Origin of the sequence: Halobacillus salinarum, assembly GCF_022919095.1 — a bacterium.
In the GTDB taxonomy this organism is placed as follows: domain Bacteria; phylum Bacillota; class Bacilli; order Bacillales; family Halobacillaceae; genus Halobacillus_B; species Halobacillus_B salinarum.
Genome location: NZ_CP095073.1, coordinates 1,785,051 through 1,842,016, shown reverse-complemented (window position 1 = coordinate 1,842,016; position 56,966 = coordinate 1,785,051). Strand labels below are relative to the sequence as shown.

Below are 56,966 nucleotides of genomic sequence, written 5' to 3'. Positions count from 1 at the left end.
GGAATTTATGAAAGGGAATTGTCCCGTCACTCTAGAGATTGACTGCCTTCCGTCTGAACATGAACAGGAATTGTTCAACAGTCTTCAAAGCAAAACCCGGGAACAGCCAAGGAAAGCGTTCAGAAACCTTGTGAAAGGACTTGTGCCGGAACGATTATTGGACTACACATTGGAGAAGGCAGAGATTCTTCCTGAAGACAAAGCCGCAAATCTTTCAAATCAGAAGCTGCAGAACTTTCTTAAGATGCTTAAGCATTTTCAAGTACAGGTATATGACTCACAACCGATTGAAAAGGCTTTTGTTACGGGTGGAGGTGTCTCCATCAAAGAAATTATTCCGAATACGATGCAATCCAAATTAATGGATGGATTATACTTTTGCGGCGAAATTTTGGATATTCACGGGTACACGGGAGGTTATAATATTACTGCGGCAATGGTAACAGGGCGGGTAGCCGGTATGCATGCTGCCTGGGAATCCTTCAGTTAATGGAAAAAATCGAGAAGCAGTTAACTGCTTCTCGATTTTCTATGTAAATAATCATATTCTCTACCTAATTCTCTATTTAACAAAATTTGCATTTCTTCACGATCTTGGTCTGTTACTAAAGGATCCTGCGCATTCCAGTCCAGCGAATGTAGAATGTAAAATGTTTTTATCCTGCGAAAATAAATCACTGAGTTGGGAAACTTATCAAAATAACCTCGTACGACTTTTCGTCGGGAATAGCTCCACCTCACTAATTGAATACGTATCCCTCCAACTAATCTACCAAATAAATACTAAGGCCATATAAGTAAAAAGGACAGAACAGATAAAATATAGATACCCATAGGCTTTCATCGATGAATACCTGCTGGTTATCCCAAAAACGCCGGTCAGAGCTAAGATGATAATTATAGCAATTAGCGTGATATGCTGTATATTAGTCACTTGGTCTTGTTGAGAAAGTAAATAAAAGCCTAATGGGATAAAAATGAGGTAGACCGCATATTTCCAATTTAAATACGTATCATGTTTTCTTACAAGCTTTGCCATAATAACTCCTCTCTTCTAAGTAGTCTTTCTAACTTGTGCTATGTATTTTCTACTGTATTAAATGAAACAGCAGCCGAAACCTTTATTATTGGAATAAAGAGTTTACATATAGTTTACAGGAAAGGTGAAATAATATAAAACTTTTAGCTGCTGGAGGATATTTTCAACCATAAGAAAAAGCTTTGGATAAAGTCCAAAGCTTACATTGTGATGTGGCAGCGTCCTACTCTCACGGGGATCGACCCGACTACCATCGGCGCTGAAGAGCTTAACTGCTGTGTTCGGCATGGGAACAGGTGTGACCTCTTCGCCGTTACTACCACATCATTTGGATTGTTGAGGTGAACCCTCAAAACTGGATAAGTGCACATTCAAACGAACCTCATAGTTGTATGTCTAGCTGCAGCTCCTAGATCCTCGTGATCTAAGCGATCTCTCATCCAGGCTGAAAAACCCCAGCCTTCCTGCGAGCTTGCTTAGCCAATCGGATCTGAACAGTCGCTTTCGCTTTTCAATTTAGATAAGTCATCGATCGATTAGTATCCGTCAGCTGCACGTGTCACCACGCGTCCACCTCGGACCTATCTACCTCATCGTCTCTGAGGGATCTTATTACCTTAGAGGTAAGGGAAATCTCATCTCAAGGGGGCTTCATGCTTAGATGCTTTCAGCACTTATCCCGTCCACACGTAGCTACCCAGCGATGCTCCTGGCGGAACAACTGGTACACCAGCGGTGTGTCCATCCCGGTCCTCTCGTACTAAGGACAGCTCCTTTCAGATTTCCAACGCCCACGACGGATAGGGACCGAACTGTCTCACGACGTTCTGAACCCAGCTCGCGTACCGCTTTAATGGGCGAACAGCCCAACCCTTGGGACCGACTACAGCCCCAGGATGCGATGAGCCGACATCGAGGTGCCAAACCTCCCCGTCGATGTGGACTCTTGGGGGAGATAAGCCTGTTATCCCCGGGGTAGCTTTTATCCGTTGAGCGACGGCCCTTCCATGCGGAACCGCCGGATCACTAAGCCCGACTTTCGTCCCTGCTCGACTTGTAGGTCTCGCAGTCAAGCTCCCTTGTGCCTTTACACTCTGCGAATGATTTCCAACCATTCTGAGGGAACCTTTGGGCGCCTCCGTTACCTTTTGGGAGGCGACCGCCCCAGTCAAACTGCCCACCTGACACTGTCTCCGGACCGGATCACGGCCCTGGGTTAGAATGTCCGTACAGCCAGGGTAGTATCCCACCAGCGCCTCCACCGAAGCTGGCGCTCCGGCTTCTCTGGCTCCTACCTATCCTGTACAAGCTGTACCAACATTCAATATCAGGCTACAGTAAAGCTCCACGGGGTCTTTCCGTCCTGTCGCGGGTAATGCGCATCTTCACGCATAGTATAATTTCACCGGGTCTCTCGTTGAGACAGTGCCCAAGTCGTTGCACCTTTCGTGCGGGTCGGAACTTACCCGACAAGGAATTTCGCTACCTTAGGACCGTTATAGTTACGGCCGCCGTTTACTGGGGCTTCGGTTCAGCGCTTCGCCAAAAGCTAACGCATCCCCTTAACCTTCCAGCACCGGGCAGGTGTCAGCCCCTATACTTCGCCTTACGGCTTCGCAGAGACCTGTGTTTTTGGTAAACAGTCGCTTGGGCCTTTTCACTGCGGCTCCTCGGCAGAGGAGCACCCCTTCTCCCGAAGTTACGGGGTCATTTTGCCGAGTTCCTTAACGAGAGTTCTCCCGCTCACCTTAGGATCCTCTCCTCGCCTACCTGTGTTGGTTTGCGGTACGGGCACCTCTTTCCTCACTAGAGGATTTTCTTGGCAGTGTGAACTCAGGAGCTTCGGTACTTTAGTTCCCTCCCCATCACAGCTTGACGTTCCCACCGGACGGATTTGCCTATCCGGCCGTCTTGCTGCTTGGACGCGCTCATCCAATGGCGCGCTCTCCCTATCCTCCTGCGTCTCCCCGTCGTTCAAACGGAAAGGAGGTGGTACAGGAATATCCACCTGTTGTCCATCGCCTACGCCTGTCGGCCTCGGCTTAGGTCCCGACTAACCCTGAGAGGACGAGCCTTCCTCAGGAACCCTTAGGCTTTCGGTGAAAGAGATTCTCACTCTTTTTTCGCTACTCATACCGGCATTCTCACTTCTAAGCGCTCCACCAGTCCTTACGGTCTGACTTCACCGCCCTTAGAACGCTCTCCTACCACTGATCGTAAGATCAATCCGCAGCTTCGGTGGTGTGTTTAGCCCCGGTATATTTTCGGCGCAGAGTCACTCGACCAGTGAGCTATTACGCACTCTTTCAATGATGGCTGCTTCTAAGCCAACATCCTGGTTGTCTAAGCAACTCCACATCCTTTTCCACTTAACACACACTTAGGGACCTTAGCTGGCGGTCTGGGCTGTTTCCCTCTCGACCATGAACCTTATCACCCACGGTCTGACTCCCAGAACAAAGTCGCTGGCATTCGGAGTTTGACTGAATTCGGTAACCCGATAGGGGCCCCTCGTCCAATCAGTGCTCTACCTCCAAGACTTTCTATTCTGAGGCTAGCCCTAAAGCTATTTCGGAGAGAACCAGCTATCTCCGTGTTCGATTGGCATTTCACCCCTACCCACACCTCATCCCCGCAATTTTCAACTTGCGTGGGTTCGGGCCTCCAGTCAGTGTTACCTGACCTTCACCCTGGACATGGGTAGATCACACGGTTTCGGGTCTACGACCGCATACTCACTCGCCCTGTTCAGACTCGCTTTCGCTGCGGCTCCGCCGCTCACGGCTTAACCTTGCATACAGTCGTAACTCGCCGGTTCATTCTACAAAAGGCACGCCGTCACCCATTAACGGGCTCCGACTACTTGTAGGCACACGGTTTCAGGATCTCTTTCACTCCCCTTCCGGGGTGCTTTTCACCTTTCCCTCACGGTACTGGTTCGCTATCGGTCACTAGGGAGTATTTAGCCTTGGGAGATGGTCCTCCCGGATTCCGACGGAATTTCTCGTGTTCCGCCGTACTCAGGATCCACTCCGGAGGAAGAAAGGTTTCGGCTACAGGGCTGTTACCTGCTCTGGCTGATCGTTCCAGATCGATTCGCCTACCTTTCTTCTTGGTAACTCCAAAGGAGTGTCCTACAACCCCAGAAAGCTTGCTTTCTGGTTTGGGCTGTTTCCGTTTCGCTCGCCGCTACTCGGGAAATCGCATTTGCTTTCTCTTCCTCCAGGTACTGAGATGTTTCAGTTCCCCGGGTCTGCCGTCCATGACCTATGGATTCAGTCATGGACACTATTCCATTACGAATAGTGGGTTCCCCATTCGGAAATCTCCGGTTCACAGCCTACTTACGGCTTGCCGGAGCATATCGGTGTTAGTCCCGTCCTTCATCGGCTCCTAGTGCCAAGGCATCCACCGTGCGCCCTTGTTCACTTAACTATCTGTGAAAAGACGTTTGTTTCTTTCGATGTTCGTTGAATGTCTTGTCATCACTAGCTCCATCACTTGATGAAACTATTGATTTCTTATCCAGTTTTCAAGGTTCACGTAAGAAAGATCACTTGATCTTTCAAAACTGAACAACCAACCGAGTACGCCTCCTTACGATCCAGCTTCAGCTCCCAGACCCTGGCGCCCGAAGCGATCCTACTCCGAGGCTGTAAAGCCTCTTCGGTATGCTCGCTTCGTTCGTCGGGTCTGAACGGTCGCTTCCGCCTTTCGTGTATCCTTAGAAAGGAGGTGATCCAGCCGCACCTTCCGATACGGCTACCTTGTTACGACTTCACCCCAATCATTGGCCCCACCTTCGGCGGCTGGCTCCAAAAAGGTTACCTCACCGACTTCGGGTGTTGCCAACTCTCGTGGTGTGACGGGCGGTGTGTACAAGGCCCGGGAACGTATTCACCGCGGCATGCTGATCCGCGATTACTAGCGATTCCGGCTTCATGCAGGCGAGTTGCAGCCTGCAATCCGAACTGAGAATGGTTTTATGGGATTTGCTACACCTCGCGGCTTCGCTGCCCTTTGTACCATCCATTGTAGCACGTGTGTAGCCCAGGTCATAAGGGGCATGATGATTTGACGTCATCCCCGCCTTCCTCCGGTTTGTCACCGGCAGTCACCTTAGAGTGCCCAACTGAATGCTGGCAACTAAGGTCAGGGGTTGCGCTCGTTGCGGGACTTAACCCAACATCTCACGACACGAGCTGACGACAACCATGCACCACCTGTCACTTGGTCCCCGAAGGGAAAACCCTATCTCTAGGGTGGGCCAAGGATGTCAAGACCTGGTAAGGTTCTTCGCGTTGCTTCGAATTAAACCACATGCTCCACCGCTTGTGCGGGCCCCCGTCAATTCCTTTGAGTTTCAGCCTTGCGGCCGTACTCCCCAGGCGGAGTGCTTAATGCGTTAACTTCAGCACTAAGGGGTGGAAGCCCCTAACACCTAGCACTCATCGTTTACGGCGTGGACTACCAGGGTATCTAATCCTGTTTGCTACCCACGCTTTCGCACCTCAGCGTCAGAGACAGACCAGAGAGTCGCCTTCGCCACTGGTGTTCCTCCACATATCTACGCATTTCACCGCTACACGTGGAATTCCACTCTCCTCTTCTGTCCTCAAGTTCCCCAGTTTCCAATGACCCTCCACGGTTGAGCCGTGGGCTTTCACATCAGACTTAAGAAACCACCTGCGTGCCCTTTACGCCCAATAATTCCGGACAACGCTTGCCCCCTACGTATTACCGCGGCTGCTGGCACGTAGTTAGCCGGGGCTTCCTCGTTAGGTACCGTCAAGGTACCGCTCTATTCGCACGGTACTTGTTCTTCCCTAACAACAGAACTTTACGATCCGAAAACCTTCATCGTTCACGCGGCGTTGCTCCGTCAGACTTGCGTCCATTGCGGAAGATTCCCTACTGCTGCCTCCCGTAGGAGTCTGGGCCGTGTCTCAGTCCCAGTGTGGCCGATCACCCTCTCAGGTCGGCTACGCATCGTCGCCTTGGTGAGCCGTTACCTCACCAACTAGCTAATGCGCCGCGGGCCCATCTGTAAGCGATAGCGAGAAGCCATCTTTTAACCATCCTTCATGCGAAGGTTGGTGTTACCCGGCATTAGCCCCGGTTTCCCGGGGTTATTCCGGTCTTACAGGCAGGTTGCCCACGTGTTACTCACCCGTCCGCCGCTCGTTCCACGAGCGTCACCTCCGAAGAGGATCCGCTCGCTTCCCGCGCTCGACTTGCATGTATTAGGCACGCCGCCAGCGTTCGTCCTGAGCCAGGATCAAACTCTCCAAAAAAATTGAAAAGCTGTGCGCTTTTGACAGCGCTTGCCTTCAACACCGTTGAAGGTCCTAAAGCTCGTGTGCACATCGTGTGTGCTTTGTTTGAATTCCTTCTATATAATAGAAAGAATGAATTGACGTACTGGTTGGTTCGTTCAGTTTTCAAAGATCAATTAGCTGCCTTGCGACAGTAAATAAATATTAGCATAAATTGATAGAATATGTCAATGAGTTTTTTAGATTAACAGATTGATTGATGTAAGCTCCCTTAAAGAAGCAACGTTTTTCATAATACATGCATATTTAACTAAAGTCAATAAAAAATGTTAAATTTAATAGAGCAAAAAGAAAAGCCTTATTGAACTAAATTCATAAGGCTCTCAAAGGGCAGAATCGATATAATAAATTGGTCTTTGCCGTTGTTTTCTTATCATTTTAGCAGCTAGTTTTGCTCCGCGCTTGCCATCGGTTATTAACAGAATGGATTTACTGCAGTCAAACCTTTCTTTCAGGGCACGGGGCAGGTAACTCAAAGGAATGTTTTCAGCTCCTGGATAAGGGGAGTGATGGGCTACAATATAATCTCTAATATCGATGACACAATATTCTTCATTATTAAAGCTGTGATTAGTTAAGGGTTTTAATGAACGCTTATCAGCTTGATCCTTTAAAAATAAAAATGAGATAAGAACTGCCATTAAAAGCATCATTTGCATTTCAAGTACCTCTCTTAGTTAAAATACAAGTTCTCCATTCCACTTTAACATTCCACCTTCTAAATTATGCACATTCTTAAAACCATGTGCCATCAAATATTCTGATGCATTCATACTTCTTTTTCCAGAACGGCAAACCATCACATATTCATTTGCGGGATCAAGATTTTGAAGTGTTTCCGGTATAGTGCCTAAAGGAATATGTTGTGCTGTTGGAATCATGCCTTGAGCCACTTCTTCCTCTTCCCTTACGTCTATAACTCGAATCTCTGCATCTTTTTCTATTAACTTTTCCAACTCATCTGGTTTTATTTGACGAATATCACTCATACAAAACCCTCCCTGTATAATGTAACCATGACTAATTTTATTAAAATTTCACAGCAAGTCAAGAAAACGGCTCACCAATAAAACTGGCAGGAACTGCGGGAGCTCCTGCCTGAAAAATGAATTAATTCGCAACAATATTGACAAGCTTTCCAGGCACGACAATTACTTTTCGCACTGTTTTTCCTTCCAGCCATTCCTGCACTTGAGAATTTTCCAAAGCTGTTTTTTCCAAGTCCTCTTTAGAGGCATCTTTATTGACTGTCAGTTTAGCTCTGACTTTTCCCATCACCTGTACGACGATTTCTACTTCATCTTCAACAAGTTTTGTTTCATCATACTTCGGCCAAGGTTCATAGCTGATCGAACCTTCATGCCCCAGTTTTTCCCAAAGTTCTTCACTTAGATGAGGAGCTACTGGGGAGAGAAGCTTAACGAAGCCTTCTACATATTCCTTCGGAAGTTCATTTACTTTGTAGCTTTCATTGATAAATACCATCATTTGCGAAATCCCTGTATTAAAGCGAAGATTTTCAAAGTGCTCGCTTACTCTCTGAATGGTCTCATGATAAACCTTATCCAATGAATGGTCAGAGGTACTTTCTTTTATGTTGGCAGACAATCCCTCTTCTACAATAAACAGCCGCCACACCCTGTCCAGGAACCTTCTTGCTCCATCAAGACCATTTGTAGACCAAGCCACGGAAGCCTCCAATGGCCCCATAAACATTTCATATAGTCTTAACGTATCGGCACCATGGGAGTAGACTATGTCATCTGGGTTCACCACGTTGCCTTTTGACTTACTCATTTTCTCATTTCCTTCACCAAGGATCATGCCTTGGTTGAACAGTTTCTGAAATGGTTCCTTCGTAGGGACTACTCCTGCATCATATAGCACTTTGTGCCAGAAGCGTGCATAAAGCAAATGAAGAACAGCATGTTCGGCACCTCCTATATAGACATCTACAGGCAGCCATTTTTTAAGTTTTTCATAATTAGCGAATATTTCGTCGTTATCCGGATCGATATAACGAAGGTAATACCAGCAGCTTCCAGCCCATTGGGGCATAGTGTTCGTTTCCCTGCGGCCTTTCATTCCGGTTTCAGGATCCACTACATTCACCCACTCGTCGATGTTGGCAAGCGGCGATTCTCCCGTGCCTGAAGGCTTAATTTCAGTAGTTTTCGGCAGTTCAACAGGGAGATCACTCTCAGGAACCGGCGTGATGGAGCCATCCTCCCAATGAATGATCGGAATCGGTTCGCCCCAGTACCTTTGTCTACTGAAAAGCCAATCACGCAGGCGATAAGTTGTTTTTCTAATTCCTTTATGATTAGATTCAAGCCAGTCAATTGCTTTTTCAATTGCCTCATCTTTGCCTAACCCATTTAGAAAACCTGAGTTAATATGGCTTCCTTCACCAGCGTACGCTTCTTCTTTTACGTTTCCGCCTTCTACAACTTCTACAATGGGAAGGTCATATTTCTTTGCAAATTCATAATCTCGTTCATCATGAGCAGGAACAGCCATAATCGCGCCACTTCCATAACTCATCAACACGTAATCAGCTACCCAGATTGGCAGTTCTTCTCCATTAATCGGGTTAATTGCATAAGCCCCAGTAAACACGCCGGTTTTATCTTTTGCTAAATCCGTACGCTCGAGATCACTTTTATGTTTCGCCTGATTAATATAGGCAGAGACTTCAGCCTGCTGACTTTCAGTAACCACTTCATTTACAAGCGGATGTTCAGGCGCCAATACTGCATAGGTTGATCCAAATAAAGTATCCGGCCGAGTGGTAAAAACGTCAAAGGACAATGCACTTGATTTAATTCCAAATGTCACTTCTGCTCCTTCAGATTTACCTATCCAATTACGCTGCATATCCTTTATGCTCTCCGGCCAATCCACTTCTTCCAAATCATCAAGCAGACGATCAGCATATTCAGTAATCTTCAACATCCATTGCTTCATCGGCCGGCGTTCTACCGGATGGCCGCCTCTTTCACTTTTTCCATCGATGACTTCCTCATTGGCCAGCACTGTTCCCAGTGCAGGACACCAATTCACAGCTACTTCATCGATGTATGCAAGACCTTTTTCATATAGCTTCAGAAAAATCCATTGTGTCCATTTATAATAGTATGGATTTGTAGTATTCACTTCACGATCCCAATCGTATGAGAATCCAAGCTCTTGAATCTGCCGCTTAAACGTCTTTATGTTTTGTGCGGTGAATTCTTCCGGGTCATTTCCCGTATCAAGAGCATACTGCTCCGCCGGCAACCCAAACGCATCCCAGCCAATTGGATGCAGCACTTCGTATCCTTGCATTCTTTTCATTCTGGCAAGAATGTCTGTTGCTGTATAGCCTTCTGGATGCCCGACGTGGAGACCAGCTCCAGATGGATATGGAAACATATCCAGAGCATAGAATTTCTCTTTATCAGAAGAACTATCAGTTTGAAATGTTTTATGGTCTAACCAATAATTCTGCCACTTTTTTTCTATGGACTTATGATCAAAAGCCATTTCTTTTTCCTCCTCAGCAAAAATATAAAAAAGCCCCTCATCCCAATATGGGACGAGAAGCTTGATTCCCGCGGTACCACCCAAATTAACGCAATAAAAAGCGTTCACTTGAAATCGATAACGGTGATTAAACCGGCAAAAGCTACCATGTGCGTTCACTTTTGCGACATCCAAGGCGAGTTCATAAGCTTCAAGGACAGCTTGCACCAACCGCTGTCTCTCTTAAATACTTGAACCTTTATTACTACTCCTTTTCTACGTCTTTCCATGTATAACCGTATATTAATGAAAGAATCTTCCTTTGTCAAGAAAACCCCGGCCGTCTCACCATTCCAGTAATAGCTCAGCATCATTTAAAATGGTAAAATAATAAAGTAAAGAATCACTCATAAAAACACCAATCTACCGAATGGTATAAAAAAGGACTTTTCATTATGACGTTATTACGTATCTTAGAGTATGCACACGATTTATTAAAAAATACCATTTCTAAAGGAGACATTGTTATCGATGGAACCTGCGGAAACGGTCATGACACTGCGTTTCTTGCGCAATTAGTGGGAAGTGAAGGCTTCGTTTACGGTTTTGACCTGCAGAGTCAGGCAATTACCAACACTTCGTCTCGAGTAGCACAACACGGAATGGATAACCGCGTCGAACTCTTTCACACCAGCCATTCCAATCTTAACAAGCTGATAGCAGAAGAACATAAAGGAAAAATCCAAGGGGCGATTTATAATCTTGGTTACCTGCCTGGAAGTGACAAAACAGTCATTACTACCCCGGAGGAAACTGTATCTTCCTTACAACAGCTAATTGAATTACTTAATCATGGCGGGATGGCTGTAGTCGTAGTATATCATGGGCATCCCGGCGGAGAAGAGGAAAAGCATGCGGTTGTTTCCTTTGCCGAATCGTTAAATCAAACACATTATGAAGTGCTGAAGTATCAATTTATTAATCAACAAAATTCACCACCGTTTATATTAGCGATTGAAAAAAAGCCTGAATGACCTACAAAGGTCGTCCAGGCTTTATCATATGGTACATCTTCGTGTTAATGTAGAAAAACTTAGCTTTTTTTCCACTGACTTTAAGAAGATCTTTGACGAACCTTTTGGCATTGCTTAACTTACCTACCTTGCGGTCCGCCAGGTACAAACCAACCAGCCCTTTATGAATCATCTGATGAAACTTAGGATCTGGAAGTTTTGATACTTCCACATTCGTTTGTTCAACAAAATATTTAAAACGATTGATCATCTGTTCTTGATGCTCATAATAGAAACAAAAATTTAAATCTCCTTCTTCCTTATCTTCCTGCTGATCAATATAATAATCAAGCAGAATATGAAGGCCCTGCATAAATGGAAAATAACTTTTTTCCACTTGACCGGCAAGCTCATCGTTCATTTTCCCACCCAGCGTATAAGAGACAAGACAAAAAATGCCAAGTGTAGAACCCGTACACGCGGAAAATTCATACCATTCCAGATGCGGCCAATCCGGCTGGTGGGATTCAAACCATCCCTTAAGCCTCGGAATCCTTTCTTCTTCAATGACATGTTTATGAACCTGCAGGTCATTATACAGACCGCCAAGCTTATTCGTGTGCATTAAAGCATATCGATAATCAGGCGAACCCGCGAGTACTTGCTGACAGGTTCTAACGAGGGCGTGAAGATACCCCCCATCCTCTTTATCTGTACGATAATGATAATAATCCTTTAACTCATTACCTGGAGTCAACGCATCCGTCATCGATTGATGAAGCATTCTGAAATCTTTAGGATCCATCGATGTACTGCGGTCACAAAGATTATCCAGATAATCGCTTATAGTTTGGTAAGCGACGATAAATCGAATGGCTTCTCTCCAATTAGTGTTTGCAAGCAGAGCGTAGATCGCTCCCCCTTCACAATGAAACGTTTTATCCCTGATGCTTGCCAAGGCTTGGTTTTTCAGTTCTTGATTAGGTATAGCCTGGGCTTTTTTAATCCAATAGTCTAATTCTTGATGAACGCTTGGAAAAATGAATCGATAAACGTTTACCATCATTTTAACAGCGTTATTTGGAACTTGTCCCGACAAGACAGATCCTCCTATCCTAGTCTTTTGATATTAACTGCTGCATAAAATTGAGCGTATAGTGATATACTTCATCTCTTTTTGGTTCATTAAATATTTCATGGTAGAAATGAAGCCACTCTTTATAAGTCTTCTCTTTACTTTCCACTTTATGAAACCATTCCAATGTTTTGTAGCGGTCTACAATCAGATCTTCTCCTGCCTGCATAACTAATAGAGGCACGTCAGGAAATTGGTCAATATATAGAAAAGCTTGCTTGATCGCTTTACGGAATTCACGGTACCATCGAATAGATACCCGATCAATGAGAAGAGGGTCTACTTTATATTCTTCGATTAGTTCCGGACTGGTAGTCACTGTTTCCGGTTTAAGCTTTCTTTGTACTCTTAAAGAAGGACAAAGATAATTTAATACATAAGACAGGGCTTCCATGGGCCGGGAAGCCTTAGACAGCAGACCAGCTGCTGGAGAGGAAAGAATGACGCCGGATACGGAAGGCTTTAATTCTTCCATTGCACGGATTACGGCTGTCCCTCCCATGCTGTGTCCTAATAAAAATAACGGCAGATTTTCTTCTGCATCAAATAACCAAGCTTTTATCGTTTGTATGTAATCATCAAAGCTTTTGATATGGCCTTTTCTGCCTTTAAAAGAACCCTGGCCGGGCAAATCGCCATAAATGACGTGAAAACCGTCCGCTTGAAACTGTTTAGCCAGTTGGTCGTACCTCCCAGAATGTTCAAAAGCACCATGAACAATAATGATCGTTCCCACTGGCTCCATAGCTATCAATTTTTTCATCCGTTTCTTCCCCTTAAACCAAAACTAAATTTGCTATACTGTACATAGTCATATTATAAGGGGGATTATCATGATTTGCGAATATAAAGGAAAAATTCCTTCTATTGATCCGACCGTTTTTGTCGCTCAAGATGCTGTGCTTACTGGAGACATCACAGTTGGTGAAAAATCCAGTATATGGTTTAAAACGGTCATTCGGGGTGATGTTGCTCCTGTGAAAATCGGCAGTGAAGTCAACATTCAGGATTTGAGCCTGCTTCATCAAAGCCCGAATCAACCTCTGATTATAGAAGACGGCGTCACTGTCGGCCACCAGGTTACACTGCACTCAGCTCACGTAAAAAGGAATGCTTTGATAGGAATGGGATCTATTATCCTGGATGGAGCAGAAATAGGAGCGAATTCTTTTATCGGTGCTGGAAGCCTCGTTCCTCCTGGTAAAGTCATCCCTGATCATTGCCTTGCCTTTGGAAGGCCCGCTAAAGTCGTCCGCTCTTTAAATAATGAAGACTACAAAGAACTGGATCGCATTCGAGCAACCTACGTTGAAAAAGGCCAATATTACAAAGAATTGCTGAATAAGTGAGTGTTAGAATGATTTATGGATTGTTTTCTTTTACGATTATTTGCGGTATGATGTTAGCCCTTTATTCTTCACGACTTCCTTTATCGTTAAAAAAGCAGGCCCGGGTATTCAGCTGTCTATTTTTGTTAGCCGGCCTGGCACTTTTACTAGTGCTTGTGAACAAGCATCACTGGCTTGCAAAAGGAAAAGAATTCTACACCACATTTATCACGGATACAGAAGTTTCACAAGGACGAACTGAACTGGCCTTAAAGATGAGCAATAAAGGAAGTATCCTTCCTTCTGTGAAGCTTTCGGTACCTATGATTGAACAATACCCCGAATTGCCAAGAGGCTGTGAAGTAACAAGCCTGGCCATGCTTTTTCACTTCTCCGGAAATAAAATAGATAAACTGAAGCTGGCCAGTGAAATCAAAAAAAATACAGCTTCCTTAAAAACTATCGATGGAAAAGTCTATTACGGCGACCCTAATGAAGGCTTTGTCGGAGATATGTATTCGTTGAACAATCCGGGGCTTGGGGTTTATCATAAACCGATAATGGAGCTTACTCAAGAGTACTTCGATGAACGAGCCGTTGATTTTACCGGACAGGACTTTTCCCAAATCCTGCAATATGTGAATGATGGACTTCCTATCTGGGTGATTATTAACTCTGATTACGATAAACTTTCCGACCGCTACTTTGAGACATGGCATACCTCCGGGGGAAAAATACAAGTTACCCGGAAGGAGCATTCAGTTGTTGTAACAGGCTATGACCGTGAGTATATTTATTTTAACGATCCATTAAACATAACAAAAAAAGCACCCATTAACAGCTTCAGAGAAGCCTGGGTGCAGATGGGGAAGCAGGCGATTACGATTTTGAAGCCGTAAGCTTGCTTCTCGTCTTATCTTCATTTTGCAAGTCCTCAAGTGGAAACTTACGTTCTACATAGATTTGGTGCCAGAGCATAAACATTAATACCGTCCAGATTTTCCGGCTGTAATCCGCTTTTCCTTGAGCATGAGCATCCAGCAGGCTGAGAACATAATTCTTATCAATTAAGTAACTCGTCTCGCTTTCTTTGATTAACACTTTCGCCCAATCGTGAAGCTCTTCCTTGAGCCAGTGCCTGATAGGTACAGGAAAACCTAATTTTTTCCGATCAAGTACATGGTCTGGAATAATACCACGTGACGCCTGCCTCAATATATGTTTAGTCGTTCCCTCTGCAATTTTCATATCCACAGGAATACCGCTCGCCACGTTAAATACTTCCTTATCTAAAAAAGGCACGCGTAATTCAAGTGAATGAGCCATCGTCATTTTATCAGCTTTAAGAAGAATGTCTCCACGCATCCATGTATGAATGTCAATGTACTGCATCTGGTTGACGAGATCATAAGTATGAACGTTTTCATAAAGAGATTTCGTTATCTCCTTATAAGGAAGGTCCTGACGGTAATCTTTCATCAACGCTTCTTTCTCAGCTTCCTCAAACATTTTCGCATTCCCAATATACCTTTCCTTCAAAGGCGTGGTGCCTCTTTGCAGAAAGCTCTTCCCTTTTACACCTTCTGGGAGAACATCTGCCACACGTCCAATCATTTTCTGCAAGGAAGCAGGGATATGCTGAAAAGCTTTTAAAGATTCCGGTTCCCTGTAAATATTGTACCCGCCAAACAACTCATCGCTTCCTTCTCCTGAAAGCACAACGGTTACATGCTTTCTCGCTTCCCTTGCTACAAAGTATAAAGGAACACAAGCCGGATCTGCGAGAGGGTCATCCATGTGGTACATGATTTTTGGCAGCTTCTGGACATATTCTTCCGGTGATATGATATAAGAGATATTTTCCACATCCAGCTTCTCCGCTGTTTCTTTTGCCACATCCACTTCTGAATAGCCTTCTCTTTCAAACCCAACAGAAAAGGTCTTAATATTAGGATTAAACTGTTTAGCCATGGCTACAATAATAGTAGAATCAATGCCGCCGGATAAAAACGAACCTACAGGTACGTCACTGCGCATATGCTTTTTGACTGAATCAAACATGACATCCTGAATAGACGTAATCCAGTCCGTCTTACTCATGAGCTTCGGCTGAAACGTAGCATGGAAGTAGCGGTGGAAAGAGATTGGCTTTTCCGGTTTTTTGATAAAGTAATGACCGGGTTGAACTTTTTGAATGCCTTCGGTCAAAGTCATAGGCTCAGGAACAAATTGATAACTTAAATAATGCTGAAGAGCATCTGTACTTACTACTTCATTCTGCCTGGCCACAGTAATACTTTTCTTTTCAGAAGCAAAAAAGATGCCTTCTTCTTCTTCCGAATAAAAAAGCGGCTTTATACCAAATGGATCTCTAGCACCGTACAGTGTCTCCTCATGCTTGTCCCATATTAAGATGGCAAACATGCCGCGAAGTTCCTTAAAAGCCTCTTCTCTTTTCTCATGAAACAGGGCAATGATCACTTCTGTATCAGATTCTGTTGAGAACTGAGCCCCTTGTTTTTTCAACTCATCCCGTAATTCGACATAATTATAGATTTCACCGTTAAATACCATCCAATAACGGTCATTTTCATAGCTTAGCGGCTGATGCCCGCTTTCAATATCAATAATGCTTAATCTTCTGAAGCCAAAAGATATATAATCATCGTGAAAAAACCCTTCGTCATCAGGGCCGCGATGAGTAATAACATCATTACGATATTTGAACGTCGCTTGTTGTTCATCATTAGGCAGCGCTGGAAGATCTCTAATCATTCCAATAAAACCACACATAGACGTTCCTCACTTTCTTTTTGCAGTCTAAACTTACGAGATAAAATTATATCATAAAACCTATAAGGCTTCGAGAGCCTTTCTTGGTCATTTTATGTAATATTTCATAAAAAAAACATCGTTCCTGATATTTCTTCAAGAACGATGTAACACTTATTGTTCTAAGAGACTTTTTAACTCCATCGCTTTGTCTGTTTTTTCCCACGGGAATTCTACATCAGTGCGTCCAAAATGACCATAGGCAGCAGTCTGGCGATAAATCGGTCTGCGTAAATCAAGCATCTTTATAATTCCAGCTGGCCTCAAGTCAAATAAATCCCGAACAGCCTTAACTAGTTTTTCCTCGGAGACTTTCCCCGTTCCATTTGTGTTGATGGAAATCGAAACAGGCTGTGCCACTCCAATGGCATAAGCAAGCTGCACTTCACAAGACTCCGCTAAACCGGCTGCTACGATATTTTTAGCCACATAACGAGCAGCATAAGCCGCTGAACGGTCCACTTTCGTGGCGTCCTTCCCACTGAAGGCACCGCCTCCATGGCGGGCGTATCCGCCATATGTGTCTACGATAATCTTCCGGCCTGTAAGTCCTGCATCCCCTTGTGGTCCTCCAATGACAAAACGACCGGTAGGATTAATGAAATATTTTGTTTCCTTATCAATGAACTCTGTTGGAACTACTGGTTCAATAACAAACTTTTTCAAGTCCTTTTTTATTTGCTCCAGTGTGACTTCCTCAGCATGCTGAGTTGAAATAACGATCGTATCCACTCGAACCGGCTGATCATTGTCATCATACTCAATCGTTACCTGTGTTTTTCCGTCTGGACGCAAATAAGCAAGAGTTCCATCGTTCCTGACATCAGCTAAACGCTTCGAGAGCTTGTGGGCAAGCGAGATTGGAAGAGGCATCAGTTCTTTCGTTTCATTATTGGCATAACCGAACATTAACCCCTGGTCTCCGGCACCAATCGATTCAATTTCTTCATCGCTCATCTGACCTTCACGCGCTTCATAAGCTACGTCTACGCCTCCAGCAATATCAGGTGACTGTTCGTCAATAGCAGTAAGTACCGCACAAGTATCTGCATCAAATCCATATTTAGCACGGGTATAGCCGATGTCCTTAATAGTCTGGCGGACAATGGCTGGTATATCAACATAAGTATTTGTACTGATTTCTCCCGAGACGAGTACAAGTCCAGTAGTAACTGTTGTTTCACAAGCTACCCTTGCATTCGGGTCATTTTTTAAAATCTCGTCCAAAATGGCATCAGAAATCTGGTCACAGATTTTATCAGGATGACCTTCCGTAACAGATTCAGATGTAAACAAACGACGATTGGCAGACATTCTCAAAAACTCCTCCTTCTTTCCATGCACAAATTATTAGACGGAACTCTTTCCAGGATATTGATCATTAAGATCTTCACTATATGGAGATTATAGTATCCAAACCATAATCGGATGATTTGAGTAGGTTACAGCTGTAAACAGCTTAGACAGATATTTCCTTATAAAAAGAAAAAACCCTTCCTTACTCGAGGAAAGGGGGTGCTTCCTTTCGCTCTTATCGTCCAAGGAGGTTTTACGTACTCCTTGCTTCAGGTTAGCACCGTGTCAAGATTGACGGGTTGCCGGGTTTCAAAGGGCCTGTCCCTCCACCGACTCTGGATAAGAGAGTTTCCGTTCGAAATTATCGTAACGAAATCCCTTAGTATTGTCAATTAAATGGCTGCAGACTAAGCCATATCTTCCATTAATAGATCCTTTGACATTATGAAAGAAAATTCCCTTACCAAGAACCAAATGACTGCACATTGTTACCACTAAGTTTTATAATCACCATATGAAGCATGCCCGTAAACGTTTGACTTTTTATAAGCACGATCTTTATGTAATCTTTTCATTCCGGGGTCATGTATAATCCCCTGATGCAGATGAATAGTAAACGAAATAATGTCGTTCACATAAGTTAAAGTAAGAAGGAGTTCGGGATGTTTTTATGGATGACTTTCCTTTGTTGATTAGAAGGAAAATTACTCTCAGTTTTTTATAAAATAGCGTGGACTATTAAACACAATGTGTTATACTAATTAACAAATTACAGCATCTGTTCTATTGAAATATTTTACGAAAAGGCGGGTAAACATATGAGTGCCATTAATCAAATGTCTGACTTAAACCAATTATTAACCGAAGAGCATGTTAAGCATCAATTGTCTGTACCACAGCTGGTTGAAAAAATCCTTGCTCGTCATGAAGGCAATCTTACAGATAAAGGTGCCATACAAGCGACTACCGGAGCCTATACAGGGAGATCTCCTAAAGATAAATTCATTGTTAAAGACCATCAATCTGAAGGGAAAGTTGACTGGGGTTCCGTAAACCAGCCGATTGATGAAGAAACGTTTATTACACTTTACCATAAAGTACTTAGATACTTAAAAGCTCGTGAAGAATTGTACGTTTTCAAAGGATTTGCTGGTGCTGATAATAGTTACCGCCTTCCAATTCAAGTCATTAATGAATTTGCCTGGCATAATCTATTTTCACGACAGATGTTCATTCCGGCTACAAAGGAAGAGACGCTGAATCATGAAGCGGAGTTCACAGTTATTTCTGCTCCAACATTTAAAGCGATTCCAAATGTAGATGGTACGAATTCAGAAGCATTCATCATGATCTCCTTTAAGCACCGCATTGTACTTATCGGCGGTACAGAGTACGCAGGAGAAATTAAGAAATCCATTTTTTCTGTTATGAATTATATTCTTCCACAAAAAAACGTCCTTCCCATGCATTGTTCAGCCAACATCGGCTTAGAAGGGGATGTTGCACTCTTTTTCGGGCTATCCGGAACAGGGAAAACCACCTTATCTGCTGATGCAGACCGCCGTTTAATCGGGGATGACGAACATGCATGGTCAAACTATGGCGTTTTTAATATTGAAGGTGGATGTTATGCGAAATGCATTAATCTGTCCAAAGAAAAAGAGCCGCAGATTTTTGAAGCCATTCATTTCGGTGCCGTTTTGGAAAACGTTATTTTAAATGAACATACGAAAACCCCTGATTATAATGATACGTCACTAACTGAAAACACGAGAGCCGCTTATCCGCTCGACCACATAAAAAATACTGTGCAGCCAAGCGTAGCAGGACACCCGAACACGATCATATTTCTAACGGCTGATGCAACTGGAGTACTGCCGCCGATCAGCAAATTGACAAAGGAACAGGCTATGTATCATTTCTTAAGCGGCTATACGAGCAAGCTGGCAGGAACAGAAAGAGGAATCACGTCCCCTCAAGCTACATTTTCCGCTTGTTTTGGATCTCCATTTCTGCCGCTTCCGCCAGCTACTTATGCAGAAATGCTTGGAGAAAAGATCGATCAATTCAACGCCGAAGTATTTTTAGTTAATACAGGGTGGACCGGAGGAGCTTTTGGAAAAGGACAAAGAATGAACCTTTCCCACACCCGCTCCATGGTTCATGCTGCATTGGAGGGTGAATTGAAATCCACAGAAACCTATAAAGACCCTGTTTTTGGATTAAGTATTCCTACACAGTGTCCAGGAGTCCCGGACGAAGTATTAATTCCTAGAAAAACCTGGGATGATCCCGATGCTTACGACGAGCAAGCGAAACAGCTTGCCGAAAAATTTCACAACAATTTCTTAAAGTTTAAACACGCGCCGCCTGAAATTAAACAGGCAGGTCCCGTCTATGGAAGACGGTAATTAACGCTCCTCATCTCCTCAAATATATAAAAAAAACGGGTTGTACTTAAAAGTACAACCCGTTTTTTTATTTTCCTACACTTCTTTGGCAAAATATTTCTTAATATACGTTAAACAACTCGGAAGGACTTCATCTTTCATCATAAAACTGAACCGTTCGTTTGACACTAGTTTTTCCGGAAACCTTTCAAATAGCACCGGTCCATAAGTTTCAAAGTAATGATCCTGGTCTGCTAAGGAAGAAATGATAGCAAAATAAACATTCTTAATAATTGTGCCGCCTTTGCCTGCTACATAATACTGTCCGACATAGGTAAGTTCTTCTACCATGCCTCCCGTTTCTTCTTTAACCTCTCTTACAGCCGCCTCTTCCGGTGTTTCTCCTTCTTCCACTTTTCCTCCGGGAAATTCAAATCCACGATCTTTATGTTTGGTTAATAACCATTTGTTTTGATAACGGCATATGACCCAGACATGCTTTGGATATTTAGAAAAAGGATGATCTTCAAATGATAATGTTACTTCATTGCGATAATAATCGTTAAATGTCTTCATGTATGATCCTCTGCCTTTTATTGCTAGTTACTCGCTACCAGCTTTATGTTCAAGTAACTCTTGAAATTCCACGCTCTTTAAATCGTACCATAAGGAGGTTTAATTACAAACCGTTCCTTACGAGTACAATCGTAAACCAGCTGTCCTATACTCTTAGTATTCCTGTCTATTATTGCCCATAAACCTGAAAGGCGTATATTGGAGGCACTGAAACTTTTTTCCTTCCCGTTCGTAATGCATAGTAGTAAGCCAAAAAAGGAGGAGACCAATGAAGAAACAATCATTCCTCATAGCTTCCCTGCTGATTATGACTTTACTCATGACCGCCTGTGCGAGCACAGAGGGAGCAAAGGTAGCGGAAATTTACCAAAAGTCCCTGGACGCAAGCAAACAACTGGAGAGCTTTAGTATGAAAATGGAGTCCGTTCAGCATGTAAGTACCGGAGACCTCTCATCTGAATCGGCTGAAGAAACAAGGATGCCCGGGGTATTCCTATGAAAACATCCATAGAGGCAAAAGTACACGCTGACCCACTGGCTTACCATCAAACCGTCCAAACCATGGGACAATCGATCGAACAATACTACACAACTGATGGATTTTTCATTTCCCAGCCAGGATCGAATCAATGGGTAAAAGCCCCGGATAACATGGTGGAAAAAATGAGCCAGATTACTGCTGCTGACCAGATGCCTGCAAAACAATTGAGCAAGCTTAAAGACTATGTAGATGACTTTAACTTAGAGGAAAAAGAAGGAAATTATATTCTTACCTTTCATTCCAAAGGAGAGGACGTTCAAGAACTCATTAAGAATACGATGAAGGAAAACTTTCCTGAAGCTAAACTTCCAAAGGACCTTTTTAAAAAACTGACGATTAATGACGTTACTTACCGTTACACCATTAATAAGGAATCTTATTATCCCAAAGCGATAGATATAGAAATGAATTTTTCAATAGATAACGGTGGTCAGAAAACCTCAGTGAAGCAGACGCTTTCAGGTACTTACAGTGACTACAATGAATTAGGGAACATTACAGTTCCGAAAGAAATTAAAAGTTCGGCAGGAGAGATAAAAAACAGGTGAATTTATTACAAAGATCGCATGAATTTAGTAAAACTTAAACCAAATGCTATTACAGTCCTAGTAGAAAACGCATTATTCCGATCATAGCCTAAAAAACATGGGTTCTCTTCTTTAAAAAAGCCGCTCTCAGAAAGGCGGCTTTTTCTTATTCATCCAAATCCTTTAATACATCCATTTCTTCAATTTGTTTCTTTGTTCCTTCATCTCCCAGCTCATAAATCATTCGAAAAGCTGCAGCCATCCCTTCATCGTACTCATCATTTGCTTGATCATAATGATAAGGTTCTGCAGGCACATGAGCCCTGAAAAATGAACGCACGTCTGAGTTATAAATTTCATTAAATACTTCGCGAAGCTTTAGGGCTTCGTCTTCTGTCGCGTAAATTGCAAAGTCATCGTTGTTGGCGTCGTGGTTCACTGAAATTTCTCTTGTCCCAAGGTTAATGTTATATTTTTTCTTTTCCATCATCAGCCCTCCTGCGTATAGTTTGAGCAAGAGCGGCTGTACCTATCCGATAAAATAAGAAAGACACACTTTAATAAAGATTCATTTGTTTCTCATACTTGTTTATCGTCACTTCTTCTAAATAGTTCTCATCCACCTCTACTCCAATTCCTAGCTGATCAGGCACTTCCATCTTCCCCCATGAATCGTAAGCGGAGGCACAACTAAATCCTTAAAAAAATACCGCTCTGAACTTGAAAGGTCACCAGGAACAGTGAAATTGGCAAGCGAAGCTAAAGCTAAATTGTGTGCTTTAGATATTCCCGACTCCACCATCCCGCCACACCACACAGGGATATCATTGTCCATGCAATAATTATGAATATCCATGGACGTGCTTAACCCACCGACGCGACTGATCTTTATGTTGATCATTTGACAGCTTTTTAAACGGACCGCCTGTTTCGCGTCATGGAGGGACATAACCGATTCATCAAGACAGACAGGGGTTTTCATGCGCTTTTGAAGCTCTGAATGAAGGTAGAAATCACCAGCCGGAAAAGGTTGTTCAAGCATCAATAATCCTAACTCGTCCAGCGAAGCTAGATAGGATAAGTCCTCTTCGTTATAAGCACCGTTGGCATCAATCATTAACTGCACTTCGGAATCAAGCTCTTTTACTGCAGCGACTGCTTCTTTTTCTTTTCCTTTTTCTACCTTCAACTTATACCTTTCGTATCCCTGCTCTTTAAACAGGGGAAGCTTTTCTCTAAAATTTTCAGATAAGTTGATCACTGCCCCCGCTTTAACAAAGCTTCTGCTGCCGCCTAAAAGTTCTTTTAAACTTTTTTTCCTCTGTTTGGCAAATAGATCCCAGTAAGCAGCTTCAAGTCCAGCTTTTGCCATTTGATGACCTTGGATATGTGAAAATTCCGAAGAAAACTCGCTTGGATGTGAAAGTTTAGTTAATGAATCTTGTTCGAGCAGAAAATCTTTTAAAATATGCCAGGCCGTATCTATGGTTTCAGACGTATAGAACGGGCCGGGAAAAGCAGTGACTTCGCCCCATCCTGCATTCCCCGATTCATCTGTTGCCTTAACAATGATTAAGGGGCGTTTGGTTAAGCTGCCTTGATGGGTGGAAAATGGATTTCTCATGGCCAGTTCCACATGAAAAAGGGTAATGTTATGCACCTTCATTGTTTCGCTCATAAGTTTCCAACAGCTTTCTTCTTAAAATTTTATTTGAAGCATTTCTAGGCAATTCTTCAAGAATATAAAAAACATGAGGTACTTTATAACCCGCTAACTTTTCTCTACAGTAAGCTTTTATTTTTTCAATATCTAAAGGCATGTTGTTTTCCAATACAAGAAATGCAGCAGGAACTTCTCCCCACTCATCATCCTTTATTCCGGTAACACCAGCTTCCTGAACACCTTCTATACCCGTCAGTACACTTTCGATTTCCGCAGGATAAATATTTTCTCCTCCAGAAATGATCATATCTTTTACACGATCCACCACATAAAGAAATCCCTCTTTATCCATATAACCTAGATCTCCTGTTTTTAAAAATTCATTCTCCCTTTTTTGTTTCTTATAATATCCCTCTGAAACCATCGGCCCCTTCACAAGTATTTCACCTATCCTCCCTGGTTCACTTTGGTCGATCTTTAATTCTGCGGGACTTAGGGCTTTTCCGGCTGAGCCAATTTTTCGAAAGGCTTCACCAGGACTCAACGTACATATTTGAGAGCTTGTTTCCGTCATTCCATAGGATTGAAAAACAGAAATATTTTTTTCATACGCCTCATAAAGCAGCGGTTCAGGTGCTGGCCCTCCGCCTAGAAGCATTCCCCTAAACGATTCAGGGTAGGATCCTCTTCCAAGGTCCTTAAGCAGCCGCTGCAGCATAACTGTCACCACCGATATGATCGTAACGCCATTCTCCATAATTTGGTCGTTTATCTTCCCCGCATCAAAATTGTTAAATAATACGATGGGCATACCGTAAATTACATTTTTCATTAATATGGAGAATCCTCCTACGTGGAAAACAGGAAGGCACAACAGCCATTTATCTTTTGCTTCGATTCCTAAATTTAAAGCAGATGCTACCGCACTAAACCAATGATTCCCATAAGTATGGATCACGGCTTTTGGTTGACCAGTCGTTCCAGAAGTATAGATCATGGTGTACGGGTCAGAAAAATCAAGGGATGTATTAAGGTCAGATGCCTCCTCCACTTTTGGAAAACGAGAGCTGGAATAAACATCATCTGCACCTAATGATGTTAAATCCGCAGCTTTTATTCCTTTTTCTAGGTGTTCTTTATCTGCAATTAATTTTTTGACGTCTGCATCATCCAATTGGTAGGCTAATTCTTCTGCTGTCAATCGAGTATTTAATAGTACTCCCACTGCTCCTATGTAGCTGAGAGCATGGATAAAAAGCGGGGTTGATAACTGATTGCTTACCAATAAAGCAATATGATCCCCACGTTGGATCCCTTGAAGCAGCATTCCACCAGCTAAACGTCTGCTTTCCTCTCTTAATTCTGCAAAGGTAAGCCTGCCTCCTCCCGCAAATTCAATTGCTGTTTTATCGGGGTTTAAATCATTTTGTTTTTCCAGCCAATGAGGAATTGTTTGACCCACAATCCTTCCCTCTCTTTCTTAAAGCGAAAGGGGCTTTCCCCAGTGGAAAGCCCCTTTCTGCTTCTTTTTACAATTACGGAAATCTTGGAAACTTATCGAAATCAGGCTTGCGTTTTTCCTTAAATGCATCTCGGCCTTCTTTAGCTTCATCAGTAGTGTAATAAAGCAGGGTGGCATCGCCTCCCATTTGCTGAAGTCCTGCCAAGCCATCGGTATCTGCGTTAAAGGAGGCTTTTAAGAACCGTAGAGCGGTAGGGGATTTTTCAAGCATTTCCTTGCACCATTGCACGGTTTCTTCTTCCAGCTTATCCACAGGTACTACGGTATTTACTAGACCCATATCTTCCGCTTCTTTTGCACTATACTGACGGCACAAGTACCATATTTCACGGGCTTTTTTGTGGCCGACGATACGTGCAAGCAGTCCAGCACCATACCCTGCATCAAAGCTCCCAACTTTAGGTCCTGTTTGACCAAACACAGCGTTATCTGCGGCAATCGTTAAATCACATACAATATGTAAAACGTGTCCGCCTCCAATAGCATACCCAGAAACCATAGCCACTACCGGTTTCGGAGTAACTCGAATCAGTCTTTGAAGATCAAGTACATTCAACCTCGGGACACTGTCATCTCCTATATAACCGCCGTGACCTCTCACTTTTTGGTCCCCGCCAGCACAGAAAGCCTCATCTCCTGCTCCAGCAAGCACGATGACTCCAATCGTTGAATCATCACGGGCGTAAGCAAAGGCATCAATTAATTCTTGTACCGTTTGCGGGCGAAATGCATTACGTACCTCTGGACGGTTGATCGTAATTTTTGCAATCCCCTCAAACGTTTCGTATAAAATATCTTCATATTCTCTTTCTTGATTCCATTCAAAAGCCATGATATCTTCCTCCTTCTGTATGCTTAACAGTTCATTTTCCAAGTAGTTCAAGCGCCTAACGCTTTCATTGTATCACGAATGCCTCCACAATTTCAGTGAAGAGCTTTGGATTCTCCAGATGTACCGCGTGACCCGCCCCCTCAACGATCGTTAATTGGGATTCCAGGGCTAAACTGTCCATTCTGCGGTTAATAATCTTAAACTTTTCGTCTTTCATGCCCGTGATTAGAAGCAAGGGAGTAGATAACACCGATAAACTTCTCCACCAGGAAGGCTGACTACCAGTACCCATTCCAAGTAAGGATTGGATCAGGCCAACAGGATGGTGATGCAATCTCTCCTCCTTGATTTTTACCTTCTGTTCAATTGGAAGTTCCTGCTGCGAATCAAACAAAGGAATGTTTTCCCAGTAATCGATAAAGGATTCAATTCCTTTATCTTCAATTCGTCTGGCAAGAGCAGCATCTCGTGCTTTCCGTTCTTTCTGTTCTTCAGGCTTCTCTAATCCAGGCGACGCACTTTCTAAGATAAGCTTATTCACTTTCTCTGGATAGAGCAAAGCAAATGAAAGCGCAGCTCGTCCTCCCATAGAATAGCCTAGCAGCTGAACAGAAGGAATAGATAACTGATTTAATAATTCGTTCAGATCCGAGCAAAACTGTTCCATGTTCAGTTGTCCTAACACCCCGGTTCTCGCGTGTCCGGGCATGTCGATCGATAGAATTCGAAAGCGTGAAGAAAGCTGATTAACCAGCTCATCAAAGGTGTTTAAACTTCCCGTGAAACCATGCAGACACAGAAGAATTGGTCCGCCTTCTCCTTTGTCTTCAAGCCAATATTTACGTTGCTGAACGCTTACATACATCTCTTATCTACGTCTCCATTCTAAAATGGCTTCTTCGATGCTCTTCCATTTTGCTTTATGAAAGTCAACATGCTCTGTACGGTTCGTAATGACTTCAACAACCGACATGCCATCTTCTTGATAGCTATCTGCTAACGCCTGCTGATACTGGTTCCAATTCTCAGCACGATGATAGCTGCCGCCATACATTTTCACAGACGGAAGAAAATCAATACCTAGAGGAGTACCGAATAACTCTTCAAAATAATCCTTGTGCTCCACTTGAGGGAGATAAGAAAAAATACCGCCACCATTATTGTTAATGACTACTATCGTTATGGGGATATCGTGCTGCTTTGCTGCAAGTAAACCATTCATATCATGGAAAAATGAGAGATCACCTAACAGCAGGGTTACACGCTTACCACTTGCTGCAGTTCCCACAGCGGAGGAAACAACTCCGTCAATACCATTCGCACCACGATTAGCTAATATTTTTATTTGCTTCGGTGTAGCCATAAAAAAGCTGTCTACATCTCTAATCGGCATACTATTCCCGACGTACAGAACAGATTCTTCCGGGAGAGCTTCGGCCAGATATACAACCGCATGACCTTCATTTAACTTCTCCCCGGGTTCAGCCAGCATATGATTTTTGGCGATGACATTCATTGATTTCCAAAATTCTAGCCAGTTTTCATTCCGCACTTCATCTGTAACCAAATCAACCAATTGATTACACAGCATTTCCGGGTCTGCCCAAATAAACTTCGTCTTCACTCCAGAAGGCTCGCGATAGCTGAGATGACGGTCTACTACAAAATGGTCGATTTCGTCACCATATTGCTGAATCCACTTCAAATACGCCTTTGAAACAGGCATCGCTCCAAAGCGGATAATAAAATCTGGACGGTAATCATTCTTAAAGCTTTCTGACTTTAACAACGAATCGTAATTTTCAATGATATTTCTCTTATCATGCTGTCCCGCCCTTAGTTGAGATAGAGGATCAGCAAAAATAGGGAGCGCATGCTTAATGGCAAGTTCAGCAACTGCCTCAGCTATATGATTATTGGCTTCTGGTCCGCAGACTATTAAACCTCTTCCACCGTTTTTCAAATGCTGCACTAAAGGAGTCAATTGCTCCTCATCTGGGAGCATACTTCCTTTCGATGCTCTAGGAACAGGCTCTTGGTCCCCCTCCAAATGCCTTCTAAAGTAAAGTCAGGAATTAACGGCTCCCTAAATGGAAAATTTAAGTGGACAGGACCAGCATGTCCTCCTGTGCTTTCTTCCACCGCACGGGCAGCTTGACGCCTGACATAAGCGGTAAGCTCTACCGAAGGCAGCGCCATATCCTGAAACCACTTCACGTATTTCCCATACATATTTGTCTGATCGATCGCTTGCGGTGCACCTACTTCTCTTAGTTCATGTGGCCGGTCAGCAGTTAATACCACTATAGGTACGCGGCTGTAATGAGCTTCTACGATAGCAGGAAGATAATTGGCAGCAGCCGTTCCAGACGTACAAACCAAAGCGACAGGTTCTTCCATTTCCTTAGCCATCCCTAGTGCAAAAAAAGAGGCTGATCGTTCATCAAGATTCATCCAGTGCTTAATGCCCTTATGCTCTGCAAAAGCCATTGCCAAGGGTGTTGACCTCGAACCAGGCGAAATCACCACATTTTTAACACCAGAATAGACGAGCTGGTCGACAAACTGGGTTACATATTTCGTTAAAGCTTCTACATGTCCATCCATACTTATCCCCCTAAAACAGATAACATCGGCTGTAATTTCACGGCTGTCTCTTCGTACTCTGACTGGGGATCTGAATCTTCTACTACTCCGCATCCTGCAAATAAGGACGCTTTCTTTCCCTGAATCAGCGCAGATCTAATTGCAACGGCAAATTCTCCGTTGTTCTGTCGGTCCATCCATCCAACCGGCCCTGCATACCAGCCTCTGTCCATACGTTCATTCGCTTTTATATAATCGATGGCAGTATGTTGCGGCATACCACCGAGTGCAGGCGTTGGGTGAAGCCTCTCAATAACATCCAGCAAGGTATATCCTGTTTGTAAAGTTGCCCTTACAGGAGTATATAAATGCTGTAAATTACGAAGCGGATACAAGACGGGAGAAGACGGAATCTCCACGTCATAACAGCAGGCATCTACAGCATCCCGAATCATTTGAACGACAAACTCGTGTTCCTGGCGATTCTTTCGGTCGTGGAGCAGCTGTTTTCCTAATCGTAAATCCTCGTCTTCGTTTCTTCCTCGAGGAATTGTCCCAGCCAGGCATGTAGAAACGAGCGTTTTGTCTTCTACTTTAGCCAGCCGCTCTGGAGTGGCACCGATAAAATACGCTCCTTCACTTTCAATCGCAAAAAGATAGCTGTTTGCTTGCTTGGCTGCAAGCTCTTGCAAAACAGCCGCAATGTGTACATCTTCTTTAAAATTAACTTTCAATTCACGTGCCAGCACGACTTTATCAAGCAGTCCTGCTTTAATATCTTCGGTAGCTTGCTTAACAGAGGACTTCCAGCCTTCTGGGTCCTGTTCTTCTGCCCGTATTCTCTCTGGAATGTGGGGTGTAAAGTCTTGTCCATGGAACAAAAGCTCTTCCTGTTCAAGCAGTTGATTCAAAATTTGCTGTTTATGGTCCTCAGGATAGATCACAGCATTAATCGTTAAATAGGACACATGGTGATAATTCGTTAGTAGAAAACACGGGATGGTCATTTGGCTGTCAGGAAACTTTTCCCACGGTGCTTCCTTGAGATTTCCAGAGTTAAAACTGAAGCCCCCAAGGGCCACAACTCCTGTTCCCTTTTGCTTATAGCCGTCCGAAACGATTGCTTTTTCACGCAGCTCATTCCAGGCTGTCTGCAAGTTTTGAAATCTGTCTGCTCCACTTGTAAACATTTTGTTCGCTGACCCTACTCCGACCATCAAAAAATCTTCTTCAGCACTTTTCCAAAACACACGGTGTTGATCAACCTTGACTCCATTGTGAAAGAATACATATGGATTCTGATAGTCAATTTGTTCTACGAAGCTGACTAACTGTGGTGTTTTGTCCTCCAATGCCGTTGTTAATGCTTGATCTATTATATCTTCAAACTGAGACACTTTTGTATGAAGCATAATCATTCCTCCCATTTTATTAGGGACGTTTATTAAATTATCATTTATAATAATACATATCATCCGATATGAGTCTTTCTTTTATCCCATACATCTTTCTCTATTTTATTCTCTTTTTTCGCTTGACTCAAGGAATCTCAATCGTTCTTTTTACGATTTACAATCATTGACACTCTATTGTAGTTTCCCTAAGATAAATTTGATATTATATTACTAGTCTATTACAAGGGAGAGAACACCTATGAGCTCTATGCCAAACCATAATATAAAAGCTTCCTTGAATGAACGTGAAGGACTTCAAGTATGGTGGAGGCTGCTGCGCCCCCATACATTAACCGCAGCATTTGTTCCAGTATTTGTCGGTACAATGCTTGCTGCAATTGACGAAACGATCAATGTCTTGTTGTTTGCAGCAATGCTGCTCGCTTCCATCCTCATTCAGGCGGCCACGAACATGTTTAATGAATACTACGATTATGTAAGAGGCTTGGATAATGAAAACTCTGTAGGAATAGGAGGCACCATAGTCCGGGACGGTATTTCACCGCAGACTGTTTTTAGGCTTGCGATCAGCTTTCTGCTTATTTCCGTTCTCCTCGGATTTTATATTTGTGCAGTATCCAGCTGGTGGATTGCCTTAATTGGACTGGTATCCATGCTGTTCGGTTACCTCTATACTGGAGGGCCCTACCCAATCGCCTATACCCCGTTTGGTGAATTAACAGCCGGACTTTTTATGGGTACTGTGATTGTGGAAATCAGTTATTATATTCAAACTTTATCGATTAATTGGCATGTGACATTTGTATCGATGCCTGTAGCTATTTTTGTGGCTTCCATTCTGCTTGCGAATAACATTCGGGACAGGGTAGGAGATAAAGAAAATGGAAGGCGGACTTTAGCCATTTTATTTGGCCATAAACGAGCAGTAGGTTTTCTAAGCTTTTTATTTACGATCGCTTACGGCACTACGATTGGACTCATTTTTGCCGGTCTGTTACCATTTTGGTCGCTCATCACTCTATTCAGTTTAATTAAAGGCATCACAGCTATCAAGGGCTTCAAAAATAAATCTGCCCCCTTGAAATGCTGCCAGCCATGATAGCTACTGCAAAAACAAATACCATTTATGGAATGCTTTTAGGAGTCTCACTTCTCCTTCAGCTGTTTATTCCAATTGGCTAGGAAGTAAAAAAAGGATGGGTCCCATCCTTTTTTTGTTTAGGTTTGATCCCGCGGGCTTCGGGAAATAACAATTAAAGGAATGATTCTATGGACATTTCACTAAACCACACACTTATGGAAGCATTAGGAATGGAAATCGAAACAGCTGATAAGGATCGCGTTCAAATTAAAATGCCAGTGGATGAACGAACCCATCAGCCCATGGGATACCTTCACGGAGGAGCAAGTGCAGCATTAGCAGAATCTGCTGCAAGTATCGGGGCTTATTTAAATGTTAATCCAGCTACACACCAAGTGTTTGGAATGGAAATTAACGCTAATCATATGAAAAGTGTACGCAGTGGTTTTGTCAAGGGGACAGCAGAACCCCTCCATATAGGCAGGAATTCCATGGTGTGGTCAATAGAAATTAAAAGCGACGAAGGCCAGCTGCTTTCCATTGCACGGTGCACAATTGGTGTAGTTCCTATTAATAGCGAGAGAAAGACAGGAAAGGAGAGTATATAATGCTGACAGAAGATCAAATTCAACAATTTAAGAAACGCTTAGAAAAAATGAAAGAAGAAACAGAAGAAGAATTAGAAGATTTTCATTCAGAGCGAAATCATAATGATTTTGAAAAAGACCGAACGGGAGAAGTATCCAGTGTTGCTGACCACCCAGGGAATCTTGGCACGGAACAGTTTGAACAGGAAAAAGATTTAACCTTTTATGAACAATCCCGTGAACATCTTATGGAAATTAATGACGCTCTGAAACGAATTGAGGAAGGACGTTTTGGCGTCAGCGAAAAATCTGGAAAGCCGATTCCGATCGAAAGGCTGGAGGTTCAGCCGACAGCACGATTACTTGTAGAGGAGGCAGAAGAGCGGTCCTGAACCGCTCTCCTTTCTTTATTATGAGATGGTTAAAGCTTTTTTTGTTTATGATCGTTGTCTATGGGGGGTTCACGATCGCTGGGTGGCTTTTTCCAACAGCCCAGGAGTGGTACAACCAGTTAGCAAAACCTGCCTTCACTCCAGACGGTCGAATTATAGGAAAAGTGTGGGCGGTTCTTTTTTTCCTTATAGCCCTTTCCTATACACAAGCAATTCAAAAACAGGGAACCTTTCGCCTCCCTCGAGGAGTATGGGCTCTCATGTTCATTAATTATATATTCAACCAGTTGTTTAGTTACTTTCAATTTTCCCTTAAGGATTTGCTCCTGGCAACGGTAGACGCTGCATTTGTATCCTTGACAGCTCTTGCTTTAATTCTAGCATTATGGAATATCAGCAGATTGAGCAGTTTACTTCTCCTCCCTTATTTTGCCTGGAGTTCCTTCGCTACTTACCTTGCATTCACCATTTTTGAAATGAATCCTGGATCTACTCTGCTATACTAAGTCAAATAGAGAGAAGGGGGACAGGTAAACGAAGTGCTATTGGACCGCACGGGGCGTAAAACAACATATAGGAAATCAACGGGCTTTCTCTACAAGCTGAAGCAGCCTTTGGAGAAAAGGCTGCTTCGCTTCTAATTCCCATTATTTAGTGTGTCGTTAAGCAGCTGAGGAAGAGTTCGACTGCATTCGTTTCTGCTCAATCCATGGCCGCAGCTTAATAAAAACAGGCACAAACAGCACTCCTATGATCAGCCCTTTTAAGGCATTAAACGGCAGGATAGCAGCTACTACAGTCGTCCATTTCATTTGGGCGCTCATCATTTCCATACCCATAAACCAGCTGTAAGCTGGAAGGATAAAGAAATAGTTTAAAACACTCATGCTGACTGCCGTTATGACGATACTAACCACTATTCCCGACACCAGACCTTTCGTCGATTTAAACCTGCGATAAAACATCGCTGCAGGGACGACAAATAATAAACCAGCGGTAAAATTAGCCACTACTCCGACTGGGTCAGATGCCCCAGTATAAATAAAATACAAAACATTCTTTAATCCTTCAACCGCAATCCCTGCAAGGGGAGTAAATAAAATAGCTGCAATGAGTGCCGGAATTTCACTAAAATCCACCTTTAAGTACTGCGGAAGCAATGGCAGTGGAAAATTCAGCAACATGAGTACCACTGAGATACTTCCAAATAACGCTATGATTACTAACTTAAATAACTTTGATGATTGCCCATTTCGGTTCATCATCCATCCTCCTTCATCTTTCATCGATTCACATCCCAGATGAAGGTGAGCTGTCCAAAGGAATCAAAAAACCCTAAAGCACAAAAAAGGGGCTTTAGGGTTGGTAAAAATTCCACAGGAAAACATAGGTAGTATTCACTACCCGTTTCGCTCGTCATCTTCTCCCATCCAGACTGTCACTGTCGGTCCCGGATTTTCACCAGGTCCACCGTTTAATAAACAAACGGGTCACGGACTTAGAATGCATACCTGCACACCTTACCGTCGGTCGGGAATTACACCCTGCCCCGAAGATGGAACCGATATATTATTGTACTTCTATTTTATAAGGAAAAGGCAGGTTGTGCAACTTAAATGCCCGCCTTTTCCTTTATGAGGAGATTATTCATCAAGAGGGTTTAAGCTTTCTTTACCGCTCATGTTAGACAAAAGCTCCACCAACAGTTCAATTTCCTGATCCATATCCTTGATGCTGGCGGTCTCCACTGGTGAGTGCATATATCGCAAAGGCAGGGATACCAGGCTAACTGGAACCCCTTTACCAGTTAAGCGCATTCGATCTGCATCCGTCCCAGTTGCCCTTGAAGTGAGTTCATATTGAACATGTATCGATAATTCCTTTGCCGTCTTTTCCAACAGCCCATTGATCTTACGATTAATCGGCGCGCCTTTAGCTAGAACCGGTCCCGCTTCAAGTTTTACATCGCCATACTTATTTTTATTTACACCTGGATAGTCCGTAGCAAACGTAACGTCACAAGCAATAGCCATATCGGGTTCAATTCCAGCTGCAGCAAAATAAGCACCGCCCATGTTGGTTTCTTCATTAACCGTACTCGCTGCATAGACGCCCACATTTAATTGCTTGTCTGCAAGCCTGCGTATGACTTCACCAACAATAAACTGGCCCGTTCGATTATCCAGCGCCCTCCCGGACACATAGCGGTCCATTAAGATTTCCGGTTCCCTCTTATATACAGCTAAATCACCGATTTGAACGTGCTCCTCCATCTCCTCTTTGGACTTTGCACCGCAATCGATAAATAAATCCTCGTGATCAAAATCACCTTTCAAGCCTCCATGATGTTGAGCATTAACCCCAATCACGCCTGTCACTGTCTTTTTAAATCCAAGCACATGAACCTTCATCCCGACGGCAGCCTTATGGTTAATGCCTCCCATTTTCTCAAAATAAAGGTATCCCTGCTCATCAATGCGGTTAATGACTAGGGCAATTTCGTCACAGTGACCTGCAAGCAGTACTTTAAATTCAGCGTTGGGGTTTAATACCGCAATCGCATTCCCGGCGTGGTCCGTTCGGATTTCATCGGCAAACGGTTCCATTTCCTTTATCCATCGTTTTTGAATTGTCATTTCCATACTGGATGGGGATGGGGTTTTCAACAATTCGAATAAAAAGCTTAATCGATCATTTTGCATATGTATTCCTCCTTTTTAATCCACTATAATCATAACAAATTTATTAATTTTTCTACATTTACTAAATTCCTGCATACTATCTGGTCAAATAGGGAACGTGATTTAGTATGCATGAATCGAGGAGGGGTTTAATGAATCTCGAAGAATGGTTTCTAAAAGGCATAGACGCCCAAAGCTACGTGGAAGCTATGACCTGCCATAAAGAGGATCTTATTTATATTTATGAACACTTTCATATTGATGCTTCTGATCATCCATTATTTGAACAGCTTCAAAAAAGAAATTTACGGGCAATTATTATTACAGAAGACTGGTGTGGCGATGCCATGTTAAATATTCCTGTCTTTTTAAGGTTTGCAGAAGCAGGACATATTCACACACACTTCTTATTGAGGGATCAGAATACTGAATTAATGGACCAATATCTTACTAAAGATTCTCGTTCCATTCCAAAAATGATTATTATCAATACCCAGGGAGAAGAAGTCGCGACCTGGGGGCCGCGGGCACCTGAAGTTCAGGAATTTATTGATCAATCTATGGAGGGGCTGAAGAATAAAGAAACGGATGACTATGAAAGTAAGCAGAAGGAAATGCTGACATTCATAACGAAGGCCTACCGCAATAATCAGGACTTTTGGAATGCTGTCTATAATGATTTGAAAAAAACGTTGCAATATTAATGGTTTTGCTTGCCTCCCTGTTAGGCAAGTTTTTTTATGTTTGAATTCCTTAAGGAATACCCATAATGAAAGTAAAAAGAAGGGAGACGGCCATGCAGAATTGGATTCGCTTTTACTTTCGAATACCTATCTTTATGAGATTGCTCGGTACTGTTCTAATCTTAATGGGTTTATTTGGCTTGATCATACACCTTCTCGAACCATTAAGTTTTCCAACCATTTTCGACGGCATTTGGTGGGCGTTTGTGACAGGAGCTACAGTTGGGTATGGTGATTATGTTCCTCTTAGCCCGGCAGGAAAAATTACAGGGATCGTCCTCATTCTTTCAGGAGGAGGGCTGGTTACATTTTACATGGCTACTTTATCCGCAGCCACAGTAAAACATGAACAAGCTTTAAGCCGTGGGGAAGTTCCCTATAAAAACAACGGCCATCTCGTACTAATTGGCTGGAATGAAAGGACCCGTCAATTAATTGACATGGTACAGCAATATGAGTCGCAGGAAAAGATCGTATTGATCGACCGAACGATGAACGAATTTTATGAACGTCTCCCTCTCGTCCATTTTATTAAGGGAGATGCTTCCAACGAAGAAATATTAGAGAAAGCCAATGTGAAAGAAGCAAGGATAGCCGTAGTCACAGCTGATCCTTCGAAAAAGGAAGAACAAGCTGATCAATCCGTCATCCATCAAACCGTAGCCTTGAAGGGACACCATCCTCAGCTGTTTATCATCGCTGAAGTATTAACCGAGCGCCAAAAAATCAATGCTCAGCGTGCCGGAGCGAATACAGTTATTCGATCCAATGATTTTATGAGCAGCTTGTTTTACCACGAGTTATATAGAAATGAACCGGCTCAGCCTTTTCAACTGCTTCTTGATCTGCTCACTTCCTCTCAGTTTCACGAAGAAGAGCTCCCAGAAAAATTATTGGGAGAATCAATGATCAAGATTATGGAGCATTTCCTTAGCGAAAACCATTTAGTCATCGCTGTGAAGAAAGAAAAGGAGATTAATTTTCACATCCAGCTGAACATGCAATTGGAAAGAGGCGATCGGTTAATTGTGTTCACTCCGCTTAGAAGTTAATGCTTGTTCTACATTTTCAATCAGCTCTCGGCCTATGTTGACATAGCGTTCCGGGACGTGGCCATCTTTGTCTTTTGGTTCTTGGAATTGATCAAAAGCGGCTCGGAAGTTTCCCTCCCTGACATGATCATCTAAGCCATCCTGATAAATATGGGCAAGTAGAAAAGGTTCCTCCACTCTAACAAGTGAGCTGTCATAGGGACTATCCAAACTTCCAGCGGTGACGGAGAATGGTATTCTCAAAAAGTGATAACCATCCTGACTGTCAATTTTATAATCGAAATAGCCATGTTCATAATCCCAATTGTCAGAAAGCCTGAACCCTAATGGATGAAGCTCTTGCTCGATATCGCTAAATGCATATACTTCTCCTGTAATTGAAGATGATAGTGGAATCACATTCATCCCTCCTTTTAGTTATAGACTGCCCCATAAAAAAAACCTCAGATCATCCATTATATGGATGTCTGAGGAAAGGATTATAAGCGTTGCTCTAATTGCTTTTTCTCTTCTTCAAAACCTGGTTTCCCTAACAGGGCGAACATATTCTTCTTATATGCTTCGACCCCTGGCTGATCAAATGGATTAACTCCTAAAATATATCCACTAATTGCACATGCTTTCTCAAAAAAGTAGGCAAGATAACCAAATGTAAAGGAATCCCGTTTTGGAATATGAACAATTAGATTTGGCACTTGACCGTCCGTATGAGCAAGCATCGTGCCTTGGTATGCCTTTTCATTTACTTGATCAACAGTCTTTCCTGCTAAATAATTCAGTCCATCCAGGTTTTGTTCATCTTCCTCAATTTTCATGTCAGAGCTAGGTGATTCAACGTGAATAACTGTCTCAAACAGCTGCTTTCTGCCATCCTGAATGTATTGACCGAGAGAATGTAGATCCGTAGAAAAATTAGCAGAAGCAGGAAAGATTCCTTTTTGGTCTTTTCCTTCGCTTTCACCGAATAATTGTTTCCACCACTCAGAAAAATACTGTAATGATGGTTCATAATTAACCATCATTTCAATGGATCTTCCCTTATTATATAAAACATTTCTGACTGCTGCATACTGGTAAGCTGGGTTGTCTTTCAATTGTTCTGAGCCAAGCTCATTGCGGCTCTGCTGTGCTCCATTCATCATTTCGTCAATATCAATGCCACTCGCTGCAATAGGAAGCAGCCCAACCGCAGTCAATACAGAATAGCGGCCGCCAACATCATCAGGAACGACAAAGGTTTCATAGCCTTGTTCTGAAGCAAGGGTTTTAAGTGCCCCTTTTTCTTTGTCCGTAGTAGCATAAATACGATTTTTAGCTTCTTCTTTACCGTATTTGTCTTCGAGAAATTTACGGAATACACGGAACGCAATTGCAGGCTCCGTAGTTGTACCGCTTTTTGAAATCACATTTACTGAGACGTCTTTTCCTTCTAATACATCAAAGAGTTCGTTCATGTAAGGAGCACTAATGCTGTTGCCGACAAAGAATACTTGAGGTGTTTTTCTTTGTTCTGAGGCGAGTACATTATAAAAACTGTGGTTCAGCATTTCAATTGCTGCACGAGCACCAAGATAAGATCCGCCAATACCAATGACCAGCAGAACATCGGAATCCGATTTGATTTTTTCAGCTGCTTGCTTTATGCGGGTAAACTCTTCTTTATCATAATTTTCAGGAAGGTCGAGCCAGCCGAGAAAATCATTTCCCGCTCCCGTTCCCTCATGCAATGCCTGGTGCGCGAGGGAAACTGTACCCTGCATATATTCCAGTTCATGCTCTTCAAAGAATGGCAAAGCTTTTTCATAATCAAAACGAATATGTGTCATTAATTCTCCTCCATTTGTAAATAATTTAAGTAAGCCAATTTCACTTTATCGAAACCTCGTCAGCAAATCAAGAAAACAGAAGATTGTAACCGGATACAATTAAAAAAGAGACGCGGGATTTCCCCGCATCTCTACTAATAAAGTGTTATTTCGACATTTCTAGAATTTTTTCAACATCAGTTCCTTCAAGTTTAGTAAAATTGCCAAATGTTCCACGGTTCATGGAACGCTCAACAATCAAATCGAACTTATCTTCACCAATTTGGTAATCTGAAAGCGCGGATGGAGCACCAATTGATGACCAGAAGGAACGAAGGGCTGCAATACCTTCTTCCGCTGTTTGTCGATCTGTTTTTCCTTCCCTATTAACGCGGAAGACCTTTTCCGCCATTCGTGCAAAACGTTTTTCATCCACATCCAGGTTATGCGTCATCCAATTAGGAAACAGAATAGCAAGGCCACCAGCATGAGGGATATCGTACACTGCAGAAACGGCATGTTCAATATTATGGCTTCCCCAATCCCCGCGGTAGCCCATTTGAAGCATACCGTTTAATGCAATGGTACCAGCATAAAGGATCGTTTCACGGTGTTCATATGACTCCAGGTTTTCCAGTAATTTAGGAGCGGTATCAATCACAGCACGCAGTACACCTTCAACCATCTCATCTTGAACGATGGAATCAGTTGGGTTGTGAAAATATTGTTCAAATAAATGACTCATCATATCAACGATCCCATAAACAGTTTGGTCACGCGGGACCGTTATTGTGTTTTGAGGATCAAGTATGGAGAATTTAGGAAATGTATAAGGGGCATAACCCCACCCGTATTTTTCATTTGTTTCCCAATTCGTAATGACAGCTCCTGCGTTCATTTCAGAACCTGTAGCTGCCAGAGTGAGTACAGTACCAAAGGGAAGAGCGCCATCAGGGGTGGCTTTTTTCGTAACAAGATCCCACGCATCACCATCATATTTAGCACCGGCAGCAATAGTTTTTGAACAATCAATTACACTTCCACCGCCAACTGCTAAAATAAAATCAATGTTTTCACGCTTACACAGGTCCACACCTTCTCTTACAGTGCTTAACCTTGGGTTTGGTTCTACTCCTCCAAGTTCAGTTACTTCGACCTCTGCCTGCTGGAGCTGTTTAATCACCTGATCATAAAGACCATTCCGTTTTATACTTCCCCCTCCGTATACTAAAAGCACCTTGCTTGTGTTTTCAGGAAGTTCTGCCTGTAATTTTTCGACTTGGTTTTTACCGAAGATTAACTTTGTCGGATTTTGAAAAGTAAATGCATCCATCTTATTGCTCCTCTCATTTCCTGACTTTCGTTTAATATTATCTCGGAAATGCTTTCAGTTCTCAAAAATAATGCCTCATGTATATTTTTCTAACTATAGTTTAAGCTATGAGTGATTTATTACTAATACAGGAGGGTTAAAACATGAACTGGATTCAACGTACAGCTCTATTGCTGATTATCATCGGTGCCATCAACTGGGGATTAATTGGTTTATTCCAATATGACCTTGTTGCAGCGCTATTCGGTGGTGGAGAGCAAAGCGGAGCTTTCGCTCGTGTCATTTATACACTTGTAGGTATCAGTGGACTTATCGCAATTTCCCTTTACTTTTCGCCTGCAGCTGATTATGATGAAGCGACTGCAGAATCGACAAAGTAACCTGACAGTTTTGAAACAAAAAAACCCGGCAGCAGCTGCCGGGTTTTTCCTGCTAATTACGATATTTCTCACGATCATCTGATTGTTTGATCCAGTCTTCAAGCTTATCCTTCAACGTATTGAACCCAGCCGCAGATTCTTCCTGCTGCTTTGGTGCTGCCTGTTTGCGAGGACGGCTTTCTTTTTTTGGAGCTTCCTGAGTCGCCCGGATGGAAAGAGAATATTTATTGCTCTCTTCGTCAATGTTAAGAATCTTAACTTTTACTTCATCGCCTTCTGTTAGATGTTCGTTAATATCTTTAACAAACCCATGAGTGACTTCAGAAATATGGACAAGACCCTGTACTTGATCATCCAGGGCAACAAACGCTCCATAAGGTTGAATTCCTGTTACTTTTCCTTCTATTACTTGACCTTCTTGAAACTTATCTGACATGCTATACAACTCCTGATATATATTATTCGCTTCATTTCACGCAATTAATGATTTTACCACAGTTCAATTGAATTAGCAAAGCTTTCAAAGAAAATAAGTGCTTTAGTATGAAGCATCCACATACAATGTAAAGAATTGTGCTTAAATATTCAAAAACCTTTTAGATGGTGAACTTCTTCCCATGGTATAATTTAGAAAAGAGTGAAGGAGGAATGAAGATGTCTATTGGTGAGAATATTCGCAAATATCGTACTATGAAAAATTTTTCATTGGAAGACCTTGCATTAAAGGCAAGGATCGGAGTACATCGTCTCGAAAGCTATGAAAAAGACGAAGTGGAGCCTGAACTCGATACGATATTAAAGATTTCTACCGTGTTGGACATTCCTGCATCTGAATTAATGGAGTTTGAGAAAGAGGATCATCAAATCGACAAAGAGCTTGAAGATTTAATTTTTGCGATTGGAATTAAGCGCTCAAAACTCATTTTAAAGAAAGCAAAGGATTTCTCTGAACGTGATGTTTTAAAAGCTATGAATTTACTTTATGGATTAGAAACTGAAAAAAAATAAATTAATAGGTTTAGAAATATAGATTAAGGGTTATTACTAGTATTGTAAGACTTTCTCGTATTCCCCCTGTGTGAGCAAAGCGGATCGATCGCTTTGCTTTTTTTTTGCTTTTAAAACATAAACAGCATATTTCTCACCAAACATAAGATTCGATATGATAAGAAGAGATAATGAATAATGTTGGAGGGATCATGATGAGCCAATTTACTGAAGTAATTCCCCGCAGGGGCACACGCTCCGTCAAGTGGGACATGGCTGAAGAACTTTACCAGGACAAAGATGTCCTTCCTATGTGGGTAGCAGATATGGATTTTAAAACTCCACAAGCTGTTACAGAGGCCTTGCAGGAAAGGGTCTCCCACGGAATATTCGGCTACACGGTTGCCGATCATCTATTTAGGGATTATATCGTAAGCTGGCTGGAACGCCGACACGATTGGAAAGTGGATGGAGATTGGATTTCCTACAGCCCTGGAGTTATTCCTAGTTTGCATATGATTATTCAAGCACTGACTGAAAAAGCAGACGCCATATTAATTCAAACACCTGTTTATCCGCCGTTTTATTCGGTCGTCAACGAACACGAGCGAACTCTTGTAAAAAATCAGCTCAAGCTCGAGAACGATCAATACCGAATTGATTTTGAAGACTTTGAACAAAAGATTATTGAACATGAAGTGAAGGTATTTATTCTATGCAACCCTCATAATCCTGTCGGCAGGGTCTGGACAAAAGAAGAACTCATGAAGATGGGTGACATTTGTGTTAAACATAACGTAAAAATTATCGCTGATGAGATCCATGCAGATCTTGTTTTCAAACCAAATAAACACATTCCAATCGCCTCACTTTCCGAAGAAATGAAGAAGATGACGATTACTTGTCTTTCTCCTACTAAAACGTTTAATTTAGCAGGGCTTCAAGTATCTTATTTAGTTACCCCGGATAAATCTTTGCGAGAACCGGTCATGAACCAATTTAAACAACAGGGCATCCACATGTTAAACACACTCGGAATTACTGCTTTAGAAGCCGCTTATAAAGATGGAGATGACTGGCTTGAGGAATTGCTCGACACTTTAGAAGCTCATCGTGACTATGTAACTGAACGATTTGAAAAAGAAACAAAATCCATTCGAATTCTACCAGCTGAAGGAACCTACTTGCTTTGGATGGACTGCCGAAAACTTGGTTTTACACAAGCAGAACTCAAAAAATTCATGCAAAAAAATGCAAAAGTTGGTCTTAATGACGGCGCCTCCTTCGGTGAAGAAGGGAATGGATTTATGAGATTGAATATCGCTGCGCCTAAAGACCTGATTGTGGAAGGAACGAACCGGATAATCAATGCAGTTAAAGAAATAGAATAAATGAAGAGGCTGGGCCATGATTAATAGCATTCCCTCTTGAGACTAACATTGATGGGCAGGGATATTCCGGAACCACCGAAGGTTCGTGTTCACCAGTATAAAATGCGCGAATGCTTCAGCATGAACGGCACATCATACAAGTAGTCTTTGCTTCCTGAGGAGTGTACGCAGGTAAAGGAAGTTTGATTAAGACCTGCATCTCCTATGCTACCATCATCCCCTTAATCTGAGGAAGATTTTCTGGGGAAGAGGACATGCCTTCAGCTCATTGAAATTTGAAGATCATCTGCCATGAAAAATCCGAATGATGGTGAAATCTTATCCTAATAAGTTCACCTTCATTCGGATATTATTATGTCTGAAACACTATTTTCCCAGTTCTTTATATTTCTTATGAAAATAAGCGGAAGAAATTCCCTAAGATCTGCATGGGTTTTCATAAGATAATGACCTCTCCTGGTGTTATTTGCTTTTCTTTTGTTTCTCCATAGGTTCAGTTGGATCGCTTGTTTCATTCTGATCTGCATCTAATGTAATCTTAGCACAAGCGATTCTCTCTCCAGAATTTCCTGCGGGCTGTGTTAATCCATCATCGACTCCACTGTGAATCACCAGGGAAGTTCCCTCTTTACGAAGCAGTGACTTCTGACTGTCTTTTAAAGTAGCATCGCTGAGCATAAGCTCTGCTTGGGCCATTCCACTTGAATCCGCTTCGATATTAGGGAGATCTCCAGCATGTGCGCCTTCGGCATTCATTAACCCATGCTGCTTCGAGTCAGGATTAAAATGGTTGCCCGCACTGATAAAATCCGGCCCTTTACATTTTGAAAACTCATGGACATGGATCGCATGGGGCCCTGGATCTAAACCCTCGACCTTCACTTTCACCTGAACTCCTTCTGGCATTTCTTTTAAAGTAGCCGTGCCTATTTTGTCTCCAGCACCATTATAAAAAGATGACTCCAAAGGGGAACGCTGATCTGCATTACAACCACTTACCAATAAAATGAACATCAAAGCAGCCGTACGTATTTTCATGGAAAGCCTCCGTTCTGCGATTTCTTACGGTAGTTTTCCCAATATCTTAAGATTTATCAGCAGCGTACGGCATCAAAAAACCACGCTTTATATGAACTAAAAGCGTGGTCCAACTAATTCTTCTGCTCCTGATTTGCAGGTGTCTGATAATTTTCGTCTGACTTTCTTTCTTGTTTACGGGAAGCTTTCACAATGATATACATCGTGATCACTGCCCCCACCACAAATATTAATAAGGAAATTATGGCTGGAATATATTCTGACTTATCTTCCGGAAAGTACAAGAATTCCATCATAGAAGCATCACACCCTTCTTTCTGCTTTTATTATATCAAATATTCCCATGCAAAAGCACCCCTTGTTTATTTCTATAAGCTGATCTTCTCTGATACAATTAATAGTAGGAGGTGATTCTATGAGCCATTCACTTCAGCCGGGAGACCAGGTAAAGGCTCATTATAAATCAGGCATTTATCTAGGAGAAATTGTGGAAGATCGAAACCGCCATTATTTAGTTAAAGTACTCGCGGTCGATAAACATCCGATGCAAGGCGACTTACATAATCCTGGAAAAACAGAAGAAGTTTTTTTTCATCAAAGAAAGGCATTGAGTTTTCACGAAAAAGCCAATGTCCAGAAGGAAGCTGTACACCCTTATCATGATGAAATCCCTGATTATCAACAATCCTTAAAAGAATCAGTCGCCAAGCTGAAAGAGAAGCTGACAAGGCGGGAAACTGAATTTAACGCTCATGCTTTAAAACAGGTCCATGATCTGGAAAAACAATATTTCAATTAAAAACCCTTCCTACGTGAGAAGGGTTTTTTAATTGCCTGGCACTTTTAACCGCTTCTTCTTTTTTTCAGGTTTACCGTAGATCTTATTCGTAACGTTGGAAGCTTGTTCAAAGAGCAGCATGCCTATAAAAGCAGCTGCCACAATAAATAATCCGCTGAATACCTTCATCGTTCCTGTAGCGACACTTGCGATAACGACTGAGAACTCGCCTCTGGCACATAAGGAAAGTCCACCTCGAAGAGAAGCACGCTTAGACAGCCCAAACATCGGACCTCCCCAGACTCCTACTAATACTTTAGAAATGACTGACCAGAGAACGACTACTGCTAGCATCCAGGCCATAGGTACTCCATCCCCCAGCTTAATCGTAGTTCCGAAGTACACAAAAAACAAAGGAAGCATTAAATCCCTCACTGGGAAAACAGTTTGGTCTATCTTTTCAATTTTCCCTACCTCCGCCAGCATCATGCCCGCCAAAAATGCCCCCAGTACTTCAGAAAGACCGAGATATAAGGCTAGTCCACCATAAGCCAGAGCAATCCCGATGAGTAATGCAATTTTAAACTCTTCATCATCAATGCGGTCAAGGAAGGATTCAAAGCGTTTAAACAAAGTTTTTCCTAATAAAATAGCGAGCAAAGCAAGCCCGACGATTTTTCCGAATAAGATAAGGAACATGTATCCCGTAACTTCTTCACCCGAATGAATGCCAATAAGAATGGCAACAATTAACGGTGCAAAAAGATCTTCGAAAATAAGTATAGCAAGCATGAACTCCGTTTCTCTGTTCGCCATCCTGCCTCGGTCATCTAACAGCTTTGCGGTAATCGATGAGCTTGTGGCATAAGCTATCCCGCCAATAAGAAAACTTAAATATAAACTCAAGCCGAATAACAGTGCAATTCCGGTAGTGACGCCAAGGCTCAAGACAACATCAAGAAGTCCAGCAGGAAGAATCCGTTTAGCGATCCCACCCAGTCTGCTTATATTAAATTCAAGTCCAAGGAGGAAAAATAAGAGGACAATTCCTATTTCACTTGCAAAATGTAATAATTCGCTGTCGTCCATTAATTTTGTCAGCCCTATGCCAAGCAGGATAAATAAAATGACATTAGGAAACTTTATTTTTATACTCAAGAAACCTAAGTAGAAAATTAAAAGCAGGAGTAGTCCTGCTCCGAGCAGAGCTGGAATATCAGTAGGCACGGGGCATCATTCCTCTCCTTTGCACAAAGCGGACAAGCTGTCAATTTGATCTTGTTTTCCGATAGTCATAATGACATCTCCGGGCTGCAGCCGTGTGTCTGCTTCCGGTATAGCAATTGTTTCGTCTCCTTTTACGATTCCAATAATGGTCGCTCCTGTACGGTTTCTAATTTCAGACTCTTCAATAGTTTGATACGCGATACTCGACTTTTCTTTTAGTTCCACCCAATCAATAACAATTTGATTCTTGAAAATTTTTAACTTATCTGCATCTACAGGCTGGTAAGTCGCCCCGAGAAGCTGTGCACCTAATTCCCGGGTTTCATCAGAGGTTAAATCCATGGCAAAGTCAGCTTCTTCACTATCCGCATCTTCAAAGAAATAAAGCTCCCGCTTGCCAGTATGGTGCACAATTAAGACAAGCATGCTGTCTTCACCGGTAATTAATGATATTTTCTGGCCGATCCCAGGAAGTTTAGATATGGAAATATTCATACGAACACACCTTTCCGTTTCACTATTTTCCGTTCTTTTCTCCCGCTTAGCATTTGCACGGTTATGTTATTGTACCCTTCTTTTTCCGAAGGTGTGTTGGCAGGAGCCTGATCCCAGCAGTGTTTGTTTTCTTTCTTTCTGTATGGTAATTTAAAATAGCCTGAATATTACAAGGGGGTTTATGAAATGACAACACATATTGGAGCCAATCATGGAGACATTGCCGATAAAATCCTTTTACCCGGGGACCCGTTGAGAGCGAAATACATTGCCGAGAATTTTCTTGAAAACCCTGTATGTTATAACGAAGTCCGTGGTATGTACGGCTATACTGGTACATACAAAGGAGAACGCATCTCCGTCCAAGGTACTGGAATGGGTGTTCCTTCCATTTCCATTTATATTAATGAACTAATGGAAAGCTTTGATGTACAAAAACTAATTCGCGTTGGGACGTGCGGTGCCCTGCAAAAGGACGTTGAAGTCCGGGACGTGATTCTTGCTTCGACTTCAACTACAGATTCTCAAATGAACCGGATGGTATTTGGCGGGATAGATTTTGCCCCAACTGCTGATTTCGAGTTATTAAAAAATGCTTATGATTCCGGACTTGAAAAAGGATTAAAATTACGCGTTGGAAATGTCTTTACGAGTGACAGCTTTTATCGGGATAACGCTATGGATACTTTTAATCTGTTAGCTAATTATAATGTTCTCGCTGTTGAGATGGAGACTACTGCGCTTTATACACTAGCTGCCAAATTCGGACGGCAGGCCTTGTCCGTTTTGACCGTAAGCGACCACATCCTTACCGGACAGGAAACCTCTGCAGAAGAACGTCAGACTACTTTCAATGAGATGATTGAGGTTGCTCTTGAAGCTGCAGTTAAAGATTAAGTAAATTCAGAAATTGATCACCCGTTACTCTATATAGTAACGGGTTTCTTATGGTTTTGGAAAGATATTTACGATGTTCTTGACACTAATCATCAGCACCCGATCACCAATTCTCATGTAAATCAACCCCTTTGTACATTCCTCTAATTTCCCTATATACATATGATCAACCGTTTGTACAATCATATGAGTTCCTACCGCTTTAATTAGTTCTTGACTTAACGATGGCGTTGTTCTCAGTGTCTTCCTGTCAGGCTCATCTTTGTTCAGAAATACAGGCTGATCGATCATAACCACTTCCTCTGCGTCGTTCTTCCTTGTATCCTATACCGCTCCCAAAGAAAGTGTGCCTTTCTTCCCAAGACAAAAATGCACCCGGACTATGCCGGGTGCGTGTTATTCTTCATCCTTTATTTGAGAATATAAGCAGCTAACGTTTTAGCCATGACTCCAGTCGGGCCTTTTGGTCCTAAATCATGCGGGGAATCCGCTTCTGAAGTACCGGCAATATCAAGATGGATCCATGGAGTTTCTCCTGCAAATTCACCGATAAAAGCCCCACCCATAATAGGGTGTGCTTTTCTCGTGGGGGAATTATTCAAATCAGCAATATTGCTTTTTCTCACTTGAGCCTTGTAATCATCATTATAAGGCAGCTGCCAGATCGGTTCTCCCATAAATTCGCCCATTTTCTGGAGTTCCTTAAAGAATTCCTCATGATTCGTCATAGCCCCCGTCATCCAGGAGCCTAAAGCTGTCACCACTCCTCCTGTGAGTGTAGCTACGTCAATTAACCTGCTGGCCTTTCTTTGTTTGGCTAAAGTGATACCATCTGCAAGAGCTAACCTTCCTTCTGCATCGGTATTCAACACTTCAATTGTTTTCCCACTAAGCGAAGTAATGACGTCATCAGGCTTAAAAGCAGACCCTGATATCATGTTATCTGATGAAGGAATAACAGCAAGGACATTCTGCTTCGGTTTTAGACGGCCGATTGTCTCCATAGCTCCGAGTACTGCCGCTGCTCCACCCATATCCCCTTTCATGCCTGGCATACCTGTTTTAGATTTAATCGAGTAGCCTCCCGTGTCGTAGGTGATTCCTTTTCCTACAAACGCCGTAACATTGCTCCATTCAGGAAGTCCTTGATATTTTAACACGATAACCTTCGGAGGCTCAGCGGACCCTTGATTTACTGCTAGAAGTGCCCCCATCCCCATGTTTTCCATTTGGGATTTGTCGATCACTTCGATCTCCATCCCATAGTCTGCTGCAATGGTCTTCGCGTACTCAGCCATTTCGGAAGGAGTAAGCATATTTGCCGGCAGATGGACTAAATGTCTGGCCGAATTGATCCCTTCACCTATAGCGCGTCCTTTCTCAGCTGCGGAAAGAACACGATTCGCTTCTTCTGAACAAATCAGGGCCACTGATTCAATCTTCTCTGCATTTTTACGGTTATCCGTTTTAAAATGTTTAAGGGTGTACGTAGCAGTAGTTAGGGCTTCTGCCATTACTTCTGCACACTCCTCTGCAGGAATTACGGATTCAACATTCATTAAGGAAACGGCTGGCCGTGTAACCCCGTCTTTTTGAAGTTGTTTAAACAAAGCACCATAGGCTCTGCGGAACCGGTTACGGTCCAATTTCCCTGCCTGACCAAAACCTAGAAAGTAAATTTGTTTCGCGGGAATGTTACCAAAGCTCATCACCTTTGAGATTTCTTTATAATTCGTCGAAATATCCCCTGCTTTTATGTACTCCGCAAGTAATCCGTTAAACTTTTCATCAAGCTCGTCAAAAATGGTTTGATTGAGTTTATTTTCGGAAAATATTCCTACAATGAGAGCTTGATCTTGATCCATTACATTTTTTCTAATCTCATACATCTTTCCAACACCTCCACCGTTCTATTATACAGAAGTTGCTGTTTCTTTACTTCCTTTACGTGATTTACACGATTTTTCTAAGGACGTCAACTTTCTTCATGTGATATGATATACATACAAGCCACTACATACTTTCTAATGAATGGCGGATCGTTATCTCTTTATTAAATGGCTGAAAGGATGTCTTAATGCCGATGGATTTGCTGCATAATTTTCCCCTGTGGGCGTCAATCACCGCTATCTTCTTTGCTCAAATCGTAAAAGTTCCAATTCAATTTATCGCTTCAAGGGATTTCGTACCCGGTCTTGCTTTCAGCACCGGGGGTATGCCCAGCAGTCATTCTGCTGCTGTCACTGCACTTGCCACAGGCGTAGGGTTAGAACACGGCTTTGATTCGTCAGTATTTGCTGTCGCTTGTGTTTTTACTATTATCGTTATGTTCGATTCTACCGGAGTGCGCCGGCAGACAGGTGAACAAGCAATCATGCTTAATATTCTTTTAAAGGACTTTCAACGATTTGTAGATGAAGCAAAGGAATGGGGAAACAAAGAAGAGTTTCAAAAGAGAAAGGAATTAAAAGAATTATTGGGGCATCAGCCGATCGAAGTCTTTTTCGGAGGACTCACCGGAATTTTACTTTCTATTCTTCTGCACACTCTTATTTAGAAAAGAGAAAGCTTTCGTAACGGCATGGTTTTATGCCCAAAAGAAATAAGAGGAGCCTGAATTCAGGCTCCTCTTATTTCTTTTCTTTTAAAATTTGACTTCGGAAGACTTGCATCGCTTCATTATCATTAAGATGCTCGAGTTCTTCTTTAGTAAGGGAACCTTTCCCCTTTTTCACAACGTACACATTCAGCTTCTTTTTCCCCCAATTTTGGTACACAGCCTCAACTGTGGGGTAATAAAGATCAATCTTGTTTCCTTTAATCGCTGAGCCAGTATCTGCCACCACTCCATAGCCATAATCCGGTATGAATAGTACGGTACCTATCGGAAAAACCTTTGGATCTGCGGCAATTGTAGAATACAAGTCGCGTTTAACTGGAACCCCTGAAAATGTTATGCCATATTGCGGATGCTCTTTCGTTTTTCCCGTAGACTCTTTACCAGCTGTGTAACCTGTAGCCACTACTGTCTTCTTTGGGAATTGTGATAGATCCAGGCTATCAGAAAGAGATATAGATTCACTTACTGAAGAAGTCGGAACGGCCTTTCCACTGTTTGTTGTCTTTTCAGTCTGTGCTTTATCCCTTAATGCCATCGCACCTTGAAGAGAAGCGGCTTTAAAATCCCCAGACAACCAATCATCTAGATCCGTGATGGATAAATTAGAAAGGTTAGTAAGGGTACTATAAATAGATGCCACGATTAAACCGCTTATTAATAACTGGTTCGATTGGTTTTTCATGATCCTCACCTCTCGATGTCATCATGTCCAACCTATTACAATATTATTCAAAAAAAGGCTGCGCACGGCAGCCTTTGATTTGTTATTAAAACATTTGGTAACCGCTTTTACGAAGAAAGCGAATCACTAACCCTGCACCGATCGTACCGAGAAAGCCGCTTAATAAGATAAAAATATCAACAACCTGTAAATTTACCAGGTGTCCAAACACTTCAGGAAAAGCAAAGCCAGGATCAGTAAAGTACTGTGTAAATTTAAAGTCATCGACAATCAACAGTACAATAATGGGATACACATACGCGAGAAGCCATGATGAGCGAAGAATCATATTTAAGAGAAATGCTATTCCAAAAAACAAGACGAAAAACAGTACAATAGAAACGATAAACTGTACGATGTTCAATACGTTTCCCCCTATTACTTTCTATGTAAGACCTTTCATTATTTTATTATTCCTCCATAAAAAAAGCAAAGACAGCCAGGCTGTCTTTGCTAGTTAATCCCACTCTTAGAGATTTAGGAAATTAAGCTTTCCTTTTTTAAGCACAAGGCCTACTCCGCCTAGTTTCAGCAGATAGCGGTTGTCAATGACCTTTTTCATAGCAGATGCTGACCAGCCAAACAATTTTTTATCTCCAAATACTACCCCGATAGCATCCTTACTTCCTAAAGAAGCCACTGTTCCTTTAAGGTCAGGAGTGAAGGATTCGAGATGAGTATTGCCATGGATTAAACGCTTCAGATTAGCCGCAGTATTTTCTGCCATTTGAATAGCGATTTGGGCTGTCGGCGGATATGGGCGTTCTGTCTCTTCGTTGATCATTAAAGCACAATCTCCAATAATAAACACGTCATCGTATTCATTTGGACGAAGATCCTTGCGAACTTTTACCCGGCCGCGATTGCTTTCAAATCCTGCTTGTTCAATAAGAGAACTGCCTCGAACTCCGGCTGCCCATACAACAGTGTTTGTTGGAATTTCTTCACGCTGCTCATCTTTTTCATAGATAAGCTTGTCCTCTGTAACTTCCTTAATCATGGCACCAATTTTGAATTCCACACCTTTTGCTTCAAGGCGATTCATAGCATATTCCACAAGTTCCGGATCAAATCCCGGCAGTGCTGTTGGGGCTGCCTCTACAGTGATGATACGAACCTTTTCGCAAGGAATATCGTACTCCTTACACAGTTCAGGCACACGATTAGCAAGTTCCCCTGCAAATTCAATTCCTGTGAAACCTGCTCCACCGACTACAAGGTTCAAACGCTCCTGTTTCTTCTCAGTCTCATTATTGTATTTCGCAAAATTATATTCGATATGTTGACGGATCAAACGAGCCGTATTGATATTACTGATCGTAAAGGCGTTTTCCTTTAATCCGGTAATTCCGAATGTTTCAGCTTCAAACCCTAAACCGATGACGAGATAATCGTAATCAAGCTGTCCGTTTTCTAGTGTAATGGATTTTTGCTGAGGATCGATACCAGTAACCGTATCTTGAACAAAGTTAATCTTGCTTGTGTTGATGACATCTTTAATTTGAATACGCGTACGATCATGATGCAGCGTTCCAGCTGCGTTTTCATGAAGCCAGGTGGTTTGATAGTGATAGCTGTGCTTATTCACTAAAGTTACGTTTGCTTCGTTCACACCTAGACTTTTTTGAAGCTTTACTGCTGTAATTAGTCCAGCGTAACCAGCTCCAAGAATGACAATGTTAGGATTCTTCATGATTATCACTTCCATCTCCAAGTATTTAATTACCCAAAAGCTCATCTTTGTGACTGGTTTCACACACTTTCACATAAAAAAAAGCCTGTCAGATTGTAAAAGTATATGTCACAATATCGTAAAAAGTTTTTTCTAGTCTCCATCTTAGACCTTTTTTTACCTCTTTTCAACCCATAACTCATTTATCAGAAAAATGCCACTTTTCCATAGTTACGTAAAGGCTTTCATAACACATCATTCCCCTTGATTCTTTCATTTATGATAGAATAAACAAATGTAATTGATTTTAGAAATAGAGGTGAGATTTTTGAGCGATAAAGTTTATGATATCACTGTTATCGGTGGGGGTCCTGTCGGTCTTTTCACTGCTTTTTATGGCGGCATGAGGCAGGCTAGCGTGAAGATTATCGAAAGTCTACCACACCTGGGAGGGCAATTATCCGCTCTTTACCCAGAAAAATATATATTTGACGTAGCTGGTTTTCCAAGAGTCCGAGCTCAGGAATTAGTTGATAATTTGGAAGAACAGGCCATGGCTTTCGATCCAACGGTTGCCCTGGAACAATCCGTAGAAACCATTGAGCGTCTGGAGGATGATTCATTTAAGCTCACTACAGATAAAGAGGTTCATTATACAAGAACGATCATTATCACTGCAGGAAATGGTGCCTTCCAGCCACGAAAATTGAAAATGGAGGACACAGAGAAATTTGAGGATGCAAACCTCCATTATTTTGTCGATGATATGAACAAATTTGCCGGAAAAAACGTGATGATTTGCGGCGGTGGGGATTCTGCCGTAGACTGGGCTCTTATGCTTGAGCCTATAGCTAATCAGGTCACGATTGCTCATCGCCGTGATAAATTCCGTGCCCATGAGCATAGTGTAGAACAGCTGAAAAACTCAAATATAAATGTTCTGACTCCTTATACACCTGAAAAAATGATTGGACAAGAAGCGATCCGCCAAGTTGAACTTCACGAAGTAAAAGGCGACCATATCCAAACCATTGATGTGGATGATGTGATTGTTAACTATGGCTTCATTTCCTCTCTAGGTCCAATTAAAGATTGGGAACTGGAAATTGAAAAGAACAGCATTGTAGTAAATTCGAAAATGGAAACCAACATCAAAGGAATTTATGCAGCTGGAGACATTTGTACGTACCCAGGCAAAGTGAAGCTGATTGCCTCTGGGTTTGGGGAAGGCCCAACTGCGGTAAATAACGCCAAAGCTTATATGGACCCTACCGCCAGAGTTCAGCCTAAGCACTCAACCAGCATGTTTTCCTAATAAAAATGCAAGCCTGAATACTAACAAATTCTTTCTAATTAAAAATGCTGTTAAAGTCTGTCGTTGATCCTCACGAATCGTTTGCCGGTGGATGCTTGCCGCGGTCAGGGACTCCTGGTCAAGAAGATCACTTGACAAAGTGGCTCTTCGGCTCACACTGTTCCAGCAGGCGTTACCCCCGTTCCATTCTTCGCGGAATCAACAGAGACCAGTCTAAAAAGAGTCATTTTCTTTGATTTAGTAGAGAAAATGACTCTTTTTAATATTGAACAATGAAAAGTGAGGGATGCGATGTTAGACCGTCACTATCAAACGAATACTAATGCTCAAGAGCCGAAACCTCTCATCAATAGTATAAAAGAAGCCGCATTAGACGATTTTAATGTCCAATGCGGCTTCTTTTTTTAGAATAATCTCAAGCAGCTCTTCAGTAACCTCCAAAAGCTTGGTCGCTTATTTAAAGCTTTCGTTTTAGAAATGTATTATTTGTCTATTTCAGAACTTTTCGATTTGAAAGCTCCTGCCTGGTTTCTAGTTAATACATAATCTTTGACGTGCTGGGAAACATGGACACCACCGATCACATACACAAATGTTGTCAATAAATTTTTTGCGTTCTCGTCAATAGAACCGGTGGAAACATACTGATACATAGCAAATAAAAGCGTGATAAAAAAACCGATAATAATAGCACTAATTCTGCTTTCATCCGCCGATAAACTTTGAATAAAAAAATTTTTCATCAGGTCGTCCTCCCCTCTATTTACCATATGTCAGGGCAGGACGGTTTATTTCCGGGATCTAAATTAAAAAACCTCTTTTACGTTTTATGTAAAAGAGGAGGAATGAAATATTAACAATTCGGATCCGGTGTACCAGCGTTGGTAGCCGTTTTAAAAGAAGATCCGCAGCCGCAGGAAACGATAGCGTTAGGATTATCGATCGTAAATCCTCCGCCCATCATGTTCTGCTTAAAATCAATCGTTGTACCTTCAATGATTGGTACATCTTGTTTATGAATGACAACGGGAATACCGCTTGATTCTTCGATAACATCTAACTCTTCATTAATCTCATCTTCGAAGCCCATCGCATAAGACAATCCACTGCAACCTCCACCTTTTACTCCGAAGCGAAGCCGGACATTCTCTTTGTCCTCTTCCTTCAACATTTCCTTAATTTGGTGACTAGCCGCTTCTGTAATATTCAGAATCATCATGAGCCTCTCCTTTCTTTTGTTACTGTTAGTATACTAAGCGCTTGCTTGATTATCAAATATTGGATTCCAATACAATGGAAGATGGTCAAAAAAGCGGGTCAAAATAAAAGGACTTTTTCTCTAAAAAGAAAAAATCCTTAGCTTTACACCTTTAAAATTGGGGATTCTTCTCCAAGTGGTCATAAATGTTGTCAACTAGTTCTTCCGGAGTATCAGCCATAACTCGTTCACCTTCAACTAAGGCAAAGAGTCCGTAAGAACAAATACCACAATTACTTAAACAACCGTACTCTATAACATCAAGATCCGGATCCTTCTCAAGTTCCTCTTTTGCTGCCTGGGATCCGCTTGCTAAATTATTTATACAAAATTCAATCATTGGATTCATCCTCTTTCCTCCTTAATGAACCTGGATGAATCCCCACCAGTAAGTTTAACACATCCTACAATTTTATTCTCTACTTGCCAGGTCCTCCAACCCATGATTTTCTAACATTTGGTAAATACGTTTCAATCTTGGATTCCCTTCACCAGCTACCTCGTCTTCGATAACAATTAAGGGATAGAAACGTTCCTCATTCTCGATCTGCTGAATATATTGAAGGTGCTCTTCATCATACGGATCCTTTTCAAAGTCTATATACTGATAACAGACTCCTTCAGCACCATACTTTCTTGTAATTGCAGCCTGCAGCCACTCAAAGGTTTCCCTGGAACCAGGAGCGTTCACACAGCTGGGGCATTTTATATCTGCCCCATACACAGTTAATCGAATATCCTTCAAAGTCTCTTCCAACTCCTTTTTCAGTGTTCAAATTCACTGTTCTTATTTTACAAAAGAATAAAAAAAAGATAAAATGAAAATGGTTCTCAATAAATTAAATGTAAAGAGACAGGAATAGATTTTTTGTCGATTACCGTTTATAATGATGTTATAAGAAAGGGGAAGATTGAACATGCATGAACAAGTTCAGGAGGTACTTAATAAACTTCGCCCATTTTTACTTCGTGATGGCGGGGATGTTGAACTCGTAGACGTTGAAGATGGCATCGTACGCCTGCGCTTAATGGGTGCGTGCGGGAACTGCCCAAGTTCAACCATCACTCTAAAAGCAGGCATCGAACGCGCTTTATCTCAAGAAGTGCCTGGTATTTATGAAGTTGAGCAAGTATTTTAAATGATGAATGACTTATACTCCACCATCGCAGACAGCGATGGTGGATTTTTTACTTTTATGATACTGGAGTAATCGGCTCATTTCCTTCCAGCACTTCTTTGATATTGTCTAATGCGAGCTCCATCATTTTTACTCTCGTTTCCCGGCTTGCGGAACCAATATGAGGCAGACAGACGACTTGTGGAAGCTTCAGCAAGGGGTGTTCGGCTGAAATCGGTTCATTTTCAAATACATCCAGCCCTGCAGCTTTTATTTGACCGTCCTCAAGCGCGTCGTATAAGGCTTGTTCGTCGACAAGCCCACCTCTTGATGCATTGATGAAAATCGCGTCAGACTTCATTTTCTCAAAAGCTTGTTTTCCAAACATTTTCTGCGTTTCCTTCGTTAAAGGAGCCAGGCAAACGACATAATCTGAAGCTTCAAGCAGATGTTCAAATGAAGTGTAAGTTGCGCCAAATTTTTCCTCAGCTTCCGGCTTACGTGAGCGGTTGTGATAAAGAATGTTCATGTCAAAACCCATCGTTCTTTTGGCTACCGTTTCTCCAATTCTTCCCATTCCAACAATCCCAATCGTTTTGTGGTGAATGTCTCTTCCCGCCATAAGAAGAGGTGACCAATGATTCCAGTTTCCATTTTTAATGTATTGTTCCCCTTCTACAATTCTTCTTGCCGTTGCCATTAACAACCCAAACGTTAAATCCGCTGTAGTATCTGTTAACACATCAGGAGTATTCGTAACTGTAACCTGATGCTCTCTCGCAGCGTCCAAATCGATGTTGTCGTATCCTACAGCTAAGTTAGCGACAACCTTCAGCTTTCCTGCGTTAGCAAAAAGAGAGGCATCCAGCTTTTCTGTCAACATAGTCAGCACTGCATCAGCTTTTGACGCTTTAGATTGAAGCGTTGCCTTATCCACCGGCTCTTCCTCCTCCGGCCACATCTCAATTTGGAAATATTGGCGATAAGGATCAATAATTTCATCCGGCAGCTTTCTAGTTATAAAGATGTGTGGTTTGTCCATATGTATCTCCTCCACTTTTAGAATAGTTTCAGTTTACCTTCCCATTTCTTATTATAAACCTCTGACTTGATTCCACATCCTTAAATTATTGATATAATAGAAAGAACCCACTTCGTTTGTAATTTTATGAGTAGGGTAGATTATAGGATGGTTAGTACTTTAGGGAGGCTTGGAACTATGGAAAAAAACAGGAAAATGTCCTCACTTGAAAAAACGGCAAGAGAATGGCTTACAGACCGGGGTGTCACCGTAGATGACATGGCAGAACTCGTACATTACCTCCAATCCAACTATCATGAGAACTTAACGTTGGAAGATTGTCGTTTTAACGTCAATCAAGTGTTAAAGAAACGAGAGGTACAAAATGCAATTCTCACAGGAATTCAATTAGATAAATTAGCGGAACAGAAGCAATTAGAGGAACCTCTGCAAGCAACCATTGCAGCTGATGAAGGGCTCTATGGAGTAGACGAGATCATCGCTTTTTCTATTGTAAATGTTTATGGTTCCATTGGATTTACGAATTATGGATATATTGATAAACAAAAACCTGGAATTCTAAAAAAATTAAATGATAAATCGACCGGTGAATGCCATACTTTTTTAGATGATATAGTAGGAGCCATTGCCGCAGCAGCTTCAAGCAGGCTTGCCCATAGTGCTGTTGGAGAAGAAGATGAGGAAGACGTTTAATCCGCGCTAAACCAGCGCGGATTTTTAATTTTCTGAAACCTGTAGAAATTTAGTACGTATGTAGGATATAGTAGTAAATGAACCAGATTGGGAAAGGATGGATGATTATGGATTTTTTTAGGAAG

General features: G+C 42.2%; 59 protein-coding genes, 3 rRNA genes, 1 pseudogene, 2 riboswitches and 1 other annotated feature (2 of these 66 cut by a window edge). Of the genes and pseudogenes, 23 read left to right on the top strand and 40 right to left on the bottom strand.

Features of this window, described 5'->3' with window-relative positions; all coding sequences use genetic code 11:
- Positions 1-490 carry the 3' portion of a BaiN/RdsA family NAD(P)/FAD-dependent oxidoreductase gene (locus MUN89_RS09375; protein WP_244713118.1) on the top strand. It extends 770 nt beyond the left edge of the window, so only the last 490 of its 1,260 coding nucleotides appear in the window; its start codon lies beyond the left edge, outside the window; it ends in the stop codon at positions 488-490.
- A gap of 759 nt (positions 491-1,249) precedes the next feature.
- On the opposite strand, the gene rrf is transcribed toward MUN89_RS09375, so the two are convergent.
- The 6 genes from rrf to leuS form a co-directional block, all read right to left on the bottom strand.
- Positions 1,250-1,363: ribosomal RNA gene (gene rrf / locus MUN89_RS09370) — 5S ribosomal RNA — on the bottom strand.
- Positions 1,364-1,555: 192 nt separating this feature from the next.
- Positions 1,556-4,474: ribosomal RNA gene (locus tag MUN89_RS09365) — 23S ribosomal RNA — on the bottom strand.
- Between the two features lie 293 nt (positions 4,475-4,767).
- Positions 4,768-6,333, bottom strand: a 16S ribosomal RNA gene (locus MUN89_RS09360).
- The 16S, 23S and 5S rRNA genes sit together here, the layout of an rRNA operon.
- Positions 6,334-6,698: 365 nt before the next feature.
- The gene (locus MUN89_RS09355; RefSeq protein ID WP_244713117.1) at positions 6,699-7,034 is read right to left on the bottom strand and encodes a rhodanese-like domain-containing protein; all 336 of its coding nucleotides are present in this window, start codon (positions 7,032-7,034) and stop codon (positions 6,699-6,701) included.
- An 18-nt stretch (positions 7,035-7,052) separates the two neighbouring features.
- Positions 7,053-7,364, bottom strand: coding sequence for a rhodanese-like domain-containing protein (locus MUN89_RS09350; RefSeq protein ID WP_244713116.1), 312 nt, complete (start codon positions 7,362-7,364; stop codon positions 7,053-7,055).
- 121 nt (positions 7,365-7,485) lie between these two features.
- A complete protein-coding gene (gene leuS, locus MUN89_RS09345; RefSeq protein WP_244713115.1) occupies positions 7,486-9,900 on the bottom strand; it encodes a leucine--tRNA ligase in 2,415 nt (804 codons plus the stop codon).
- 45 nt (positions 9,901-9,945) lie between these two features.
- Positions 9,946-10,167: a binding site (T-box leader), on the bottom strand.
- 167 nt (positions 10,168-10,334) lie between these two features.
- On the opposite strand from leuS, the gene MUN89_RS09340 reads away from it, so the two are divergent.
- Positions 10,335-10,913: a tRNA 5-(aminomethyl)-2-thiouridylate-methyltransferase MnmM gene (locus tag MUN89_RS09340; RefSeq protein WP_244713114.1), complete on the top strand. Its 579-nt coding sequence runs from the start codon at positions 10,335-10,337 to the stop codon at positions 10,911-10,913.
- 1 nt (position 10,914) lies between these two features.
- Here the strand turns inward: MUN89_RS09340 and MUN89_RS09335 are convergent, their stop codons facing one another.
- Positions 10,915-11,991: a tetraprenyl-beta-curcumene synthase family protein gene (locus MUN89_RS09335; protein WP_244713113.1), complete on the bottom strand. Its 1,077-nt coding sequence runs from the start codon at positions 11,989-11,991 to the stop codon at positions 10,915-10,917.
- Between the two features lie 16 nt (positions 11,992-12,007).
- Complete coding sequence (locus tag MUN89_RS09330; protein ID WP_244713112.1) at positions 12,008-12,790, bottom strand: alpha/beta hydrolase; 783 nt, start codon at positions 12,788-12,790, stop codon at positions 12,008-12,010.
- 67 nt (positions 12,791-12,857) lie between these two features.
- Between MUN89_RS09330 and MUN89_RS09325 the strand changes: the two genes are divergently transcribed.
- Complete coding sequence (locus MUN89_RS09325) at positions 12,858-13,376, top strand: gamma carbonic anhydrase (protein WP_396266103.1); 519 nt, start codon at positions 12,858-12,860, stop codon at positions 13,374-13,376.
- Entirely contained in the window at positions 13,373-14,254 is an 882-nt protein-coding gene (locus MUN89_RS09320; RefSeq protein WP_244713110.1) for a C39 family peptidase, read from the top strand. The genes MUN89_RS09325 and MUN89_RS09320 overlap by 4 nt, the downstream gene beginning before the upstream one ends.
- Here the strand turns inward: MUN89_RS09320 and asnB are convergent.
- Both asnB and metK read right to left on the bottom strand, forming a co-directional pair.
- Entirely contained in the window at positions 14,235-16,148 is a 1,914-nt protein-coding gene (asnB, locus tag MUN89_RS09315) for an asparagine synthase (glutamine-hydrolyzing) (protein WP_244713108.1), read from the bottom strand. The two genes, MUN89_RS09320 and asnB, sit on opposite strands and share 20 nt — an antisense overlap.
- Before the next feature lie 153 nt (positions 16,149-16,301).
- On the bottom strand, positions 16,302-17,501 hold the full coding sequence (metK, locus tag MUN89_RS09310) for a methionine adenosyltransferase (RefSeq protein WP_244713106.1): 1,200 nt from the start codon (positions 17,499-17,501) through the stop codon (positions 16,302-16,304).
- 214 nt (positions 17,502-17,715) lie between these two features.
- Positions 17,716-17,829: riboswitch (SAM riboswitch) on the bottom strand.
- Between the two features lie 472 nt (positions 17,830-18,301).
- Between metK and pckA the strand changes: the two genes are divergently transcribed.
- Positions 18,302-19,894 (top strand): phosphoenolpyruvate carboxykinase (ATP), encoded by a 1,593-nt coding sequence (pckA, locus tag MUN89_RS09305; protein ID WP_244713104.1) that lies wholly within the window; start codon positions 18,302-18,304, stop codon positions 19,892-19,894.
- A gap of 75 nt (positions 19,895-19,969) precedes the next feature.
- On the opposite strand, the gene ytkD is transcribed toward pckA, so the two are convergent.
- A complete protein-coding gene (gene ytkD, locus MUN89_RS09300) occupies positions 19,970-20,449 on the bottom strand; it encodes an RNA deprotection pyrophosphohydrolase (RefSeq protein WP_244713103.1) in 480 nt (159 codons plus the stop codon).
- A gap of 268 nt (positions 20,450-20,717) precedes the next feature.
- Between ytkD and MUN89_RS09295 the strand changes: the two genes are divergently transcribed.
- Both MUN89_RS09295 and MUN89_RS09290 read left to right on the top strand, forming a co-directional pair.
- A complete protein-coding gene (locus tag MUN89_RS09295; RefSeq protein ID WP_244713101.1) occupies positions 20,718-20,948 on the top strand; it encodes a DUF6612 family protein in 231 nt (76 codons plus the stop codon).
- A complete protein-coding gene (locus MUN89_RS09290) occupies positions 20,945-21,538 on the top strand; it encodes a DUF6612 family protein (RefSeq protein WP_244713099.1) in 594 nt (197 codons plus the stop codon). Before MUN89_RS09295 ends, MUN89_RS09290 begins: the two co-directional genes overlap by 4 nt.
- Positions 21,539-21,683: 145 nt before the next feature.
- On the opposite strand, the gene MUN89_RS09285 is transcribed toward MUN89_RS09290, so the two are convergent.
- From MUN89_RS09285 to MUN89_RS09255, 8 genes are all read right to left on the bottom strand, one after another.
- On the bottom strand, positions 21,684-22,007 hold the full coding sequence (locus MUN89_RS09285) for a hydrolase (RefSeq protein WP_318036131.1): 324 nt from the start codon (positions 22,005-22,007) through the stop codon (positions 21,684-21,686).
- Positions 22,008-22,154: 147 nt separating this feature from the next.
- Positions 22,155-23,195: an o-succinylbenzoate synthase gene (gene menC, locus MUN89_RS09280; RefSeq protein WP_244713097.1), complete on the bottom strand. Its 1,041-nt coding sequence runs from the start codon at positions 23,193-23,195 to the stop codon at positions 22,155-22,157.
- Entirely contained in the window at positions 23,170-24,642 is a 1,473-nt protein-coding gene (locus tag MUN89_RS09275; RefSeq protein WP_244713095.1) for an o-succinylbenzoate--CoA ligase, read from the bottom strand. Before MUN89_RS09275 ends, menC begins: the two co-directional genes overlap by 26 nt.
- A gap of 73 nt (positions 24,643-24,715) precedes the next feature.
- Positions 24,716-25,534 (bottom strand): 1,4-dihydroxy-2-naphthoyl-CoA synthase, encoded by an 819-nt coding sequence (menB, locus tag MUN89_RS09270; RefSeq protein WP_244713093.1) that lies wholly within the window; start codon positions 25,532-25,534, stop codon positions 24,716-24,718.
- 64 nt (positions 25,535-25,598) lie between these two features.
- Positions 25,599-26,399, bottom strand: coding sequence for a 2-succinyl-6-hydroxy-2,4-cyclohexadiene-1-carboxylate synthase (gene menH / locus MUN89_RS09265; RefSeq protein WP_244713091.1), 801 nt, complete (start codon positions 26,397-26,399; stop codon positions 25,599-25,601).
- 3 nt (positions 26,400-26,402) lie between these two features.
- A complete protein-coding gene (gene menD / locus MUN89_RS09260; RefSeq protein ID WP_318036130.1) occupies positions 26,403-27,539 on the bottom strand; it encodes a 2-succinyl-5-enolpyruvyl-6-hydroxy-3-cyclohexene-1-carboxylate synthase in 1,137 nt (378 codons plus the stop codon).
- The gene (menD, locus tag MUN89_RS21995) at positions 27,515-28,141 is read right to left on the bottom strand and encodes a 2-succinyl-5-enolpyruvyl-6-hydroxy-3-cyclohexene-1-carboxylic-acid synthase (protein WP_318036129.1); all 627 of its coding nucleotides are present in this window, start codon (positions 28,139-28,141) and stop codon (positions 27,515-27,517) included. Before menD (MUN89_RS21995) ends, menD (MUN89_RS09260) begins: the two co-directional genes overlap by 25 nt.
- Before the next feature lie 2 nt (positions 28,142-28,143).
- Positions 28,144-29,532 (bottom strand): isochorismate synthase, encoded by a 1,389-nt coding sequence (locus MUN89_RS09255; protein ID WP_244713089.1) that lies wholly within the window; start codon positions 29,530-29,532, stop codon positions 28,144-28,146.
- A gap of 241 nt (positions 29,533-29,773) precedes the next feature.
- Between MUN89_RS09255 and MUN89_RS09250 the strand changes: the two are divergent.
- The 4 genes and pseudogenes from MUN89_RS09250 to MUN89_RS09235 all read left to right on the top strand — a co-directional run bounded on the left by MUN89_RS09250 (position 29,774) and on the right by MUN89_RS09235 (position 32,101).
- Positions 29,774-30,717: pseudogene (locus MUN89_RS09250) on the top strand (1,4-dihydroxy-2-naphthoate polyprenyltransferase).
- A gap of 87 nt (positions 30,718-30,804) precedes the next feature.
- On the top strand, positions 30,805-31,224 hold the full coding sequence (locus tag MUN89_RS09245) for a hotdog fold thioesterase (protein ID WP_244713088.1): 420 nt from the start codon (positions 30,805-30,807) through the stop codon (positions 31,222-31,224).
- Positions 31,224-31,595 (top strand): TraR/DksA C4-type zinc finger protein, encoded by a 372-nt coding sequence (locus MUN89_RS09240; RefSeq protein ID WP_244713086.1) that lies wholly within the window; start codon positions 31,224-31,226, stop codon positions 31,593-31,595. The genes MUN89_RS09245 and MUN89_RS09240 overlap by 1 nt, the downstream gene beginning before the upstream one ends.
- Positions 31,596-31,615: 20 nt before the next feature.
- Positions 31,616-32,101, top strand: a complete 486-nt coding sequence (locus tag MUN89_RS09235; protein WP_244713084.1) for a TspO/MBR family protein — start codon at positions 31,616-31,618, stop codon at positions 32,099-32,101.
- A gap of 156 nt (positions 32,102-32,257) precedes the next feature.
- On the opposite strand, the gene MUN89_RS09230 is transcribed toward MUN89_RS09235, so the two are convergent.
- The gene (locus MUN89_RS09230; protein ID WP_244713082.1) at positions 32,258-32,881 is read right to left on the bottom strand and encodes an ECF transporter S component; all 624 of its coding nucleotides are present in this window, start codon (positions 32,879-32,881) and stop codon (positions 32,258-32,260) included.
- A 128-nt stretch (positions 32,882-33,009) separates the two neighbouring features.
- Positions 33,010-33,156, bottom strand: a riboswitch (FMN riboswitch).
- A gap of 82 nt (positions 33,157-33,238) precedes the next feature.
- Positions 33,239-34,297, bottom strand: a complete 1,059-nt coding sequence (locus MUN89_RS09225; RefSeq protein ID WP_244713080.1) for a M20/M25/M40 family metallo-hydrolase — start codon at positions 34,295-34,297, stop codon at positions 33,239-33,241.
- A 131-nt stretch (positions 34,298-34,428) separates the two neighbouring features.
- Here MUN89_RS09225 and MUN89_RS09220 point away from each other — a divergent pair, with 131 nt between their 5' ends.
- Entirely contained in the window at positions 34,429-34,980 is a 552-nt protein-coding gene (locus MUN89_RS09220; protein WP_244713078.1) for a thioredoxin family protein, read from the top strand.
- Positions 34,981-35,045: 65 nt separating this feature from the next.
- Positions 35,046-36,071, top strand: a complete 1,026-nt coding sequence (locus tag MUN89_RS09215) for a potassium channel family protein (RefSeq protein WP_244713076.1) — start codon at positions 35,046-35,048, stop codon at positions 36,069-36,071.
- Here MUN89_RS09215 and MUN89_RS09210 read toward each other — a convergent pair.
- The 3 genes from MUN89_RS09210 to MUN89_RS09200 form a co-directional block, all read right to left on the bottom strand.
- The gene (locus MUN89_RS09210) at positions 36,042-36,476 is read right to left on the bottom strand and encodes a YugN-like family protein (protein ID WP_396266086.1); all 435 of its coding nucleotides are present in this window, start codon (positions 36,474-36,476) and stop codon (positions 36,042-36,044) included. The genes MUN89_RS09215 and MUN89_RS09210 overlap by 30 nt on opposite strands.
- 74 nt (positions 36,477-36,550) lie before the next feature.
- Positions 36,551-37,897, bottom strand: coding sequence for a glucose-6-phosphate isomerase (locus tag MUN89_RS09205; RefSeq protein WP_244713072.1), 1,347 nt, complete (start codon positions 37,895-37,897; stop codon positions 36,551-36,553).
- 145 nt (positions 37,898-38,042) lie between these two features.
- Positions 38,043-39,209 (bottom strand): iron-containing alcohol dehydrogenase, encoded by a 1,167-nt coding sequence (locus tag MUN89_RS09200; protein WP_244713070.1) that lies wholly within the window; start codon positions 39,207-39,209, stop codon positions 38,043-38,045.
- A gap of 143 nt (positions 39,210-39,352) precedes the next feature.
- On the opposite strand from MUN89_RS09200, the gene MUN89_RS09195 reads away from it, so the two are divergent.
- Positions 39,353-39,589, top strand: coding sequence for a DUF378 domain-containing protein (locus MUN89_RS09195; protein ID WP_244713068.1), 237 nt, complete (start codon positions 39,353-39,355; stop codon positions 39,587-39,589).
- Positions 39,590-39,641: 52 nt separating this feature from the next.
- Here MUN89_RS09195 and yugI read toward each other — a convergent pair whose 3' ends face one another.
- Positions 39,642-40,025 (bottom strand): S1 domain-containing post-transcriptional regulator GSP13, encoded by a 384-nt coding sequence (gene yugI / locus MUN89_RS09190; protein ID WP_244713066.1) that lies wholly within the window; start codon positions 40,023-40,025, stop codon positions 39,642-39,644.
- Positions 40,026-40,243: 218 nt separating this feature from the next.
- Between yugI and MUN89_RS09185 the strand changes: the two genes are divergently transcribed.
- Complete coding sequence (locus tag MUN89_RS09185; protein WP_244713064.1) at positions 40,244-40,597, top strand: helix-turn-helix domain-containing protein; 354 nt, start codon at positions 40,244-40,246, stop codon at positions 40,595-40,597.
- Between the two features lie 170 nt (positions 40,598-40,767).
- Positions 40,768-41,967 (top strand): MalY/PatB family protein, encoded by a 1,200-nt coding sequence (locus MUN89_RS09180; protein ID WP_318036128.1) that lies wholly within the window; start codon positions 40,768-40,770, stop codon positions 41,965-41,967.
- A gap of 462 nt (positions 41,968-42,429) precedes the next feature.
- Here MUN89_RS09180 and MUN89_RS09175 read toward each other — a convergent pair whose 3' ends face one another.
- Together MUN89_RS09175 and MUN89_RS09170 are read right to left on the bottom strand one after the other, a co-directional pair.
- Positions 42,430-43,005, bottom strand: a complete 576-nt coding sequence (locus MUN89_RS09175) for a superoxide dismutase family protein (RefSeq protein ID WP_244713062.1) — start codon at positions 43,003-43,005, stop codon at positions 42,430-42,432.
- Positions 43,006-43,118: 113 nt separating this feature from the next.
- A complete protein-coding gene (locus MUN89_RS09170; protein WP_244713060.1) occupies positions 43,119-43,301 on the bottom strand; it encodes a hypothetical protein in 183 nt (60 codons plus the stop codon).
- 119 nt (positions 43,302-43,420) lie between these two features.
- On the opposite strand from MUN89_RS09170, the gene MUN89_RS09165 reads away from it, so the two are divergent.
- Positions 43,421-43,804 carry a kinase-associated lipoprotein KapB gene (locus MUN89_RS09165; protein WP_244713059.1) on the top strand — a complete coding sequence of 128 codons (384 nt, stop codon included), beginning with the start codon at positions 43,421-43,423 and terminating at the stop codon, positions 43,802-43,804.
- Between the two features lie 27 nt (positions 43,805-43,831).
- Here MUN89_RS09165 and MUN89_RS09160 read toward each other — a convergent pair whose 3' ends face one another.
- Together MUN89_RS09160 and MUN89_RS09155 are read right to left on the bottom strand one after the other, a co-directional pair.
- On the bottom strand, positions 43,832-45,010 hold the full coding sequence (locus tag MUN89_RS09160; RefSeq protein WP_244713057.1) for a cation:proton antiporter: 1,179 nt from the start codon (positions 45,008-45,010) through the stop codon (positions 43,832-43,834).
- 6 nt (positions 45,011-45,016) lie between these two features.
- A complete protein-coding gene (locus MUN89_RS09155) occupies positions 45,017-45,505 on the bottom strand; it encodes a cation:proton antiporter regulatory subunit (protein WP_244713055.1) in 489 nt (162 codons plus the stop codon).
- Positions 45,506-45,691: 186 nt separating this feature from the next.
- Between MUN89_RS09155 and deoD the strand changes: the two genes are divergently transcribed.
- A complete protein-coding gene (gene deoD, locus MUN89_RS09150; RefSeq protein ID WP_244713053.1) occupies positions 45,692-46,402 on the top strand; it encodes a purine-nucleoside phosphorylase in 711 nt (236 codons plus the stop codon).
- A gap of 48 nt (positions 46,403-46,450) precedes the next feature.
- On the opposite strand, the gene MUN89_RS09145 is transcribed toward deoD, so the two are convergent.
- Together MUN89_RS09145 and MUN89_RS09140 are read right to left on the bottom strand one after the other, a co-directional pair.
- Entirely contained in the window at positions 46,451-46,693 is a 243-nt protein-coding gene (locus tag MUN89_RS09145; RefSeq protein ID WP_244713051.1) for a hypothetical protein, read from the bottom strand.
- 119 nt (positions 46,694-46,812) lie between these two features.
- On the bottom strand, positions 46,813-48,291 hold the full coding sequence (locus tag MUN89_RS09140) for a leucyl aminopeptidase (protein WP_244713050.1): 1,479 nt from the start codon (positions 48,289-48,291) through the stop codon (positions 46,813-46,815).
- A 194-nt stretch (positions 48,292-48,485) separates the two neighbouring features.
- Here MUN89_RS09140 and MUN89_RS09135 point away from each other — a divergent pair, with 194 nt between their 5' ends.
- Positions 48,486-48,959 carry a divergent PAP2 family protein gene (locus tag MUN89_RS09135; RefSeq protein ID WP_244713670.1) on the top strand — a complete coding sequence of 158 codons (474 nt, stop codon included), beginning with the start codon at positions 48,486-48,488 and terminating at the stop codon, positions 48,957-48,959.
- 73 nt (positions 48,960-49,032) lie between these two features.
- On the opposite strand, the gene MUN89_RS09130 is transcribed toward MUN89_RS09135, so the two are convergent.
- The 3 genes from MUN89_RS09130 to MUN89_RS09120 form a co-directional block, all read right to left on the bottom strand.
- Positions 49,033-49,704, bottom strand: coding sequence for a 3D domain-containing protein (locus MUN89_RS09130; protein WP_244713049.1), 672 nt, complete (start codon positions 49,702-49,704; stop codon positions 49,033-49,035).
- An 85-nt stretch (positions 49,705-49,789) separates the two neighbouring features.
- Positions 49,790-50,107: a YuiB family protein gene (locus tag MUN89_RS09125; protein WP_244713048.1), complete on the bottom strand. Its 318-nt coding sequence runs from the start codon at positions 50,105-50,107 to the stop codon at positions 49,790-49,792.
- 105 nt (positions 50,108-50,212) lie between these two features.
- Entirely contained in the window at positions 50,213-51,436 is a 1,224-nt protein-coding gene (locus tag MUN89_RS09120) for an NAD(P)/FAD-dependent oxidoreductase (RefSeq protein WP_244713047.1), read from the bottom strand.
- A 307-nt stretch (positions 51,437-51,743) separates the two neighbouring features.
- Between MUN89_RS09120 and MUN89_RS09115 the strand changes: the two genes are divergently transcribed.
- Positions 51,744-52,730, top strand: a complete 987-nt coding sequence (locus tag MUN89_RS09115; protein ID WP_244713046.1) for an NAD(P)/FAD-dependent oxidoreductase — start codon at positions 51,744-51,746, stop codon at positions 52,728-52,730.
- Here the strand turns inward: MUN89_RS09115 and MUN89_RS09110 are convergent.
- From MUN89_RS09110 to MUN89_RS09090, 5 genes are all read right to left on the bottom strand, one after another.
- The gene (locus tag MUN89_RS09110; RefSeq protein ID WP_244713045.1) at positions 52,710-52,886 is read right to left on the bottom strand and encodes a hypothetical protein; all 177 of its coding nucleotides are present in this window, start codon (positions 52,884-52,886) and stop codon (positions 52,710-52,712) included. The two genes, MUN89_RS09115 and MUN89_RS09110, sit on opposite strands and share 21 nt — an antisense overlap.
- A gap of 326 nt (positions 52,887-53,212) precedes the next feature.
- The gene (locus tag MUN89_RS09105; protein ID WP_244713044.1) at positions 53,213-53,473 is read right to left on the bottom strand and encodes a hypothetical protein; all 261 of its coding nucleotides are present in this window, start codon (positions 53,471-53,473) and stop codon (positions 53,213-53,215) included.
- A gap of 110 nt (positions 53,474-53,583) precedes the next feature.
- On the bottom strand, positions 53,584-53,946 hold the full coding sequence (locus MUN89_RS09100) for a HesB/IscA family protein (protein WP_244713667.1): 363 nt from the start codon (positions 53,944-53,946) through the stop codon (positions 53,584-53,586).
- A gap of 154 nt (positions 53,947-54,100) precedes the next feature.
- Positions 54,101-54,337 carry a YuzB family protein gene (locus MUN89_RS09095; protein WP_244713043.1) on the bottom strand — a complete coding sequence of 79 codons (237 nt, stop codon included), beginning with the start codon at positions 54,335-54,337 and terminating at the stop codon, positions 54,101-54,103.
- Positions 54,338-54,400: 63 nt separating this feature from the next.
- The gene (locus MUN89_RS09090; RefSeq protein ID WP_244713041.1) at positions 54,401-54,745 is read right to left on the bottom strand and encodes a YuzD family protein; all 345 of its coding nucleotides are present in this window, start codon (positions 54,743-54,745) and stop codon (positions 54,401-54,403) included.
- 160 nt (positions 54,746-54,905) lie between these two features.
- Between MUN89_RS09090 and MUN89_RS09085 the strand changes: the two genes are divergently transcribed.
- On the top strand, positions 54,906-55,127 hold the full coding sequence (locus MUN89_RS09085; RefSeq protein WP_244713039.1) for a NifU family protein: 222 nt from the start codon (positions 54,906-54,908) through the stop codon (positions 55,125-55,127).
- Positions 55,128-55,182: 55 nt separating this feature from the next.
- Here the strand turns inward: MUN89_RS09085 and MUN89_RS09080 are convergent, their stop codons facing one another.
- Positions 55,183-56,148, bottom strand: a complete 966-nt coding sequence (locus MUN89_RS09080; RefSeq protein ID WP_244713037.1) for a 2-hydroxyacid dehydrogenase — start codon at positions 56,146-56,148, stop codon at positions 55,183-55,185.
- 177 nt (positions 56,149-56,325) lie between these two features.
- On the opposite strand from MUN89_RS09080, the gene MUN89_RS09075 reads away from it, so the two are divergent.
- Positions 56,326-56,841, top strand: a complete 516-nt coding sequence (locus MUN89_RS09075; RefSeq protein ID WP_244713036.1) for a phosphatidylglycerophosphatase A family protein — start codon at positions 56,326-56,328, stop codon at positions 56,839-56,841.
- A 107-nt stretch (positions 56,842-56,948) separates the two neighbouring features.
- Positions 56,949-56,966: the start of a hypothetical protein gene (locus tag MUN89_RS09070; protein ID WP_244713035.1), read on the top strand. 1,548 nt of this gene lie beyond the right edge of the window; only the first 18 of its 1,566 coding nucleotides appear in the window; its start codon is at positions 56,949-56,951; its stop codon lies beyond the right edge, outside the window.

Bases quoted from the DNA above. Each gene is read 5' to 3' on its own strand.
- MUN89_RS09290 (WP_244713099.1), top strand. From the start codon at position 20,945: ATGAAAACATCCATAGAGGCAAAAGTACACGCTGACCCACTGGCTTAC.
- MUN89_RS09185 (WP_244713064.1), top strand. From the start codon at position 40,244: ATGTCTATTGGTGAGAATATTCGCAAATATCGTACTATGAAAAATTTT.
- MUN89_RS09105 (WP_244713044.1), bottom strand. From the start codon at position 53,473: ATGAAAAATTTTTTTATTCAAAGTTTATCGGCGGATGAAAGCAGAATT.
- MUN89_RS09340 (WP_244713114.1), top strand. From the start codon at position 10,335: ATGACGTTATTACGTATCTTAGAGTATGCACACGATTTATTAAAAAAT.
- menH (WP_244713091.1), bottom strand. From the start codon at position 26,399: ATGTATGTAAGCGTTCAGCAACGTAAATATTGGCTTGAAGACAAAGGA.
- MUN89_RS09155 (WP_244713055.1), bottom strand. From the start codon at position 45,505: ATGAATATTTCCATATCTAAACTTCCTGGGATCGGCCAGAAAATATCA.
- MUN89_RS09255 (WP_244713089.1), bottom strand. From the start codon at position 29,532: ATGCTTCATACAAAAGTGTCTCAGTTTGAAGATATAATAGATCAAGCA.
- MUN89_RS09215 (WP_244713076.1), top strand. From the start codon at position 35,046: ATGAAAGTAAAAAGAAGGGAGACGGCCATGCAGAATTGGATTCGCTTT.
- MUN89_RS09295 (WP_244713101.1), top strand. From the start codon at position 20,718: ATGAAGAAACAATCATTCCTCATAGCTTCCCTGCTGATTATGACTTTA.
- menB (WP_244713093.1), bottom strand. From the start codon at position 25,534: ATGGCTTTTGAATGGAATCAAGAAAGAGAATATGAAGATATTTTATAC.
- pckA (WP_244713104.1), top strand. From the start codon at position 18,302: ATGAGTGCCATTAATCAAATGTCTGACTTAAACCAATTATTAACCGAA.
- MUN89_RS09205 (WP_244713072.1), bottom strand. From the start codon at position 37,897: ATGACACATATTCGTTTTGATTATGAAAAAGCTTTGCCATTCTTTGAA.
- MUN89_RS09350 (WP_244713116.1), bottom strand. From the start codon at position 7,364: ATGAGTGATATTCGTCAAATAAAACCAGATGAGTTGGAAAAGTTAATA.
- MUN89_RS09135 (WP_244713670.1), top strand. From the start codon at position 48,486: ATGGATTTGCTGCATAATTTTCCCCTGTGGGCGTCAATCACCGCTATC.
- MUN89_RS09165 (WP_244713059.1), top strand. From the start codon at position 43,421: ATGAGCCATTCACTTCAGCCGGGAGACCAGGTAAAGGCTCATTATAAA.
- MUN89_RS09180 (WP_318036128.1), top strand. From the start codon at position 40,768: ATGAATAATGTTGGAGGGATCATGATGAGCCAATTTACTGAAGTAATT.
- asnB (WP_244713108.1), bottom strand. From the start codon at position 16,148: ATGTGTGGTTTTATTGGAATGATTAGAGATCTTCCAGCGCTGCCTAAT.
- leuS (WP_244713115.1), bottom strand. From the start codon at position 9,900: ATGGCTTTTGATCATAAGTCCATAGAAAAAAAGTGGCAGAATTATTGG.
- MUN89_RS09225 (WP_244713080.1), bottom strand. From the start codon at position 34,297: ATGCAAAATGATCGATTAAGCTTTTTATTCGAATTGTTGAAAACCCCA.
- MUN89_RS09145 (WP_244713051.1), bottom strand. From the start codon at position 46,693: ATGATCGATCAGCCTGTATTTCTGAACAAAGATGAGCCTGACAGGAAG.
- MUN89_RS09235 (WP_244713084.1), top strand. From the start codon at position 31,616: ATGAGATGGTTAAAGCTTTTTTTGTTTATGATCGTTGTCTATGGGGGG.
- MUN89_RS09230 (WP_244713082.1), bottom strand. From the start codon at position 32,881: ATGAAAGATGAAGGAGGATGGATGATGAACCGAAATGGGCAATCATCA.
- MUN89_RS09100 (WP_244713667.1), bottom strand. From the start codon at position 53,946: ATGATTCTGAATATTACAGAAGCGGCTAGTCACCAAATTAAGGAAATG.
- MUN89_RS09195 (WP_244713068.1), top strand. From the start codon at position 39,353: ATGAACTGGATTCAACGTACAGCTCTATTGCTGATTATCATCGGTGCC.
- MUN89_RS09130 (WP_244713049.1), bottom strand. From the start codon at position 49,704: ATGAAAAACCAATCGAACCAGTTATTAATAAGCGGTTTAATCGTGGCA.
- MUN89_RS09200 (WP_244713070.1), bottom strand. From the start codon at position 39,209: ATGGATGCATTTACTTTTCAAAATCCGACAAAGTTAATCTTCGGTAAA.
- MUN89_RS09330 (WP_244713112.1), bottom strand. From the start codon at position 12,790: ATGAAAAAATTGATAGCTATGGAGCCAGTGGGAACGATCATTATTGTT.
- MUN89_RS09120 (WP_244713047.1), bottom strand. From the start codon at position 51,436: ATGAAGAATCCTAACATTGTCATTCTTGGAGCTGGTTACGCTGGACTA.
- MUN89_RS09245 (WP_244713088.1), top strand. From the start codon at position 30,805: ATGGACATTTCACTAAACCACACACTTATGGAAGCATTAGGAATGGAA.
- MUN89_RS09095 (WP_244713043.1), bottom strand. From the start codon at position 54,337: ATGAATCCAATGATTGAATTTTGTATAAATAATTTAGCAAGCGGATCC.
- menD (WP_318036129.1), bottom strand. From the start codon at position 28,141: ATGGATGGACATGTAGAAGCTTTAACGAAATATGTAACCCAGTTTGTC.
- metK (WP_244713106.1), bottom strand. From the start codon at position 17,501: ATGTCTGCCAATCGTCGTTTGTTTACATCTGAATCTGTTACGGAAGGT.
- MUN89_RS09075 (WP_244713036.1), top strand. From the start codon at position 56,326: ATGGAAAAAAACAGGAAAATGTCCTCACTTGAAAAAACGGCAAGAGAA.
- MUN89_RS09080 (WP_244713037.1), bottom strand. From the start codon at position 56,148: ATGGACAAACCACACATCTTTATAACTAGAAAGCTGCCGGATGAAATT.
- deoD (WP_244713053.1), top strand. From the start codon at position 45,692: ATGACAACACATATTGGAGCCAATCATGGAGACATTGCCGATAAAATC.
- MUN89_RS09210 (WP_396266086.1), bottom strand. From the start codon at position 36,476: ATGAATGTGATTCCACTATCATCTTCAATTACAGGAGAAGTATATGCA.
- MUN89_RS09240 (WP_244713086.1), top strand. From the start codon at position 31,224: ATGCTGACAGAAGATCAAATTCAACAATTTAAGAAACGCTTAGAAAAA.
- MUN89_RS09085 (WP_244713039.1), top strand. From the start codon at position 54,906: ATGCATGAACAAGTTCAGGAGGTACTTAATAAACTTCGCCCATTTTTA.
- menD (WP_318036130.1), bottom strand. From the start codon at position 27,539: ATGCTCCCAGATGAGGAGCAATTGACTCCTTTAGTGCAGCATTTGAAA.
- ytkD (WP_244713103.1), bottom strand. From the start codon at position 20,449: ATGAAGACATTTAACGATTATTATCGCAATGAAGTAACATTATCATTT.
- MUN89_RS09355 (WP_244713117.1), bottom strand. From the start codon at position 7,034: ATGCAAATGATGCTTTTAATGGCAGTTCTTATCTCATTTTTATTTTTA.
- yugI (WP_244713066.1), bottom strand. From the start codon at position 40,025: ATGTCAGATAAGTTTCAAGAAGGTCAAGTAATAGAAGGAAAAGTAACA.
- MUN89_RS09170 (WP_244713060.1), bottom strand. From the start codon at position 43,301: ATGATGGAATTCTTGTACTTTCCGGAAGATAAGTCAGAATATATTCCA.
- MUN89_RS09140 (WP_244713050.1), bottom strand. From the start codon at position 48,291: ATGTATGAGATTAGAAAAAATGTAATGGATCAAGATCAAGCTCTCATT.
- MUN89_RS09285 (WP_318036131.1), bottom strand. From the start codon at position 22,007: ATGATGGAAAAGAAAAAATATAACATTAACCTTGGGACAAGAGAAATT.
- MUN89_RS09175 (WP_244713062.1), bottom strand. From the start codon at position 43,005: ATGAAAATACGTACGGCTGCTTTGATGTTCATTTTATTGGTAAGTGGT.
- menC (WP_244713097.1), bottom strand. From the start codon at position 23,195: ATGAGCGAAACAATGAAGGTGCATAACATTACCCTTTTTCATGTGGAA.
- MUN89_RS09220 (WP_244713078.1), top strand. From the start codon at position 34,429: ATGAATCTCGAAGAATGGTTTCTAAAAGGCATAGACGCCCAAAGCTAC.